Raw genomic sequence first — 54,041 nt, forward strand, 5'->3', positions numbered from 1 at the left:
TGCCAACCGACGAAAGGGCCGCCGTCATATTCGATCGTCAGCGCGAAGCGGGGCATTCAATGCGCTCGCGCATGGCGCGACCTCACCTCCCCCTCGAGGGGGGAGGTCGGGCGCCGAAGGCGCCCGGGTGGGCGTGACGGCCGAATGAACGTGGAGTTCACCCCACCCCGGCCCGCATAGCGGGCCGACCCTCCCCCTCGAGGGGAGGGTGATAGGCGCTCGTCGCGCATCAACATCATACCAACGCCACGCCGCGCGTCAGCCTGCGGCCGCGCGCGAATTCTTCAAATCCCATTTCGCCCTTGCCGGCGCGTTGCACGCGCAGCAGCCGCAGCGCGCCCGCGCCGCAGGCGATGAGCCCGGCGTCGTCGAGCGCGGCGCCCGGCGCTCCCGCTCCCTTCTCGACCCGCGCGCGCAAAACCTTCACACGCTCGAAGCCGCGGCCGAGATCGGCTTCGAAAAAAGCGCCCGGGAAGGGGGAGAGGCCGCGCACGAGATCATGAAGGTCTTGCGCCGATCGGCGCCAATCGATCCGGGCTTCGGCCTTCTCGATCTTTTGCGCATAGCAGGCGCCGTCTTCGGCCTGCGGCGTGAAGCGCAGTTCGCCTTTGGCGAGCAGATCGAGGGCGTCGGCCATCAGCGGCGCGCCGAGTTCCGCGAGTCGGTCGTGCAGCTCGCCCGCCGTCATCTCGGCGCCGATCGGCGTTTTCGCCGTCAATGCGACGGGGCCGGTGTCGAGACCGGCCTCCATCTTCATCACCATGACGCCGCTCTCGGCGTCGCCCGCCATGATCGCGCGCTGAATCGGCGCCGCGCCGCGCCAACGCGGCAGCAGCGACCCATGCAGGTTGAGGCAGCCGTATCGCGGCGCGTCGAGGATCGGCTGAGGCAGCAGCAGCCCGTAGGCGGCGACGACGGCGACGTCGGCGTCAAGCGCGGCGAAGTCCGCCTGCGCGTCGGCGCTTTTCAGGCTTTTCGGCGTGCGAACGGGAAGGCCGAGGCTCTCCGCCAAGAGGTGGACGGCGGACTTTTTCTCCGCCATGCCGCGTCCCGCCGGTCGCGGCGGCTGCGTATAGACGGCCGCGATCTCGTGGCCGCAAGAAATGATTTCCTTGAGCAGGCGGGCTGCGAAGTCCGGCGTGCCCATGAAGACGACGCGCATTCTGTCGCGCAATCGTCAGGCTCCGGCTTGTTCCGACTGACGCTCCGTGGCGGCGCGATGCTGGGCGGCGATCTCGTCGTGGCGCGCCGCCTTGCTGAACTTCTTGACCACGCGCTCGCGCTTTAAGCGCGAGAGATGGTCGATGAAAAGGCCGCCTTCGAGGTGATCCAGTTCGTGCTGCACCACGGTCGCGAGCAGCCCTTCGGCGTCGAATTCCTGAACCGCGCCGTCGCGGTCGAGATGACGCAGGCGCACCCGCGCCGGCCGCTTCACGTCCTCGAAATAGTCGGGCACCGACAGGCAGCCTTCCTGATAGACGCTTAATTCCTCCGACACCCAGACGATTTCCGGGTTGATCAGGAAGAGCGGCGAACGCGTCTCCTCAGTCTTGCCAGTGTCGACGACGACAATTCGCTTGGCCACCGCGACCTGGATCGCCGCGAGGCCGACGCCCGGCGCCTCGTACATCGTTTCCAGCATGTCGTCGAGCAGACGCCGCACCTCCGCGTCGACACGGTCGACGGGTTCGGAAATCTTTCGCAGCAGCGGATCCGGAAGGGTGATGATCGGCAGAATGGCCATTGTGTTTCGCCGTGGCTCTTTGCGTTTCCATGAGATAGGCGCGACCGGCGCGTCCGTCAAATCGAAAGCGAGCCGCGCGTCTTTGCCTAGGCGCCAAAGGCGGCTAACATGCAGGGGCAAAAATTATCGCCGCCGCGCGGAGCGGCGCGGCGCTTGGAGAGCGCGCGCCATGTCTTTGCTGATTTTTCTGGGCCTCGTCGCCGCCGTCGCCTTCTGGCTGGTCAGCGTTTACAACGGCCTCGTGTCGTTGCGCCAGCGCGGCAAGCAGGCCTTTTCCGACGTCAATGTGCAGCTCAAGCAGCGCCACGACCTCGTGCCCAATCTGGTCGAGACGGTGAAGGGCTACGCCACCCATGAGAAAAGCACGCTTGATGACGTGGTCAAGGCGCGCAACGCCGCGGTGACCGCGCAAGGCCCGGCGCAGATCGGGGCGGCCGAGGGCGCGCTGACCGGCGCGCTCTCGCGGCTGATCGCGCTGTCGGAAGCCTATCCGGACCTGAAAGCGAACCAGAATTTCCAGCAGCTACAGAGCGAACTTTCGGACATCGAAAACAAGATTTCGGCGGCGCGGCGCTTCCTCAACAATACCGTCGCCGAATACAACGCCACGCGGGAGGGCTTTCCCGGTTTCCTGATTGCGCAGCGCTTCGGCTTCGAGCCGCTCGATTATTTCGAGTTGGACGAAGCGCAGCAGAAGGCGATCGAAACCCCGCCGAAGGTGGAGTTTTAGGCGCGCGCGGCGCCGCGCAGGTTGTCATTCCCGACAGGCCTAAGGCCTGATCCGGAATTCAGATCTAGCAAAGCGCAATTTTAATGCCTGGATTCCCGACCGCGCCCACCGCGCGTCGGGAATGACAGCAGCGGGAACACAATGTTCAAAGCCTACGGCCTTTACTCCCACATTCGCGCCAACGAACTGCGCTCGGCCTTTCTGCTCGCCGGCTTCGTCGTTCTGCTTCTCGCGCTGATATTCTCCTTCGCGCTGCTGATCGAGGCGATGAGCGCGCGGCCTGGCGCGCCTTTCGATTACATCCTGGCGCTTGCGGTTGATGATCTGAAACGCGGCTGGCCGATCGGCGTCATCGCGGCGGGCGTCTGGTTCGTCATCGCCTATCTCTTCCATCAGAAGATGATCGACTTCGCCACCGGGGCCGCGAACCTGTCGCGCGCCGAATCGCCGCGCGTTTACAATCTGCTCGAAAATCTCTGCATCTCCCGCGGCGTGCCGATTCCCGCCTTGCAGCTCATTGAGAGCGACGCGCTCAACGCCTACGCTTCCGGGCTCAAAGAGGGGGAGTACAAGATCGCGGTGACCCGTGGTCTGACACGCTATCTGACCGACGCCGAGCTCGAGGCGGTTCTCGCGCATGAATTGACCCATATTCGCAATCGCGACGTTCAGCTTCTCGTGATCGCCGTGATCTTCGCCGGCATTTTCGCCTTCGTCGCCGATCTGACGATCCGACGCTGGGATTTTCCTTTCGGCTTCTCGCCGCATCGCCCCGAAAGCGACAATGGCCGGAGAGGCAATGGCGGCGCGGCGCTCGCCATTCTCATCGCTCTGTTCATCATCGCGCTGAGCTGGGGCGCCTCCGTGCTGATCCGCTTCGCGCTGTCGCGCTCGCGCGAATTCCTCGCCGACGCCGGCAGCGTCGAACTGACGAAGAACCCCGACGCGATGATCTCGGCGCTGCGCAAGATCGAAGCGCATGCGGCGATTCCGAACATGCCCTCGCGCATGCAATATTTCTTCATCGAAACGCCGGCGCTGCATCCGGAGTTCGGCTGGCTTGCGAGCCATCCGAGCGTCGACGCGCGTGTCGCGGCCCTCGTCGAATTCGGCGGCGGCCGGGACGTGTCGGTCGCGGCTTTAGGAGAAGAACGCGAGGCGATCGATGCGCCGCGCGAGGACGAGGCCGCCTTCCTGCCCAAGGACGGACGCCATCCGCTCTGGCCGCCGCGCGGTCCCTGGGGCAGCGCCAGGCGCTGAGCAGCGCGCGCCTCACGGGCTCGAAGCGAAGCTTCAAGAGCGCCGTCTTTTCGGCGACGCCGCGTCGGCCATGAGACTTCGTTTCATAATTACAATAAATACAAAGTAACACTATCTATAGTTACATATATTCCAAAATATATGAATTTTATGAGCAATAGATTTGCGCTATACACTGCTCATCAGCAGCGTGTGCTTAGTGAGAGCGGCTCTTTCGGCTTTTCTTGGCTTAACCGCTGACTTCATCGTCCAATTCGCGGAAGAGGCGCGGGCATGAGCATCACGGTCATCTTCGGTTCCGACGGCGGCGCGACGAAAGGAGTTGCTTCCAAGATTTCAAAGAAGTGCCAGGGGCGGTCGGTCGATATCAAGGACGCCACGCCGGACGACTTCGAAAATTGCCATCTGTTGATCCTGGGTTCTCCGACCTATGGCGACGGCACCTTGCAAACGGATTGGGAAGAGAACATCGACAAGCTGCGCGGCGCCAATTTGAAGGGCAAGAAAGTCGCCTTGTTCGGCACTGGCGACCAGCAGACCTATCCGCTCTCCTTCGTGGACGCGATGGGCATCCTCTATGATGAGGTGTCGGCGCTCGGCGCCCAGGTGATCGGCTTCACCGAAACCGCAGGCTATGACTATGTCGGCTCCACCGCCGAGCGGGATGGCAAGTTCGTGGGCCTCGCCCTCGACCAGGACACCCAGTCCGGCAAGACCGAAAAAAGAGTGACCGCATGGCTGAGCCGGTTACTTTGATCGACGAGGGCGTTCCGCCTCTGTCGTCGACGCGCTGTCGCTGTGCCGATGCAGCGCCGGTGCTGCGGCTCTTTCATCACAACATCTACGAATATGGGCGGGGCGTTCGCGGCTTGTTTCTGATGACTCTTAGCCGTCGGGAACTGGAATTGACGCTCGGCAAGTTAGAAAGGCAAGGCATCCATCGCTTCGTCCAGGAGCTCAATCCGGTCAAGGTGAACCTCTTCTTTGGCCGGCCCGCCTACATCGCCGTGGCGCGCTCCATCGTAACGCGTCCGCTCAACGCGCTCACGGCGGAGGAAGACTTCATGCTTGGCACGCTGCTCGGCTACGATCGCGAGCAGCAGTGCCGCCGCTTCCTCACGCGTTCGGGCCGGGGCATGCCGGAGGACCTGCCTCTGGCGGCTGAATGATGGGACTGGGCCGGCGCCAGACCTGATCAGCCGGCCGTGCTGACGGTCGCCTGAGCGACCCGCGTTTTCAAAAATTCGATCGCTTTCGCCCGCGACTGGCGCGCTTCAGGGAGAAAGCTCATCAGCTGCCAGGCGTGCGGCGCGCAAGGCCAGATCTCGAGCTGCGCGTCGACCCCCGCCTGCCGCGCGCGCGCGACGAGCCGCGTCGAATCATCTCTCAGCACTTCGTCCGCGCCGACATGAACGAGCATCGGCGGCAGGCGGGAGAGATCGGCGTAGATCGGCGACGCAAGCGGATTTCTGGCGCTTTGGCGTCCCAGCACGGCGCGAGCGCCGAGCAGAATGTCCTTGCGCGTGAACAGCGGGTCACGATTTTCATTCTCGCGCATCGAGGCGCCGGTCGCGGCGAGATCGACCCAGGGCGAGGACAGCGCCGCGGCGACGGGCGGCCGCAAGCCTTCCTCGTGGATGCGCAGCATCAGCGAGACCGCAAGCCCGCCGCCGGCCGAATCGCCGACGATGACGAAGGGTCCCGGCCGCGTCTCAATGAGGGTCCGATAGGCGCGCAAGACATCTTCGAGCGCGGCCGGAAAAACATGCTCCGGCGCGAGCCGATAGGCCGGCGCAAAGACATCGAAGCCCGCGCGCGCGAACGCGCGCGAAGCATAGCGAAACAGCCGCGGCGACCCGATGAGAAAGGCGCCGCCGTGAAGATAGAGCAGCGTCGCAATCGCGCTCCCTGAAGCAGGAGTCCAATCGCCAGGAATCTGTGCCGCGAAAGGCGCGCGCCGTTCGGGAGACAGCGTCTCGACGAGCTGCTGGAGGCCGCGCAAAGGCGCCGTCAGCGCCAAGATGCGCGGCTTAACGAAACGGCGAAGGAACGCAACGGTCCGCCGCGTCGCCGCGCTCGCGCCGCCAGCGCTCATTTTACGGCGGTCGGCTTCGCCGGCGCGGACGCGCTCGAGAGATAATCGAGCGAGGGATCGTTCAATCCCGCTTCGCGCGATTTGTCTCGCCACTCGCGCGCCTCGGCGAGATTGGCCTCGACCCCGAGGCCTTCGGCGAGAATATGGGCGAGACGGTTTTGCGCGACGGCGTTGCCCTTCGCCGCCGCTTTGCGAAACCATTGCGCGGCGGCGGCGCGGTCGCGTGGCGCGCCGACGCCATTGAACTGGAGAACGGCGAACTCGACCATCGCCGGCGCGAAGTCCAGTTCAGCGGCGCGCCTGAACCACTCCGCGGCTTCGCGCTCGTCCTTCGGGACGCCTCTGCCGGTTTTGTAAAGTAGCCCAAGCGCGTAGAGCGAGTCGGCGTCGCCCTTCGCCGCCGCGCGACGGAAATAGTCCGCCGCTCTGCCGAAGTCGGAAGGCGCGCCCTCATTTTCGAGGGCGAGTTCCCCGATCAGATGGAGAGCGGCGGGATGATCCTGCGTCGCGGCCTTTTCGAGATAGACGCGGGCGACGGCGCGGTTCTTCGGCGCGCCGGCGCCATTGAGAGCCGCAGCGCCATAGAGATAGGCGGCTTCGCGATCGCCGGCGTCGGCGCCCCGCTTGAACCACTCCATCGCGGTCGAGAGGTCGCGACCCACGCCCGCGCCTTCGAGGTAAAGCTGGCCGACGAGAGCGAGCGCGGCCGCGTCCTTCGGATTGGCGGCGATGCGCTTCTTGGCCTCCTTCATCGCGACCAGATAATCCCCGCGCTGATAGGCGCCGAAGGCGAAGTCTGGCGCGGGCGGCGCATCATTGGCGGCGTGGGCGGCAGGCGCGAGAAAGAGCATGCAACTTGCGATAAACGCCGTCATTGCGAGCGAAGCGAAGCCATCCGGCAGGCATCGTTCGGCTCCTGGATTGCTTCGGCGCGGCGCGCCTCGCAATGACGCGGTCCTCCCTGAGGGACGAGGACGGCTTTGGGCGGCGATCATCCGCGTTCTCCCTTAAGCCTCGCCTGCGCATCCGCCACCGCCGCCGCCGGACCGCGCGCGTCGCTCCAGATGGCGTCGTCGAGCCGCACGAAGTCGGCGCCCGCCTGAACGAGCGGCGCGACATCGTCGAGCGATTCCGCGCGAGCGACGCAAGGCGTGTTGAAAAGCTCCGCCCACCAAGCTACGCGCTCGATGAGCGCTTCACGGTCAAGATCCGAAAACATCACATAGTCGGCGCTCAACTCGCCCGCGCGCATGGCGTCGTCGCGCGTCTCGATATCCCCGGCGCCGACGATGTAGCGCGGCGAGAGTTTCTTGATGGCCTCGGCAAGCGCTTCGCCGCTGCCGGCGACATGGACGCCGTCGGCGCCGGCGCGCAGCGCGACATTGGGCGCCGCCGCGACAAGGACCGCGACGCCCTTATCCTGCGCGCCGGGCGCCAGAGCGCGCACGATCGCTTCCTGGCTGCGCTCGTCGGCATCGGCGAAACGAATGAGCAGGCTCGCGACGTCGCCCGCCGCGAGCGCCTCGTTGAGCGCGGGCGCAAAAGCCGCCGCGTCGGCAAGCGGCGGGGTCGCGAGGTAGAGTCGCGGCGAAATATCGTTCATTTGTCCTTCAATCTGTCGAGCCAGACTTGCGCGGCGGCGCGCACATTGTCGGGCGCCGTTCCACCGAAACTCCTGCGGCTCTGCACCGACTTCTCGACGCCGAGCACGTCGCAAACATCGGCGTTGATGCGCGGTTCGACGCTCCGCATCTCCTCGAGCGTCAAATCCTCAAGACCAACCCCGCGCGCTTCAGCAAGCGCGACGATGCGCCCGGTGACGTGGTGCGCCTCACGAAACGGCAGCGACAGCGCCCGCACCAGCCAGTCGGCGAGGTCGGTCGCGGTCGCATAGCCCGCGCCGGCCGCGGCCTTCATCCGCGCGCGGTCGACGCGCATGTCGCGGACCATCCCGGCGATGGCGGCGATGCAGAGCGATAAGGTGTCGAGCGCGTCGAAGGCGCCTTCCTTGTCCTCCTGCATGTCCTTCGAATAGGCGAGCGGCAGGCCCTTCATGACGACGAGCAGCGCGACAAGCGCGCCGATGACGCGGCCCGATTTGCCGCGCGCGAGTTCGGCGGCGTCGGGATTGCGCTTCTGCGGCATGATCGACGAGCCGGTGGTGAATTTATCGGACAGCGCGATGAAGCCGAATTGCGGCGTCGTCCACAGCACGATCTCTTCGGCGAAGCGCGACAGATGCGTGGCGCAGATCGCCGCCGCGCTCAGCGTCTCCAGAACGAAGTCGCGATCTGAGACGCTGTCGAGCGAATTCGCTGTCGGCCGATCGAAGCCAAGCGCGCGCGCCGTCATCGCGCGGTCGATCGGAAAGCTCGTCCCCGCGAGCGCCGCTGCGCCGAGCGGACATTCGTTCAGGCGCGCGCGCGCGTCGCGAAGACGTCCGCGATCACGGGCGATCATTTCGACATAGGCGAGGAGATGATGGCCGAGCGTCACCGGCTGCGCCGATTGCAGATGCGTGAAGCCGGGCATGACGCTTGCCGCCTCTTCCCGCGCACGGGTCGCCAGCGCCAGCTGCAGATCGGCGAGTTCGGCATCGAGCGCGTCGATCTGATCGCGAATGTAGAGTCGGAAATCGGTCGCCACCTGGTCGTTGCGCGAGCGCGCCGTGTGCAGGCGCCCCGCCGCCGGGCCGATCAGCTCGGCAAGGCGCGACTCGACGTTCATGTGAATGTCTTCGAGCGCGCGCGAGAAATCGAAGCGCTCGTTCTCGATTTCCGCTTTGACTCGCTCCAATCCATCGGCGATCTTCGCCGCGTCGTCGCGCGACACGATCCCCGTTTCGCCGAGCATGGCGACATGGGCGAGCGAGCCGCGGACGTCCTGCAGGCCGAGGCGCTTGTCGAAGTCGATCGAGACATTGATCGCCTCCAGAACCGCGTCGGTTGCGCTTTTGAAGCGCCCGCCCCATATCTTGCTCGACATTTTTAACCTCGGAGCCCACGCCTCATGGCCAAACCGCCGCCGCCCCCGCGATCTTTCCTACTTGTCGTGAAGGCGGCCTCGATAACAATCGCGGCAAGCGTGGCGTTTCTATACGTGATCGGCAGCATGGGCGGCAAGAAACCGCCTGCCGGCGCGGTTGACGAGGGCGTCGGCCCCGCCGGCGAGGCTCAGCAGAGCGCTGCCGCCCCGGCTGAGGGCGACGCCGCATGCGCCGCCTCGGCGAAAATCGCCGCCAATGTGAAGGATCTCGCCAAGGGCGAGGTCGCGGCGATGACGATCGCCACTAAGCCGGAGCCGATGCCGGACTATGCTTTCGACGGGCCCGACGGCGCGCCGGTTTCGCTCGGCTCTTTCAAAGGCAAGACAGCGCTCTTCAATATCTGGGCGACCTGGTGCGTGCCCTGCCGTGCCGAGATGCCGGCGCTCGACAGGCTCCAGGAGGCCTTCGCCGGGCAGAACTTTCAAGTCGTCGCCGTCAACGTCGATACGACCCGTCTTGAAAGGGCGAAGGCGTTTCTCGCCGAGACCGGCGTCAAGTCGCTGACCTATTACGGCGACCCAAAGGCCAACCTCTTCTATGAGCTGAAGCAATCGGGCAAAGCCCTGGGTCTCCCCACCACGCTGCTGATCGGCCCCGACGGCTGCCAGATCGGGCTGATGAACGGTCCCGCCGCCTGGGACAGCGCGGACGCCAAGGCGCTGATCTCCCGCGCGCTCGAGACGCCTCCGAACTGATCGCGCAGTCGGGTCGCTCGGGCCGCCACCACTCTACTTTCGTCATCGACGCCCCCTAGGGGCCGCTGTTTTTTCAAAAGGGAGATCGGCGAATGCATGTTTCGATTGAACAGGCCGACAAGGCGATCGCCGCGGCGCGCCGGAAGGCCATCGAGCTCGGCACACAGATGTGCATCGCCGTCGTGGATTCCGGCGGCGTCCTAAAGGCGTTCGAGCGGATGGACGACGCCTGGGTCGGCAGCATCGACATTGCAATGAAAAAGGCGAAGACCGCCGTCTTCTTCGGCATGCCGACCGGGCAGATCGGCAAGCTGTCGCAACCCGGCGGACCGCTCTACGGCATCGAGCATTCGAATGACGGGCTCATCACCTTTCCCGGCGGACTCCCCATCGTCGATGCTGACGGCGTGATGATCGGCGCCATCGGCGTCAGCGGTTCGGCCGTCGAGAATGATCATGCGGTCGCGCAGGCGGGCGTCGAGACGCTCGGCGTTTGGGATCTTCCCGAGCATCCCTGGCGCACCTGAACCGCCCTCGTTAGTGAGGCCGGTTCTTGGGCTTTTTCCGCTTCGCGCCGGGTTCCGTCCGGGCGCGGGGCTCAGCGCCCCGCTCGGCCGGCGCCGCGGCCGGCGGCGAAGGCTGCGCCGGCGGGGCGGCCTCCTGCGGTGAAGACGGCGCAGCGGATTCAGCCGGCGGCGCGACCTCGGGTTCGGGCGGCGGCGCGCTCGGCGCCCCGCTCTCTTCGACGGGCTGCGCATCGGGCGCGGCCGGCGGCTGGGACCGCGAGGCGGCGAACCACCACGTCGCTGCGGCGAGAGTCAAAATCGCGAGCGCCACCAAAAAGGCGATCCCGCCCCCACCCCCGCCGGAGCGTCGTGGCGGCGGCGGATCGGATGCGGGCCGCGGCGGCGGCGTTTGCACGCTCCTCTTTGTGAGGACCGGCGCGCGTCGCGCAGACGAATCGGGCGAATCAGGCGACACGGCGCGATACTGGCTCCATACCCATGCGGAAGGCGGCGTCTCGCCGCCTCCTCCATTTCGAGAATCCGACATTGGCCCGTCCTCCAGAAGCGAATCGTCTGCGCCGGCCGCTTGCGCATGTTGCCTCGCCTCGGCGAAGCTCACAAGTGCGCTGCAAGCAAGTCCGCCGCGCAGGCGACACAAAGCCAGGAAGCGCGCTATCTAGTCTGGGCCTTACCCCAAATCAGAGCGAGATCGTGCATGACCATTAAAGCTGGAGACCGACTCCCCGACGTGAAGCTGACCGTCATGGGCAAGAATGGACCTGAGCCGGTCGCCACGAAAGACTATTTTGCGGGACGCAGGGTGGCGCTCTTCAGCGTTCCCGGCGCCTATACGCCGACTTGCCACAAGAAACATCTGCCCGGCTTCATCGCCAAGGCGGATGAAATCAAATCCAAAGGCGTGGACGCCGTGGCGGTCACAGCGGTCAATGACATTTTCGCGCTCGACGCCTGGGTGAAGGAGTCGGGCGGCGGCGACAAGATCGACGCGCTCGCCGATGGTTCGGCGACCTTCGCCAAAGCGCTCGGCGTCGAACTCGATCTGACCGACGCGGGGCTTGGCGTGCGCGGCAAGCGCTATTCGGCGCTTATCGACGACGGCGTCGTCAAATGGATCAATGTCGAGGAGAATTCGAGCGAAGCGACGGTCTCGACCGCCGAAGCCACGCTCGCCCATCTCTAGGCGTTCCTTCCCAAGAAACGCGGACCAAGCGGCCGCGATTTCAGCGCTGTGAAGATTGCATCAGCGCCGCGACGCCCGGCAGCGTCTTTCCTTCGAGCCATTCGAGAAAGGCGCCGCCGGCCGTCGACACATAGGAAAATTCCTGCGCGACATGCGCCTGATTGAGCGCCGCCACGGTGTCGCCGCCGCCGGCGATCGAGAGCAGCTTGCCCTCGACGGTGAGCCGCGCCGCGGTCTGCGCGACGGCGTTGGTGCCTTCGTCGAAGGGCGGCAGTTCGAACGCGCCGAATGGGCCGTTCCAAACCAGAGTCTTGCACGCAGCGAGCAGCGATTCGACATGGGCGATCGATTTCGGCCCGACGTCGAGGATCATGTCGTTTTCGCCGACATGATCGACCGAGACGATATGCGACGGCGCATGCGCCTCGAATTTTTGCGCAACCGCGGCGTCGATCGGCAGCACGACGTCGCAGCCGGCTTTCTCTGCTTTGACGAGGATTTCCCGCGCGGCCCCCGCGAGATCATGTTCGCACAGCGACTTGCCGACAGCTTTGCCTTGCGCCGCAAGGAAGGTGTTCGCCATGCCGCCGCCGATGACGAGATATTCGACCTTCGCGACGAGATTGCCCAGGAGTTCGAGCTTCGTCGACACTTTCGCGCCGCCAACGATCGCCATGACCGGCCGCTGCGGATTGGCGAGCGCGGATTGCAACGCTTCGAGTTCCGCCTGCATGGCGCGGCCGGCATAGGCCGGCAGTCTGTGGGCTATCCCTTCAGTCGACGCGTGCGCGCGGTGCGCCGCCGAAAAGGCGTCGCTGACGAAGATGTCGCCGCTCTTGGCGAGCGCGTCGATAAAGTCGGCGGCGTTCTTTTCTTCGCCCTTGTGGAACCGGGTGTTCTCGAGCAAGGCGACGTCGCCGTCCTTGAGCCCGTCGACGATCTTCGCTGCGGCGTCGCCGACGCAGTCGTCGGCGAAAGCGATCTTGCGTTTGAGAAAATGTTCGAGCGTCGGGATGACCTGGCGCAGCGAATCCGCGTCGACGCGCTGGCCCTTCGGTCGGCCGAAATGCGAAAGCAGAATGACCCTGCCGCCTTTTTCCACGATCTCGTTGATCGTCGGCAGCGCACGCTCGATGCGCGTCGCGTCGGTGACGCGCCCATCCTCCATCGGCACGTTCAAATCGACACGCAGCAGCACGCGCTTTCCTTTGACGTCGACGTCGTCGAGAGTGTGGAAAGCGGTCATGTCGGGCGTCCAATCGCGGCTTGGAAAGGCAAACGCGGACCCGAAGGTCCGCGCCGGCATGGTGGAACAATGCTTACAGAAGCTTGCCGATCACGCTCGCCACATCGGTCATGCGGCCGGAGAAGCCCCATTCATTGTCGTACCAGGACAGGATCGACACGAGATTGCCGTCCAGGACCTTGGTCTGGTCGAGATGGAAGCAGGACGAGAGCGGATTGTGGTTGAAGTCGATCGACACGAGCTTCTCGCTCGTATAGCCGAGCACGCCCTTGAGCGGGCCGTCGGCGGCGGCCTTGATCGCGGCGTGCACCTCGTCCTTCGTCGTCGCCCGCTTGGCGACAAACTTCAGATCGACCGCCGAGACGTTGGGCGTCGGCACGCGAATGGCGTAGCCGTCGAGCTTGCCGTTCAGCTCCGGCAGCACGAGTCCGACGGCCTTCGCCGCGCCTGTCGAGGTCGGGATCATCGACAGCGCCGCCGCGCGGGCGCGGTACAGATCCTTATGCATCGTGTCGAGCGTCGGCTGATCGCCCGTATAGGCGTGGATCGTCGTCATGATCCCCTTCTCGATGCCGATCGCATCATGCAGCACCTTGGCGACCGGCGCGAGACAGTTCGTCGTGCAGGACGCGTTGGAGATCACGAGATGATCCTTGGTGATCTTATCGTGATTGACGCCATAGACGACCGTAATGTCGGCGCCTTCGGCGGGCGCTGAAACCAGCACGCGCTTCGCGCCCGCGTCGAGCAGCAATTTCGCCTTGTCGCGCGCCGTGAAAAGCCCAGTGCATTCCAGCGCGATGTCGATCTTGAGGTCCTTGTAGGGGAGCTCGGCCGGATTCTTGATGGCGGTCACCTGGATCGGGCCGCGGCCGACGTCGATCGTGTCTCCGGCGACTTTCACCTCATGCGGAAAGCGGCCGTGCACTGAATCATATCGCAACAGATGCGCATTGGTCTCGACCGGGCCGAGATCGTTGATGGCGACGACTTCGAGGTCCGTGCGTCCGGTCTCGATGATATAGCGCAGGATGTTGCGGCCGATGCGCCCGAACCCGTTGATCGCCACTCTCACGGTCATTTGGAAAATCTCCTTGCGCCGCCGGAACTCCGCGGCCCTCGCCATCGAGCCTGTGGGCTCTGGAGGCGAGCGTGTGATAGCACCTCGCGCCCCCCTGTCAACGCGCCAAGGTCGCGCCAATTGGCGCGGTTTCGATTTGCGCGATTCATGCTAGGAACAGGCTGGCAAGCGAATCGTTCGGCGCGGTCGCCGCGCCGCAAAGCCATGCACATTCTGCGACCGGCGATGACCCATTCAGATAAGCGCGACGAAGAAAACGCCAAGAGGCTCGAGGCCGCCGTCGCCGAGCTGCAGACGGCGCTCGCTCAGCTGGAGCGCACTGTCACCGCAAAGCTCGAAGACGAGCTGTCCAGCGCCGAACTCGAAGAAGAACTCGCCGTCATGCAAGACGATCGGTCGCGTCTCGCCCTCGATCTCGACGCCGCGTTAGCGCGGCAGAACGCCCTGGAGAAGAGCCGCGACGAGGTGCTGCGAAGGCTTGAAGCCGCGAGCGAAGGCGTCGCCGCGGCGCTCGGCGCGGCGGGCCTCGCCTCGACCCAAGAGGATTGACATGGCCGCCGTCGTCGTCGCCATCGCCGGTCGCACCTATCGCATGTCCTGCGAGGAGGGCGAAGAGCAGCGCATCGAAGAGCTCGCGCGTTACGTGGAAAGCAAGATCCAGTCGATGCGCGAGAGCTTCGGCGAGATCGGCGAGCAGCGCATCATCGTGATGGCCGCGCTCGCAATCGCCGACGAGGCGACGGACGCACGCGCCAAAGCGCAGGCGACGGAAGCCGAGTTCGCTGCGCTGCGCGCTGAGCTCGACGCCGCGCGGAAGGCGAGCGACGCGGCGTCGGCGCGCGCCGCCAAGGCGCTTGGCGACGCGACGCGTCGGATCGTGAAGCTCAATGGCGAACTGTCGCCGCCCGCCGCATCGCCGGACGATGGTCTCTAGGTCCAGGATGCGGCGCTGAAAACCGCCAGTTGAGCCTCGAAGGCACGCTTGTATGCGGGCCGCGCTTCACCGCGGGCGACATAGGCGGAGAGGTTCGGGTATTGGTCCAGCAGACCCGACGCTTTCAACCTGAGCAGCACCGACGCCATCATCAGATCGCCGGCGCTGAACGGACCATCGAGCCAGTCGGCATCGCCAAGGCGAAGGGAAAGTTGGCCCAGCCGATCACGGACGCGATCCTCGACGAGAGGCAGACGCTGCTCGTACCAGGCCTCCTCGCGCTCCAGAAGCCTGGCGATTGCAAGATCAATGATTGGCGGCTCCATCGTGCTGAGCGCCGCAAACATCCATGTGATCGCGCGCGCCCGGGCATTTGCATCGTCTGGCAGCAGGCCAGCATGGCGCTCCGCGATATGGAACACGATCGCCCCCGACTCGAATAGGGCGAGACCGCCTTCTTCATAGGTCGGAATCTGCCCGAAAGGATGAAGCGCGAGATGCGCCGGTTCCTTCATCGCTTTGAATGAAAGAAGACGAACGTCGTAGGGCTGGCCCACTTCTTCGAGCGCCCACCGAACGCGCATGTCCCGCGCCAATCCCTTGCCGCCATCGGGCGACCGTTCAAAGGCGGTAATTGTGGGGTCATTGGAAAGCCCTACGGACAGCCGCCCGTCTCCTCAACTCATCGACGGCACACTCGGTCAATGAGTCCTGACCCCGGATTGCCCGCTTAAGATTACTTCGTCACGCCCCAATCTTCGAAACTCGGGTCGCGCTTGGCTTTTTCGAGATTGTCCGCCTGTTCCGACAATTGATAATTCCGGTTTTGCGCCGCCATGGCCTCGGCGCCGTCCTTGAGGATCGCGATCTTCATCTGCTCTGTGGCGAGGCGATTGAGCTCATTGATCCACTGGTTGAGAGCGAGCAGCAAGTTGCGTTTGCGCTCTCGTTGAATGTCGTGCGACGAATCATTGTTCTCGGACAGCGCGAGTTCTTGCTGAGTTTCGGCGATCATCGCATCGAGCTTCTTGACCTTCTCCTCCGCCGCCGCGACCTGGTCCGGAGCGTCGGACTTGGCTTTTTCGAGCGCCGCTTCGGCGTCAGCGCGCGCCTTCTTGAGATTGTCGAGGCCGTTCTGCAGCCATTTCGACTGGATCTTCAGGAGCGAGTCGCGCGGAACCCCGCTGAGGCTCAGCGAATTCGGAATGGGAAAATATTCGCCAAGCTGCGCGGCGCCAGCCGGCGCCGCAGAAATCGCGCAGGCGAGCAGGCCACAGAGAACGGCGCCGGCCAACGTCCTGCGGACGCTAACCGTTTTGCTGATGAAGCTCATGATTTTCTCCCGCTATGCTGCGCTTTTTTCGCGCGCTTTTCTTTGCGCAAACTGAGCCATCATATGACGTCTGGCAAGCCCCGGCGCGGCGCGGCGACCTAAAGGAGTCGCGCGCCGCGCTTGACTGCCTCTGCGCTTCGCGCCAGCCTACGTCCGCCGGGGGAGCCCGCCCGGCGGCGCTCCAACGACGCCGCCACGGGGCTGAGAGGCCGCAAGACGCGCGAAAACGCGGGGGGCGGCGACCCTTCGAACCTGATCCAGTTGAGACTGGCGGAGGGATGGTGTCAGCGAAATTTCCCGAAAGGCGGCGCTCATGCTCGCGCGCGTGATTGGCGCCGGCGTCGCCGGACTCTGCGCCGCCTATGCGCTCGCCAGGAAAGGCGTGGACGTGGAGATCGTCGAGCGCGAGTCTGCGCCGGGCCTCGGCTGCTCGCGCTTCGCCGGCGGCATGATCGCGCCCTGGTGCGAACTGGAAAGCGCCGAGCCCCTGGTCGCGACGCTCGGCGAAGAAGCGCTCGACTTCTGGTCGCGCGAGCTCGGCGTCGCGACGGTCGCCGGCAGTCTTGTCGTGACGCCGGCTCGGGAGCGGGCAGAGCTCGCCGACTTCGCCCGACGCACGCGCAATTTCGAATCGCTGGACGCAAAGGCGATCGCGGCGCTTGAGCCAGATCTCACCGGGCGCTTCGACGCCGCGTTGTTTTTTCGGCAAGAAGCGCATCTCGATCCCCGGGCGGCGCTCATCGCGCTGACCGAGCGCCTCGCGAAACTGCCGAATGTGACGCTGCAGTTTCAGCAGGACGCCGCCGGACTGGAGACGATCCCGGATTGGATAATCGACTGCCGCGGCTTCGCGGCGCGCGACGCGCTTCCCGGCCTGCGCGGCGTGAAGGGCGAAATGCTGATCCTGCGCAGCGAGGAGATTTCCCTGGCGCGTCCGGTGCGCATGCTGCATCCGCGCCGGCCGGTTTATGTCGTGCCGCGCGGCGACGGGCTGTTCATGGTCGGCGCGACGATGATCGAGAATGAGGAGCGCGCGCGGGTCACCGCGCGGTCGGTCGTCGAACTCATCAACTCCGCCTTTGCGGTCCACCCGGCCTTCGCCGAGGCCGAAATTGTCGAGACCGGCTCGGACCTCCGACCCGCTTTCGCCGACAATCTGCCACGTCTTTTGAAGCGGGGTCGCACTCTCTATATCAATGGGCTCTACCGCCACGGATTCCTGCTTGCGCCGGCGCTGGCGCGCCGCGCGGCTGAGGTCATTGTAAACGACGGACATTTCCCAGAGGTGATGGATGCTGATTCAAATCAACGGGCGGCCGCAGGATGTGAGCGCGACGACGTTGCAAATGCTGCTGGACGAACTGGGGTATGATGAAAAGACCGTCGGCACCGCTCTGAATCAGGAGTTCGTGCGCGCCAGGGACCGCGCCGAGACGCGGCTTCGCGAAGGCGACGCCGTTGAGATCGTGACGCCGAGACAGGGCGGGTGAGCGAGTTTGATGCATGAATGACCCGGTGACGCTTTACGACGGCGCGGTGGCCTCGCGGCTGCTGCTCGGCACTGCGCGCTATCCCTCGCCAGCCATCCTCGCCGAGGCCATTCGCGCATCGGGATGCGAGATCGTCACCGTCTCGCTCCGGCGCGAGGCCGGCGGGGCGCGCGCGGGCGAGGCTTTCTGGAGCCTCATCCGCGACGTCGGCGTGCGCGTGCTCCCCAATACCGCCGGCTGCCGCACCGCCAAGGAGGCGATCGCGACCGCGCAAATGGCGCGCGAAGTCTTCGCGACTGACTGGATCAAGCTCGAAGTCATCGGCGAGGAGGACACGTTACAGCCTGACGTCTTCGGGCTGGTCGAGGCGGCGCGCGCGCTCGCCGATGACGGCTTCAAGGTCTTTCCCTACACGACCGACGATCTGGTGGTGGCGGAAAAGCTGCTCGACGCCGGCTGCCGCGTGCTGATGCCCTGGGCGGCGCCGATCGGCTCCGGGCGCGGGGTCAACAACGCTTTCGCCTTGCGGGCGCTGCGCGCGCATTTTCCCGACACCCCGCTCATCGTCGACGCGGGTCTTGGCGCGCCGTCTCACGCGGCGCTCGTTATGGAGATGGGCTATGACGCGGTGTTGCTCAACACCGCCGTTTCCCGCGCCGGCGACCCCGTTTTGATGGCGCGGGCCTTCGCCCTCGCGATCGAAGCCGGCCGCGCCGGTTTTCGCGCGCAGCCGATGACGCCGCGCGACATGGCGGAGCCTTCGACGCCCATCATTGGCCGTCCCTTCGACAGACTGGCGTAGGAATAGCCAGTGGCGGCGCTGAGGCTCGATCCCTTCTATCTCATCGTCGACGACGCCGATTGGCTTTCCCGCCTGCTGCCGCAGGGCGTTAAGCTCGTACAGCTGCGGGTGAAGGACCGCTCCGAGGCTGACGTGCGGGCGCAGATCGCGACAGCGCGGAAGACGTGCGCGCGACATGGCGCGCAGCTCGTCGTCAACGACTACTGGCGGCTCGCGATGGAGGAAGGCTGCGACTTCGTCCACCTCGGCCAGGGCGATCTCGACGCGGCGGACATCCCGGCGTTGCGCCGCGCCGGCGTCAGGATCGGCGTTTCGACGCATGACGGAGCCGAACTTGGCCGGGCGCTATCGCTCGAGGCGGATTATGTCGCGCTCGGCCCGATCTATCCTACGCTTCTGAAACAAATGGCCTTTGCGCCGCAGGGCCTCGCCCGGCTGGGCGCCTGGAAGGCGCAGATCGGCGCGCCGCCTCTCGTCGCCATCGGCGGACTGACGCCGCAACGCGCCATCGCCGCGCTTGCCGCGGGCGCCGACAGCGCCTGCGTCGTCACCGACATTTTGCGCAACGCCGAACCAGAGGCGCGCGCGCGGGAATGGCTCTCCGCGACGCAACCATGGCGTGAGCGCGAGGGCTTTTTCGCGCCCGACTACAACGGCGCGAGCGTGTGTCCATCGCCCAATCATGGCGCGCGGCTGCGGCCGATTTCGTCGCTGGTGCTTCACTATACGGGGATGCCGACGGCGGAATCGGCGCTCGCCCTGCTCTGCAGTTCGCGCTCGGAGGTCTCGGCGCATTATTTCGTCGAGGAGGATGGTCGCGTGCTGCAGCTCGTGCCGGAGTCGCGGCGCGCCTGGCATGCCGGAAAAAGCGTCTGGGCCGGCGAAACCGACATGAACTCCGCCTCGATCGGAATTGAGATCGTTCATCCCGGCCACGACGACCCACGTCCCTATTCGGCGGCGCAAATCGAGGCGACGGCCGCGCTCGCCAAGGACATTTGCCGGCGCCATGCGATACCGCCCGAACGCGTTCTGGCGCATTCCGACATCGCCCCGGGCCGCAAACGGGACCCCGGCGAGTTCTTTCCCTGGGAGGAGCTCGCACGCCGCGGCGTCGGGCGGGTCGCCGATGAGAGTCTCGGCGCTGGCGCGACGACGATCTCGCTTGGCGACGCGGGCGCCAAGGTCGCCTCGCTCCAGCGCGACCTCGCGGCTTATGGCTATGGCGTCGAGCCGACCGGCGTCTATGACGTCCAGACCGTCCAGGCGGTGGAGGCGTTTCAGCGCCACTTCCGCCGCGCGAAGGTCGACGGCCGCGCCGACGGCGACACGCGCGTGGCGCTCGCGAACCTCCTCGCGACATTCGGAGAACGCGTATGAAGGCCGTCGTCGTGACGGGCGCCTCGACCGGGATCGGCGCGGCCTGCGTCAGCCTGTTGGTCGAGAACGGGTTTCTCGTCTTCGCATCGGTCCGTAAGGACTCCGACGCGGCGGCGCTCATTGCGCGTCATGGCGCGTCCGTCGCGCCGCTCCTCTTCGACGTGACCGACGCCCAATCCATCGCGACCGCCGCGCGCGACGTCGGAGCCCGGCTCGGCGACGAAACGCTCGCCGGGCTGGTCAACAACGCCGGCGTCGCCGTCCCCGGCCCGCTGCTGCATCTGCCGATCGACGACTTTCGGCGCCAGATCGACGTCAATCTGATCGGCCAGCTTCGAATCATTCAGGCCTTCGCGCCCCTGCTCGGCGCTGGCGCGCAGCGGCGCGGCGCGCCCGGCCGCATCGTCAATATGAGTTCGGTCGCCGGTCGCTTCGCCGCGCCTTTTCTCGGCGCCTACGCCGCCTCGAAATTCGCGTTAGAGGGCATGTCGGACGCGCTGCGCCGCGAGCTGATGGTCTATGGCGTCGACGTCGTCCTGATCGAGCCGGGGATGATCGCGACGCCGATCTGGGATAAAGCCGAAGAGACCGATCTCGCTCTGTTCGAGGGCACAGCCTATGCCGCGCCAGGCCGGAGGATGCTGAAATGGCTTGTCGAGGCAGGCCGCCGCGCGCCAGGCCCAGAAGCCGTGGCGAGGGAAGTGTTGCGGGCGCTGACGGCGCCGCGCCCGCCCATCCGCATCCCAATCGTCAGGAATCGCTTTACGGACTACACGCTACGCAGCCTATTGCCGGCGCGGTTCGTCGACTGGCTGACGGCGCGCCGGCTCGGCCTGCTGCCGAAATAGGCGACCCCCTTGGGACGATCCTTCCGATCGTCCGCAACGATGTTGAGCTGAAAAGGAGAGGCTATGTCCAACGCCAATGACTGTGGCGCGCCGCAAAAACATGGCGCGGTGTGCTGGAGCGAACTCAATGTCCACGATGTCGAGCGGGCGAAGAAGTTTTACAGCGAAACTCTTGGCTGGAGCTTCGAGGGAATGCCCATGGACGGCGCCACATACTGGATCATCAGTTCGCAGGGCGCGCAGGTCGGCGGCATGTTCGAGATGAAAGCCCCGGAATTGGCGAGCGTTCCAGAACACTGGCTGACCTATATCGGCGTCGATGACGTCGACGCCCGCCTGGAGAAGGCCAAGGCCGCCGGCGCCACGATCTGCAAGGACGCCTTCGAGATCCCCGGCGTCGGCCGCATGGCCGTGCTGCAGCAGCCGGGCGGTGCCTTCGTCGCCTGGATGACGCCGAAGCCGCCGAGCGCCTAGGCGGAAGGTCTGACCTCATCGCCGTCTAGGGCATGCTCGCCGCGCAAAGATCAGAAAGCGGGGCCATGAGCGTTAAGGCTTCGAATGGCGAAGGCTCGAAGCCCACCGCCAGATAGAAGGCGGCGGCCTCAGCGGATATGGCGTGAACCAAGACGCCTCTGATTCCGATCGCCTCGGCTGCGTGGATGACGCGCTGGGCGGCGTCGCGGACGAGCGCGCGACCAAGACCCTGGTTCTGGCGTGCGCGATCGATCGCCAACCGGCCAAGCACCGCCACCGGAACAGGATCGGGCATATTGCGCCGAAGCCTTGGCGACGCCGTGATAACTGCGACCGCTCCGGAGGCGAGCGCGTAATAGGCGACAACGCGAGAACCCTCGCAGACGACGTAAGTTCGGGACGCGCCGCTCGCCTGATTGGCGCGGGCGCGGCGTCTCAGCCAGTCGTCGAGAGCGGAAACGCCGCAGTCGAAAGCAGAGAGTTCGTCGGCGTCGGATATCGGGCGGGGTGGACTGGGCTTCACTCCCACGGCGCTTTGGTCGTCATCATGCGCCGCAATTTCTCGTTCGGCGCGGGCGGCGCATCGAGGCGTTCGACGAAGCGCGCATAGTCTTCCGAGCTGACATTGAACAGCGTGCGGTCCAGCAACGCGTCTTGGGCGGCGCGGCGGCCGGCGTCGAGCAGAAAATCCGTGCGCGTCTTGCCGAGAAGCGTCGCTGCGCGCGCGATGAGTTCGCGGTCCTCAGGCTTAACTCGAAGATTGAGCGTTTCGCGCTTCGCATCAGGGTTGGCCGCCATGACGGTTTTCTCCAGCAATTCGCTTACTTTTAGCATGACGTAACGACGATGTCATTACCTTCACAAGGTAGCGGATGCCACGTCACAAGCCGCAAACGCCCGATCGCTTACGCTGCCACCACCAGCGAATCGGAGCCGTGGAAAATGTTACATCTATTTGGCGGAGCCTCCTTCAAATTGGAATGTTCTCTGGGTCGGGCATCCCTTGCGCTAAGGGCTAAACTGAATGTTCGACTCCTAGCGTTGGCCGCTGTCGTCGTGGGCGTTGCCGCGATCGCCCTTCGGCATTGGGCGGCTTGACCTCAAACCCGTTACGGGCGACCTATCGGCGTCCGCAACGACCGCCGAAACGACCCCCCATGAACGAAGCCGCATCAGAGACCCGTCTGCCCGACCCGGTCGTCGCCGAACCGGCGCCCCGCCACCGCACGTGCGCGGTGGCTGTTGGCGCGGGCCCCGCCGCGGTGATCGTCGGCGGCGGCGCGCCGGTCGTCGTGCAGTCCATGACCAACACCGACACGGCGGATGTCGAGTCGACCGTGACGCAGGTTCTGGCGCTGGCGCAGCAGGGCTCGGAGCTGGTGCGCATCACCGTCGATCGCGACGAGGCGGCGGCGGCCGTGCCGCATATTTTCGAGAAGCTCGCGCAGAAGGGATGCCACGTCCCGCTCATCGGCGATTTCCACTACATCGGCCACAAGCTGCTCGCCGATCATCCCGCCTGCGGCGAGGCGCTCGCCAAATACCGGATCAATCCGGGCAACGTCGGCTTCAAGGAAAAGAAGGACAAGCAGTTCGCCTCGATCGTTGAACTTGCCGCCAAGCACGGCAAGGCGGTGCGGATCGGCGCCAATTGGGGCTCGCTCGATCAGGAGCTGCTCACCTATCTGATGGACGTCAACGCCGCTTCCGACAGGCCGCTCGACGCGCGCGCCGTGATGCGCGAGGCGCTGACCCGTTCGGCGCTGATGTCGGCGAAGCGCGCCGAGGAGATCGGCCTTGCGAAGGACCGCATCGTCATTTCGGCGAAGGTCTCGGCGGTGCAGGATCTCATTGCCTGCTACCGGATGCTCGCGCAGCGCAGCGACTATGCGCTGCATCTTGGCCTCACCGAGGCCGGCATGGGCTCGAAGGGCGTCGTCGCGTCCTCGGCCGCGCTCGGCGTGCTGCTGCAGGACGGCATCGGCGATACGATCCGCGTGTCGCTGACGCCGGAGCCCGGCGGCGACCGCGCGCTCGAAGTGCGCGTCGCGCAGGAAATTCTGCAGACCATGGGCTTTCGCACCTTCGTGCCGCTCGTCGCGGCCTGCCCCGGGTGCGGGCGCACCACCTCGACCGTCTTTCAGGAACTCGCGCGCGACATCCAAGCGCATATCCGCGAGCGGATGGCGGCCTGGCGCGCGCAATATCCAGGCGTCGAGACGCTCAATGTGGCGGTGATGGGCTGTATCGTGAACGGTCCCGGCGAGTCGAAACACGCTGACATCGGCATTTCGCTGCCCGGCACCGGGGAGACTCCGTCCGCGCCCGTCTTCATCGACGGCAAGAAGGCGATGACGTTGCGCGGCGAGGGCATCGCCGAGGAGTTCACCCGCATCGTCGACGATTATATCGTGCGCCGCTTCGGCGGCGGCGCGAAAGGCGAAGCGGCGGAGTAGGCTACGCCGTCGTCTCTCGCGCGCGTCATGGCCGGGCTTGTCCGGCCATCCACGCAAAGAAGCGCGATGACGACGTGGATGCCCGCGACAAGCGCGGGCATGACGCGCGAAATGTCAAAGCTGCGCGCCGTTTGACGCCGATTCGAGCGCCTCCGCCGCCTTTCGCAGATCGCGCCAGGCGGCGGGCTTCAACGCCGCGCTTTTCAGCATCGCCTCGAGACTGGAAAAAACGAAGGCGCGCGCGACATGCGCGCCGCAACGCGCTTCGAACGCCTTGCCGCGCAGCTTTCCCACCGGCTCGTTCGTCGTCAGCATGATCCGCGCCGGCGCTTCGCCAAAAATCAGCAGAACGTCCGGCCGCGCCAATTCGACCCTGCGGCGCGCGAATGGCGCGAAGATCGCCGCTTCATGCGGGCTCAGCGCGCGATCGCCAGGCGGGCGCCAGGGCGAGACATAGGCGAGAGTGGCGCTGGAGCGATCAAAGCCGATCGCCGCCAGCATATTGTCGAGGAGTTTCGCCGAAAGCCCGCTGAACGCCTCGCCGCTTGTTTCTTCCGTCACGCCCGGCGCGGCATCGAAGGCGATGAGACGCGCGGCGGGCGCGCCGGCGCCGAACAGAAAATGCTGCGCCATGTCGCGAAACGGCGCGTGCGGAAAATCGGCCAGACGCGCCGCGAGCTCGTCAAGATCGCTCGCGCTGGACGCCTCCTGCTCCGCGGCGCGAATGGCTTCATCCGGCGCGGCGATCGGCGCCGCGGCGCGGCGCGGGCGTTCGGCGGCCGTCGGCTGCGGCAAGGTTTGAAGCATCGCCATCGATTCGGCTGGCTCGGTCAGCGACGCCGCGACCGCGCGCGCGCTGTCCGCGTAGCGGTCGTGCGGCGCCTCGTCGAGCGCGAGATCGACGCCGCTTTGAACGTACCAGTCGAGCAAGGCCCTGAGGGCGTTAGCATTTTCCGGAAGGTCGGCGCGCATGACATTGAGACTAAACGAAGCTGGCGCGAGATCAACCGAAGCGGTGTGGAGCCGCACATTTTGCGGCGGCGATTTGCGCAATCTATATTGCGCCAAATCAAAGCTCTTTCTCAATGAGACAGATCGGCCGATGCTCGAGACCGTCGCGATTGCCGAAGACGAACAGGACTTGCGTGAGCTGCTCGCCGAGTTTCTATCGACGAACGGCTATCGCGTTCTCGCGGCGTCGAGCGCCGCGGAATTCCGCGCCATGGTGGAATTCGAGGCGATCGATCTCGCCATTCTTGACATCAACATGCCGGGCGAAGACGGGCTGTCGCTTGCGAGATGGCTGAATGCGCGCGGCTCCACGGGCATCATCTTCGCAACAGCGGTCAATTCGGCGATCGACCGCATCGTTGGGCTCGAATCGGGCGCCGACGACTATGTCACCAAGCCTTATCACATGCGCGAAATGCTGGCGCGTATCCGCGGCCTGCTGCGGCGCAGAAAGATGGTGCGCGCGGCCCTCGCCGGCAAAAGGCTGGCGGCGATCACGTCGATCGACGTCGTCGGCTACACGCGCTTGATTCAATACGACGAGCATAACGGATTGGCGCTCATCGACCGGTTCTTTCGCGATGTCGTCACGCAATCGCTTCCTCGCCGCTCCGGAAGTTTATTCAAGATGCTCGGCGACGGCGCGCTGATCGATTTCGCCAGTGTGCACAACGCGATCGAATGGGCCGTAGAATGCCAGACGGAAACGCGCGCTTATGCGACGGCGCATGGGCACGCGCAAACGCTGCAGTTGCGCATCGGCGTGGCGGTTGGCGACGTGATCGTTCGAAACGGAGACCGCTTCGGCGAAGTCGTGGCGCTCGCCGCGCGCATACAGGAAGCCGCGCCGGCCGGTTCGGTGATGATTTCGGATGTGGCGCACGCTATGACGCGCGGGAATATACGCAAGGACTTCGTGGCGCGACGGCACGCGCTCAAAAACATCGCCGAGCCGATGCAGTTGTGGCTGCACGAGACCTCCAGCGCGGCGCTCAATGAGCGCGCATCAAATTGAGAGAGCGCCTCAAATGAATATCCAGCAAGGGGCGACGCAAGCGCCGGTGACCGGCGGCGCGCTACTGCAGGCATTGTTCGACGCTATGCCAGGCCGCGCCGCCTTTCTCGACGTGGAGCTACGCTATCGCTACGTCAATCGCGAGTTTCTCTTGGCGCTCGGAGCGACAGAAGATTGCGTCATCGGGAAATTCGTCGAGGACGTTTTTGGCGCCCAGGCGGCCAGTCTTTACAAAGCAGCGATTCAAAATCTTTCGGCGAACGCGCCGCAACGCCTGCGCCGTTTCGTTGACGACGCCAGCGGCGCCCGTTGGATCGAAGAGGAGCTCAGGCCGTTCACGCCGGGCGGGGTCATGCAGGGCGTCGTCTGCGTCGCGCGTCCGCTGGCCGACGCCGAGCAGCAGTGCGAAAGCGATCGGCTGGAATTGCTTGAATCGCACAGGACGCGGGAGGCGATTCATGCGGCGGTGGTCGACTCCGCTCTCGATTGTATCGTCGTCATCGACGCACAGGGCCGTGTCGTCGAGTTCAACCCTGCGGCTTCGGCGACGTTCGGCTATTCGCGCGAGCACGCGATCGGCAGGACCGTCGCCGAACTGATCGTCCCGGTGGAAATGCGCGAACATCACAACAGCGGGCTTGAGCGCTTTCGAGCGGGCGGGCCGGCCTCTGTTATCGGGCAGCGCGTCGAATTGGAGGCGATGTGCGCCGACGGTTCGCGCATTCCCGTCGAATTAGCGATCACGGCGGTTGGTTCGGGCCCAAGCGCTCTTTTCACTGCGCATCTTCGCGACCTACGTCCGGCGCGAGAAGCGCAGACGCAAATCGAACGTCAAAGAGAAGCGCTCTACCAAAACGAAAAGCTTGCAGCCCTTGGGTCGCTCCTCGCCGGGGTGGCGCATGAACTCAACAATCCGCTCTCCATCGTCATCGGACAGGCGCTCATGCTGCGCGAGGCGGCTCAGTCGCATGCGAGTTTCGACACGCATTTCGAGGAATTTGCGGAACGCGGCGCGAAAATCGAGACAGCCGCCAACCGCTGCGCGCGAATCGTCAAGGTTTTCCTAGCCATGGCCCGTCAGCGCGAGGCGGAACGCGGAAGAGTGGAGATTCCCGATCTCGTCGAGCGCGTGCTCGAACTGCTTTCGTATGGATTGCGGACGGCCGGCATCGAGGTGACCAAAGACGTCCCTGCGGACCTGCCGCCGCTCTTGGCCGACAGCGACCAGTTGCATCAGGTGCTGCTCAATCTGGTGGTGAACGCCAAGCAGGCGCTGGAAGCGCAGCCGGCGCCACGGCGGATTTCGATCGTCGCGCGCGCCGATCAAGCGGCCCAGAAGCTCGATGTCCACATTTCCGACAATGGGCCGGGCGTTCCAGACGCGATCCGCAACCGCATTTTCGATCCTTTCTTCACGACGAAGCCGCAGGGGGTGGGAACCGGAATCGGACTTGCCGTTTCGCGCGGTCTCATCGAGTCGCACGGAGGTTCGCTCACTCTGGAGCCGCCGCAGCCGGGCGCGGGCGCTGTTTTCGCGATCAGGCTGCCGATCGACGCAGTGGGCATCGAAAGCGTCGCCGTCGCCGAGAATACAGCGACGGCAGCGCAGCGGATCAAGCAGAGGCGTGCGCTGATCGTGGACGATGAAGTCGAAATCGCAGGCTTGCTCGGCGAAATCTTGCGACGGCTAGGCTTCGACTGCGAGATCGCGACGAGCGGCGACCACGCGAAACAAGCGATCGCCGCGCGGCCGGCGGACCTCATTCTCTGCGACATCCGTATGCCCAACGGCGACGGCCCGGCTTTCTACGACTGGCTCAGCGTCGAACATCCGCAGATGACCAACCGTATCGCCTTCGTCACCGGCGACGTTTTGGGTCCCGGCGCAGATCGCTTCATCGCGCGTTCGGGCTGTCCGATCGTAGAGAAACCCTTTACGCCGGAGGACATCCGCCTCGTCGCTGATTTGTTGTGCGACGACGCGGCGGCGTGAATCGGGCTCGCGACGAATTTCAACAGCAGCGAAACGCGCGCGCGCCGCCGGCGCCGAAACGCGCATTCTCGCGCGCCCGGAAAAATTCGTCGCGCGTCATGATCGCCTCGCCGTCGTGAAGCGCGCGGACATGCGCGACATAGACGTCGTAATCGCCCTGCCCGACCATCAGCTTGGCGCCGTCGCGCAGTTTGCGCGCGAGACGATTGAGATCAAGCCCCGGCAGGCTGCAGATCGTGCAATTCATCTTCGGTCTCCCGCGTGGTGACATGCTCAGCGGCGCGCGCGGCGCGGATGGCTCGAATCGCGAAGCCGAGCATCGCCAGAACCAGCGTCACGTAAATCGCGCAAAGCGTGGCGTCGACATAGTCGTTGAAGATGACGCGCTGCATCTCGGCGAGAGTCTTCGCCGGCGCCAGCAATTGATCCTTATCGGCGGCCGCTGCGAATTTTCTGGCATGCGCCAGAAAGCCGATGCGCGGATCCTCATGGAAGATTTTCTCGAAGGCCGCCGTCAGCGTGCAGATATAGAGCCACGCCGTCGGCGCGATGGCGACAAAGGCGTAACGCTCGCGCTTCATCCGATAGAGCACGACGACGCATAGCGTCAGCGCGATCGCCGCAAGCATCTGGTTGGCGATGCCGAACAGCGGCCACAGCGTGTTGATGCCGCCGAGCGGATCGATCACGCCCTGATAGAGGAAATAGCCCCAGCCGCTCACGGCGATCGCGGTCGCGGCGAGGTTCGGCGCCCAGGCCCTTGTGTTGCCGAAGGCCGGAAAGAAGGCGCCGAAGAGATCCTGGATCATGAAGCGCGCGACGCGCGTGCCGGCGTCAATCGTGGTGAGGATGAAGAGCGCTTCGAAAAGAATCGCGAAATGATACCAGAAGGCTTTCGCAGCCGAGCCGCCGATGGCGGAAGAGAGGATATGCGCCATGCCGACGGCGAGCGTCGGCGCGCCGCCGGTGCGCGACAATATGGTCTTCTCGCCGACCTCGGCGGCGACGCCCGAAAGCGTCTCCGGCGTGACCGCGAAGCCCCATGAGGAGATCGCCGCCGCGGCGGAATCGGGCGTCGCGCCGATCAGCGCCGGCGCGCTGTTCATGGCGAAATAGACGCCGGGCTCCAGCACGCTTGCGGCGATGAGCGCCATGACCGCGACGAAGGATTCCATAAGCATCGCGCCATAGCCGATGAAGCGCGTCTGCGTCTCGTCGGCGATCATCTTCGGCGTCGTGCCGGAGGACACAAGCGCATGAAAGCCCGACACCGCGCCGCAGGCGATGGTGATGAACAGGAACGGGAAGACGCTGCCGGCGAAGACCGGGCCCGTGCCGTCGATGAAGCGGCTGACCGCCGGCATCTGGAGGTCGGGCCAGACGATGAAAATGCCGATCGCGAGCGACAGGATCGTGCCGACCTTCAGAAAGGTCGACAGATAGTCGCGCGGCGCCAGCAGCAGCCACACCGGCAAAACTGAAGCCACGAAGCCATAGCCGATGAGCATGAAGGCGAGGGTCTCGGCCTGGAAGGAGAAGAGCGGCGCGAGCAGCGCGCTCTCCGAGACGGTGCGGCCGAAGGCGATGCTCAGGAGCAGCAGAACGAAGCCGATCGCCGACATTTCGCCGATGCGTCCGGGCCGCAGATAGCGGCCATAGACGCCCATGAAGACGGCGATCGGCAGCGTCGCGAAGACGGTGAACGCGCCCCAGGGACTATCGGCGAGCGCCTTAACGACGACGAGCGCCAGCACCGCCAGCAGGATGATCATGATGGTGAGAATGCCGATCATGGCGATGACGCCGGGCACGCGCCCCATCTCGGTCTTAATGAGATCGCCGAGCGAGCGGCCGTCGCGCCGCGTCGAGATGAACAGGACGAGAAAATCCTGCACGGCGCCGGCAAAGATGACGCCAGTTAAGAGCCACAATGTTCCCGGTAGATAGCCCATCTGCGCCGCAAGCACGGGGCCGACGAGCGGTCCTGCGCCGGCGATGGCCGCGAAATGGTGGCCAAACAGCACCCATTTGTCGGTCGGCACATAATCGAGCCCGTCATTGCGGCGAAGCGCGGGGGTGCGGCGGCGCGCATCGAGCCCCAGCACACGCTCGGCGATGAAGCGCGAATAGAAGCGATAGCCAATGGCGTAGGTTCCGATCGCCGCCGTGACGAGCCACATGGCGTTGACGTTCTCGCCGCGCGAGACCGCGAGCGTGTAAAGCGAGAACAGCACGAGAGCGAACACGAGCGCCCAGGGAAACAGCTTCAATGTCTGACGGCTGTCGGCGATGTTGATGATCGACATTAGAACTCCGAATAGCGCCCACTCTCGGCGCATCGATTTCAACGAAACTTATAATTTTGCGAGGGTCAAGGGATCGCGGCGATCGGCGAAATATTTGTGCAGAGCCTCGCCGAAAAGCGGCTCTTGTGGCGCCGCCGCCGCAAACAAGGTCATCGACGAATGGAACTTCAAATCGTCGGGAGAGCCGAAGATCTCATGCGCGCTGCGTCCCTCGACCCTGTTGACCAGTCCGACGCACTCCTTCAGCCGCGCCCCCAACAGAGGATGCGCGAGATAGGCGTGCGCCTCGGCCAGCGAGCGGATGGCGTAGCGCTGCGCCATGGCGCTCGCGCCCAGCCCTTCGAGCTGCGGAAAAACGAACCACATCCAGTGACTGCGCTTGCGGCCGGCGGCGAGCTCAGCCGCCGCCTGAGCGTAAACAGGCTCCTGCGCCGCGACGAAGCGGGCGAGACCGTAAGGATCGTCCGCGGCGGCGGTCATGACCAAATCCGTTGATCAACTCCGCTGTCATTCTCGACGCGCGCAACGCGCGCGATCGGGAATCCAGAGCAAGACCAACATTCAATTGGCTCTGGATTCCCGGTCGGACCTCCGGTCCGCCGGGAATGACAGGCCAATCGATTCGATATCACTCCGCCGCTTCCGCGGCGACGGGCGCGTAGTTGAGAATGGGCGCGAGCCAGCGTTCGACCTCGCGCGCCTCCATGCCCTTGCGGCGGGCGTAATCTTCGACCTGATCGCGCTCGATTTTAGCGACGCCGAAATAATGCGCGCTCGGATGCGCCAGATAGAGCCCGCTGACGGAAGCGGCCGGCGTCATGGCGTAACTTTCGGTCAGCTTCACGCCGGTGCGCTTTTCGACATTGAGCAGATCGAAGATCGTCGCCTTTTCGGTGTGATCGGGCTGCGCCGGATAGCCGGGCGCCGGACGAATGCCGGCGTAGGGCTCGGTCGTCAGCGCTTCGGGCGCGAAATTCTCTTCACGCGCATAGCCCCAAAACTCTTTGCGCACGCGCTCATGCATGCGCTCGGCGAAAGCTTCCGCGATGCGGTCGGCGAGCGCCTTGACCATGATCGAGCCATAGTCGTCATTGGCGCGGGCGTAGCGGGCGGCGATCTTTTCTTCTTCCGCGCCGGCGGTCACGACGAAGGCGCCGACATAATCGCCCTTGCCGCTCTCCTTGGGCGCGACGAAATCGGCGAGCGCGAGATTGGCCTTGCCGTCGCGCTTTTGCAATTGCTGGCGCAGCGTATGCAGCGTGGCGATCTTTTCATTACGCGACTCGCCGTTGTAGAGCGCGATGTCGTCGCCGATGGAATTCGCCGGCCAGAAGCCGATGACGGCTTTCGGCGTGAACCAGCGCTCCTCGACAATCCGCTTCAGCATGGCGCGGGCGTCGTCGTACAGCGTGCGCGCCGCCTCGCCACGCTCGGGATCGTCGAGCAGCGACGGATAGCGCCCCTTGAATTCCCAGGTCTGGAAGAACGGCGTCCAGTCGATGTAGGGAACAAGCTCGCCGACGTCATAACTCGCAAAGGCCCGCGCGCCGCTGAAGGAGGGCTTCGGCGGCTCATAGGCGGCCCAGTCGATTTTATAAGCGTTGGCGCGCGCCTGCGCGAGCGGCGTCCGCAACTTGTCGGCCTGCGCGCGCGCATGCGCCTCCGCGAGGCGCTCATATTCAGCGCGCGTCTGCGCCACATAATCGGGACGCGTCCTCTCGGAGACGAGCGCCTGCGCGACGCCAACGGCGCGGCTCGCGTCGGTGACATAGACCGCCTGGCCGCGACGATAATTGGGACTGATCTTCACCGCCGTATGCACGCGGCTTGTCGTCGCGCCGCCGATGAGGAGCGGCGTGTCGAGACCTTCGCGCTCGAGCTCAGAGGCGACGAAGCACATCTCGTCGAGCGACGGCGTGATGAGGCCGGAAAGACCGATGAGATCGACCTTTTCCTTCTTGGCGACTTCAAGAATCTTCGCGCAGGGCGTCATGACGCCAAGGTCGATCACCTCGAAATTATTGCAGCCGAGCACAACGCCGACGATGTTCTTGCCGATGTCATGAACGTCGCCCTTCACCGTCGCCAGCAGGATTTTGCCGGCAGTGGAGCGCTCGCTCTTATCGGCCTCCATGAAGGGCATGAGATAGGCCACCGCCTGTTTCATCACGCGCGCCGATTTGACCACCTGCGGCAGAAACATTTTGCCCGTGCCAAAGAGATCGCCGACGACATTCATCCCGGTCATCAGCGGGCCTTCGATCACGTCAAGCGGCCGCGTGGAGCGCTGACGCGCCTCTTCCACATCCGCTTCGACGTAATCGGTGACGCCGTTCACCAGCGCATATTCGAGACGCTTCTCGACGGTGTTCTCGCGCCAAGCGGCGTCCTTTTCCTGGGTTTTGCCAGCCGCCCCCTTGAATTTTTCAGCAAGTTCGACGAGGCGCTCGGTCGAATCCTTGCGGCGATTCAGGACGACATCTTCGCAAAGCTCGCGCAATTCGGGATCAATCTCGCCATAGACCGCAAGCTGGCCGGCGTTGACGATGCCCATATCCATCCCCGCCTGAATGGCGTGATAGAGGAACACCGAATGCATCGCTTCGCGCACGGGTTCGTTGCCGCGGAATGAGAAGGACAGGTTCGAGACGCCGCCCGACACATGCACATGCGGCAGATCGCGCTTGATGACGCGCGTGGCTTCGATGAAATCGACGCCGTAGTTCTCATGCTCCTCGATGCCGGTCGCGACCGCGAAAATATTGGGATCGAAAATGATGTCCTGGGGCGGAAAGCCGACGATGTCGGTCAAGATTTTATAGGCCCGCGTGCAAATCTCGGTCTTGCGGGCGAAGGTGTCGGCCTGGCCCTTTTCGTCAAAGGCCATGACGACGACGGCGGCGCCATAGCGGCGCACCTTTTGCGCATCGGCGATGAATTTTTCTTCGCCTTCCTTCATCGAAATCGAATTGACGACGCCCTTGCCCTGCAGACACTTCAGGCCGGCTTCAATCACGGCGAATTTAGATGAATCGACCATCACCGGCACGCGGGCGATGTCGGGTTCGGCGGCGACGAGATTGAGAAATTCCACCATGGCGCGTTCGGAATCGAGCAGGCCTTCGTCCATATTGACGTCGATGACCTGCGCCCCGTTCGCCACCTGATCCCGCGCGACGTCGAGCGCCGCGGCATAGTCGCCATTGGTGATGAGCTTGCGGAACTTCGCCGATCCGGTGACATTGGTGCGCTCGCCGACATTGACGAAGGGAATGTCCTTGGTCAGCGTGAAGGGCTCCAATCCAGCAAGACGCAGCATCGGCTCGATCGTCGGGATCGCGCGCGGAGCGACGCCCTTCACGGCGCCGGCGATCGCGGCGATATGGTCCGGCGTCGTGCCGCAGCAGCCGCCAAGCACATTGACGAGACCGGCGGTCGCGAATTCGCCGACGAGCTCCGCCATATATTCGGGGCTTTCGTCATAAAGCCCGAATTCGTTGGGGAGGCCGGCGTTGGGGAAGGCGCAGACGCGCGTATCGGCGATGCGGCCGATCTCGGCGATATGCTGACGCATCTCGCGGGCGCCGAGCGCGCAGTTGAAGCCGATCGAAAACGGCTTGGCGTGGGCGAGCGAATTCCAGAAGGCGACCGCCGTCTGACCGGAGAGCGTCCTGCCCGAAAGATCGGTGATCGTGCCGGAGATCATGATCGGAAAACGGGTTCCGACCTCGTCGAACGCGTCTTCGAGCGCATAGAGCGCCGCCTTGGCGTTGAGCGTGTCGAAAACGGTTTCGACGAGAAGAATGTCGGCGCCGCCTTCGATGAGGCCAAGCGCGGCTTCCTTATAGGCGGCGCGCAGTTCGTCGAAGGTGACGGCGCGAAAGCCCGGATTGGATACGTCGGGCGAGATCGACGCGGTGCGATTGGTCGGGCCGAGCGAACCGGCGACGAAGCGGCGCACGCCGGTCTTCGCCGCGACTTCGTCGGCGGCCGCGCGCGCCAGCCGCGCGCCCTCGCAATTGAGTTCGAAGGCGAGATGCTCGAGCCCGTAATCGGCCTGAGCAATTGTCGTCGACGAAAATGTGTTGGTCTCGATGATGTCGGCGCCGGCGTTGAGATAGGCGACATGGATCGCCTTGATCGCGTCGGGCTGCGTCAGCGTCAGCAGGTCGTTGTTGCCGCGCAGATCCTTGGCGTGATCTGTGAAGCGCGCGCCGCGGAAATCGGCCTCCTCGAACTTGTGGCGCTGGATCATCGTGCCCATGGCGCCGTCGAGAATGAGGATCCGGCGCGAGGCGGCCTCCTCCAAAGTCTGGAGAATATTGGGGCCGTAAGCTTTGTCGAAAATCATGCGATGGCCCTTTCACGAACGGGACGCACGCCAAGCAAATGGCAAATGGCGAAGACGAGGTCGGCGCGATTATTGGTATAGAAGTGGAATTCATTGACGCCGGCGCGCGCCAGGCTCATCACCTGCTCGACGGCGGTCGTCGCGGCGATGAGCGCGCGCGTCTCCGGATCCTCGTCCAGTCCATCAAAGCGCTCGGCGAGCCAGCGCGGCACGCTCGCCCCGGCCTTTTGCGCAAAACCCGCGACTTGCTTGAAATTGCGGATCGGCATGATGCCGGGCACGATCGGAATCGTGATTCCCCGCCCGCGCGCCTTGTCGAGAAATTTGAAGTAGACGTCATTGTCGAAGAAGAACTGCGTGATGGCGCGCGTCGCGCCGGCGTCGACCTTCGCCTGAAGCGCGTCTAGATCCTGTTCGATCGAGGCGCTTTCCGGATGGCCTTCGGGATAGGTCGACACTGAAATCTCAAAATCGCCGATCCGACGAATGCCGCTCACGAGATCGGTCGAATTGGCGTAGCCTTTCGGATGCGCCTCAAATTTCGACCCCACGCCTGTCGGCGGATCGCCGCGCAGCGCCACGATATGGCGAACGCCGGCGTCCCAATAGTCGCGCAGGATCGCGTCGACGTCTTCGCGCGCGGCGGAAACGCAGGTGAGATGCGCAGCTGGCTTCATTTCGGTCTCACGCACGATGCGCGCGACGATCGAATGCGTGCGCTCGCGGGTGGTGCCGCCGGCGCCATAGGTGACGGAAACGAAATGCGGTTTGAGCGCCGCCAGCCGATTGATCGTCTGCCAGAGTTGCGTCTCCATCTCCGGCGTCTTGGGCGGGAAGAATTCGTAGGAGATCGCAAATTGGTTGGGCGACGCCGTGGGATGAAGAGCGTTAAACATCAGGCTGTCTCATAAGATACTGTGGGAATGGGATCGGCGATGACGCGCGGATCGCGCGCCAGCCACAAGGACACGGTGAGCTTGGCGCCTTCGCTGGGGTCGGGCGCCAATTGCCGGTGTTGAATAATGTCGAGGCCGGCTTGCGCGAGCAGTCCGGTGATTTCAGCGTCGGAAAAGCCGAGGCGGCGGTGCGCGTGCTTATCGCGCAGCGCCTCTTCCTGATGCGGCGCAAAGTCGACGACGAGCAGACGGCCGCCGGGGGCGAGCACCCGCGCCGCCTCGCGCAGCGCGCGGCCCGGATCGTCGAGAAAATGCAGAACCTGATGCATGATCGCGAGGTCGATGGAGTTGCGCTCGATCGGCAGCGCATAGATGTCGCCCTGACGCAGCTGCACATTGTCGAAGCCGGTCTCTTCGAGCCGGCCGCGCGCGACGCCGAGCATGGCGGAGGAAAGATCGACGCCGACGGCGCGCTCGGCCTGGGGCGCGAACAGCTCGAGCATCCGGCCGGCGCCGGCGCCGAGATCGAGAAGGTTGCGCACCGGTCTGTCGCCGACGCACTGGCGCATCGCTTCTTCAACGCGCTCCTCGGGGACGTGCAGCGCGCGGATGTGGTCCCACTCCTCGGCATGCGCGGCGAAGTAGCGCGCGGCGTTCTCGGCGCGCGCGTGACGCACCTGGGCGAGTCTCGCGCGGTCGCCGGCGAGAAGCGCGTCGTCAGCCTCGAGCCAACCGACGAGGGCGCGCGCGAGGGCGCCCGCCGGGCCGGCCGGCGACAGACGGAAAAAGGCCCACGCCCCTTCGCGGCGGCGCTCGACGAGGCCAGCCTCGACGAGGAGCTTAAGATGGCGCGAGACGCGCGGCTGAGACTGGCCCAGGATCGCCACAACCTCGCTGACCGTCAGCTCCGACTGGGCGAGCAACGCCAGAAGACGCAGGCGCGTCTCCTCTCCGGCGGCGTTCAACGCCGCAAGCGTCGGGTCGAGGGCCAATTTGGCGACGGACTTCATGAGCGCTCCGCTAGATATAAAGATATCTATATACGTCAAATTTACCGGGCGCAACCACGGTCGCCGTTTTTTGACGAGGGAATGCTCTTGACCGAATCCCAAACCAGGTTCATCTTTTGTTACATCGCACCTGTCGATCTGACAGCATGATCGGCAGGCTCGCTCGGGCGGGACCTCGACGCGAACGCGATCCAGGATAGGCTCAAAAACCCCCTGTTGATGGGCCGAACCGAGCAACATTGTTGCGAGAGGAGCATGACGCCACCGGGTCATACCATTTGACCGGCGTTTGGTTCCGGTCACTGGGCGATCAGGAGCAGCTGCCTGATCTGTCCATCCTCCGAGACAATCGACAATCTTCCGGGCGGCCGAAGGCAAAGGCCAAGCGTCGGACGCCCGTTCACAGACTGGACAATCCAGACTAGCTTCCAAGAGAAGCAAATGGCCCCGTGAGCTCTGCGCCACGGGGCCTGTTTTATTTCCATCGCTAAAAAGCACGGTCCCGGGCGAAAGCCGAACGCGACGTTCGGCCCTTCGCCTTTCAAGGCTCGGAACCAGCGCTGGCCGGCTACGCCGGCGCCTTCTCTTCTTCCTTGCTGACGACCTCGAGGAAGCTCTCCGCCGCCTCGCGCCGCTCGAAGACATGCGGCTGCAGACCGCGTTTGGAGAGCGCCTCCTTCATCTTCAGGCGTGCGAAGGCGCTCGTCGAATAACGGGTCGTCGTCAGATAATAGCGCTGGCTCATGTAGTCGATCATTTCGGCGTAATCGTCGTAGAGCGCCTCGTTGATCTTCCAGCCGTCGTGATTGACGACCGAGTTGACGCGCTTGCCGACCTTGTCCGACGCCTCGATCAGCGTCTTGCGCAGATCGTCGATGTCCTTCTTGGTTCGGGCGTGCCAGCCCTCGAGATTGACGAAAAGAATGTTGCGGTCGGCGTCGTAAGTGACGCGATCGGACATGTTGAGATTGATCAGGTCGGCGAGCAGCCCCATCGGCTCGTCGATGAAGATGCGCTTATCCATCAGTTCGGCGTGTTCGATGATGGGCTTGAAATCCATATGCGCCAGGATGTCCTTGTCGATATCGATCCCCGGCGCGACCTCGATCAGTTCAAGCCCCTTGTCGACGAGTTTGAACACGCAGCGCTCGGTCACGTAATAGACCGGCTGCTTGCGCTTTTGCGCGAATTTGCCGGAGAAGGTGATCTGCTCGACGGCGTTGAGGAACTTCTTGTTCCTGCCTTCCTGCAGAATGTTCACCTTGCCGTCGGCGATTTCGACGCGCAGTCCGCCATTGGTGAAGGTGCCGGCGTAGACGACGAGGCGCGCGTTCTGGCTGATGTTGATGAAGCCGCCGCAGCCGTTGAGGCGTCCGCCAAATTTCGACGTGTTGACGTTGCCCTGCAGGTCGCACTCGGCCATGCCGAGACAGGTCATGTCGAGACCGCCGCCGTCATAGAAGTCGAACTGCTGGTTCTGCTGAATGATCGCGTCGGCGTTGGTCGCGGCGCCGAAGCTCGAACCGGCCGCGAGCACGCCGCCGATGGCGCCGGCTTCCGTCGTCAGCGTGATGTAGGGCGTCATCTTTTCTTCGTTGGCGACGGCGGCGATGCCTTCCGGCGCGCCGACGCCAAGATTAACCACCCCGTTCGGCGGCAGCTCGAAACTGGCGCGCCGCGCGATGACCTTGCGCTCGTCGAGCGGCATCTTGGCGAACTTCTCGACCGGCACGCGGATTTCGCCGGAAAGCGCCGGATTGTGGATCACGCCATAGTTCATGCGGTGCATTTCCGGCGGATCGGCGACGACCACGGCCGAGACGAGAATGCCAGGTATATGCACGTCTTTCGGCTTGATCGAGCCCTGTTCGACGATGCGCTCGACCTGCGCGATGACGAGCCCGCCATTGTTATGGGCGGCCATGGCCTGAGCGAGATTGTCGAGCACGAGCGCCTCGCGCTCCATCGAGATATTGCCGGAAGGATCGGCCGAGGTGCCGCGAATGAAGGCGACGTCGATCTTGGTGGCGATATAGAACAGCCACTCCTCACCCATGATGTTATGGTATTTGACCATGTCCTCCTTGGTGCGGTCGTTCACCTTGCCGCCGCCAAAGCGCGGGTCGACATAGGTGTAGAGGCCGACTTTGGAGAAGAGACCCGGCTGGCCGGAGGCGCAGGCGCGGTAGAGCTGCGAGATGACGCCCTGCGGGAGATTGTAGCCGCAGATCTTGTTCTCCTGCGCCGCCTGGGCGACCTTCGGCATGCGGCCGAAATTGGCGGCGATCACCCGGCGCAGCAATCCTTCGTGATGGAAGCGCCCGGTGCCGAGGCCCTTGGAGTCGCCGGCGCCCGCGGTCATGATCAGCGTGAGATCGCGCGGATGCTGGCTCTCGACGAAGCGCTTTTCCAAAGCGGCGTGCAAAGCCTCGGGAATGCAGCTCTGGACGAAGCCGGTGGTGGTTACGACGTCATTGTCGCGAATGAGCGCAATCGCCTCGTCGGCGGTAATGACCTTATTGTTCGCCATGTCCTCAGGGTTCCCTCGCTCCCCACTCTTTGATTGCGGACCGTTGACGTCGCCGCTCTGGTGGGCGTTTTGCTCAAAATGAGCGCTCAACCGTAGAGACCGCGCCGCCCTCGCGCAATAGCGGCGATGCGCCGCAGATCGGCCGCAACCTCGCCAACGCGCGGGAGATTGGCCGTCAGTCGCCGCGGTAGACGCAGCCCTCAAAACAGCTGTCGCGAAAGACGCCGACTTCGGCAAGACCCGGCAATGTGGGCGCGAGGTCGCGCCAGATATAGGCGCAGAGATTTTCGAGCGTCGGTTTTCCCAGCCCTTCAAGGTCGTTGAGAAACGAGTGGTCGAGGCGTTCGCGCAGCTCCGCGAGCCTGCGGCCAAGCTTGCCGAGGTCCATCACCCATTGCTCTTCGAGGGTGGGCTCGCCGCGCAGGGTGACGCGCACGCGAAAGGAGTGGCCATGCAGATTGCGGTATTTGCCGCCCTCTGGAGCCTCGGGATCGTAGAGCGCGTGCGCCGCCTCGAAATAAAACTCCCGAAAGATCTCGAAACTCGACACCGTCACTTCACCCCGATCGCCTTGTGGGTTTGCAAAGACAGACGCCAGCGCGGATGCGCCAGGCAGTAGCTGACCGCGGCATCCGTATTGCGCGAAACATCCGGCCCGTCCATGGGCTGCAGCAGAAAATGCGTAAAGTCGAGCCGCTCATAGGCGGAGGGATCGACGCCCTTTTGGGGGTAGACCAGCTTCAATTCCGCGCCGCGCGTCTGGGCCAGCGGCGCGCCGCCCTTGGGCGACACGCAGATCCAGTCGATCCCAAAGACGACGGGCAGCGTGCCGTTCGTCTCGATGGCGATCTCGAAGCCCTGCCCGTGAAGCGCCGCGACCAAGGCCTCATCGATCTGCAGCATCGGCTCGCCGCCGGTCAGCACGGCGAAGCGCCGCTCGCGGGCCTCGCCCCACAGCGTCGCCAAATGGCCGGCAAGCGCCGTCGCGTCGGCGAATTTTCCCCCGCCCTCGCCCTCGAAGCCGACGAAGTCCGTGTCGCAGAACTGGCACTGCGCGGCGGCGCGGTCCGCTTCGCGCCCGCTCCACAGATTGCAGCCGGCGAAGCGGCAAAAGACCGCGGCGCGACCCGCGTTAACGCCTTCGCCCTGCAGGGTTTTGAAGGCTTCCTTGACGATGTAGGCCATTGCCCGCTCTAGATCACGCTGCATTTGGGCGAAATCGCCCAAATGCAGTAACGTGATCGATCTCAAAGTTCTAGAGCGCGCTTACGCGAAAAACCGGCATCCACTTTTTCGCGAGCCGCGCTCTAGCGCGGACGCCGCGCGACGTAAAGCGAGGCAAGACGCTTACCCGTTCTTGGGAAGCTCCTTGTCCTTGCCCTCAGGCTCGGGCGCGGGCTGCGGACGCGGGTCGAGGCTGCGGATATAGGTGACGATATCGTCGATCTCCCTGCGCGAGAGATGCATGTCGGGCATCGGCGGATGCGGATCCATCAGGAAATGGCCAAGCTTCTTCCTGTCGGTTCGGCGCTGGGCGATATCGAAGAAGGACGGCGCGTCGGCCGAGGCGCTGGTCTGATCCGACGTCACCACATGGCAGGATGCGCACCATCGCTTCGCGACGATCGCGCCGCGCTGGGCGTCGCCCGCCGCAAGCGCCGAAGTTGCGAAAGCGGCGCTTCCGCCGACGAGGGCCATTGCGAGCGTAAGGCGTCGAAGCTGCATGTGGTTTTCCTTAAGCGGGAGCCGTCGATTCGCTTCGCATCAAAGCACAAGCGCGGCCCGCTGGGTATCGGCGCCTCTCACGCGAGCTTGCGTCAGGACGACGCGCGGCCTCGAGGGTTGCTGCATTTTTGCAACACTCATGTGATCTGATTGCAACAGTGTGGCGGATTAGCATCTTGCCCACGATTGGAGCTGCGGCAGCCCCTTTTCAGACACAAAAGCTGAGCTAAGGTGATCCGGTCACAAGCTCATTCGAGATGCGGAGACAGGCGCCGAAAGATTTCGCTTTCGGCCGCAGGTTCCTTCTTTCCCTCTCGCTGATCAGCGGTGACGGCTGGCGTATGGCCTTAAAGGCGTCGGGCGTCTTCTTGGGGTGAGGAAAGTCGGAACATTATGGTCGGAAGCGTTCATGCGGGCGTGAACTCAGCCTTTACGCGCAAGCGCGCGGCTTTGCCGCTCTGCCTTTTCGCGACGAGCCTGGGCATGCTGGTGACGGCTTTTGTCGCGCCGGCGCCCGCTCTTGACGCGCCTCGAACGGCCACGAGAGCCGAGTCGCAGCCTCTACCAATGTTCAAGGATCCGCGCGCGGCGCTCCGCGCTGGACTTGAAAGCTACCATGCCGGCGACGCCGCGACCTCCATCGCCGCGCTGCGCTACGCCGCCGAGGGCGGCGAGCCGCTGGCCAAATGGAAGCTTGGCCGAATGTACGCCGAAGGCGACGGCGTCGTTCGCGACGACGCCAAGGCTTATGAATATTTCGCGCAAATCGTCGACCACTACGCCGACGACGAGCCGGATCCGCGCGAGCGTTCGATGGCGGCAAGCGCCTTCGTCGCCGTGGGCATTTATCTGCGTGACGGCGCTCCAAGCGGAAAGATCAAGCCCGATCTCGATCGCGCGTTTGATCTGTTCCGTTATGCGGCGACGTATTTCAGCAACGCCGACGCGCAGTACAATCTGGCGCGAATGTATCTCGAAGGGACCGGCGTCAAGAAGAACGTCCGCCAGGGCGTGAATTGGCTGGAGCTCGCGGCGCGCAAGGGCCATCCGCAGGCGCAGGCGATGCTCGGCCGGCTGATGTTCACCGGCGAGGCGAGCGGCGAACCCGAACGCGCGCGCGGACTCATGTTTCTGACGCTGGCGCGCGACGCAGCTGGCGGCGCGACCCACGACCAATGGATCGCGGATTTGCACGCCGAAGCGCTGAATTCCGCCAGCGACGCCGACCGTAGCGCGGCCGTCACCATGCTCGAAGGCTATCTGCGCGAACGCAACTGACGTTCAGATTTCAGCCGGCTTGCGCCGCGGCGCCTTTGAACTTCACCGGAATGCTCAGGAAGCGCGCGCCATCCCCGCGCGGCGGCGGAAACTTGCCGGCGCGAATGTTCACCTGAATTGAGGGCAGCAGCAGCCGCGGCGCGGCAAGCTCCTGATCCCGCTTGTGTCGTCCCGCCACGAAGTCTTCCTCGCTGACGCCATCCTTGATCTGCACGTTCTTGGCGCGCTGCTCGGCGACCGTCGTCTCCCAGGCGTAGAATTCTCGTCCCGGCGCCTTGTAGTCGTGACACATGAAGAGCCGCGTCTGCGGGGGCAACGAAAGTATGCGGCGGATCGACTGGTAAAGCGCATGCGCGTCGCCGCCGGGGAAATCCGCGCGCGCCGTCCCATAGTCGGGCATGAACAGCGTGTCGCCGACAAACACCGCATCGCCGATCTTATAGGCGACGTCGGCCGGCGTGTGGCCGGGCGTGTAGATCGTTTCGCCCTCGAGTTCGCCGATTCTGAACCGCTCGCCGTCCTTGAAGAGGTGGTCGAAGCAGCCGCCGTCAGCCTTGACGTCCTCAGCGCCGAACACCGGCTTGAAGATCGCCTGGACCTTGTCGATGTGTTCGCCGATGCCGATCTTCGCGCCCGTCGCCGTTTTGACGATCTGGGCGGCGGTCAGATGATCGGCATGCGCATGAGTTTCGAGAACCCAATCGATCGTTAATCCTGCCCGCGCCGCCTCGGCGAGGATGGCGTCGATGGAATGCGAATCGGCGACTCCGCTCGCCGGGTCATAATCGAGCACGGGATCGACGATCGCCGCGCGCTTCGTGGCGGGGTCGCTGACGATATAGGTGATCGTGTTGGTGGACTCGTCAAAGAAGGCCCTCACGGACGGCGCCTGCGGCATCGATCTCTCCTTCTTGCAGCGCTCAAGCACTTCTCTTCGTTCGTGCTTTCGCCTTTTCCTGCTTGCGCCGTCAGATATATGCGCTATAGCTAAATAAGCAATAGCTAATATTATACGCGCGAAGGAGCGACATGCTGACGGCTATTCCTCTGGACGCCGTGCTTGGTCTGATCTCCGGCGGAATCGTCGGCTTTACGCTGGCGCTCGTCGGCGGCGGCGGCTCGGTGCTGGCCGTGCCGCTTCTTGTCTATCTTGTCGGCGTGCCCAATCCACATATCGCGATCGGCTCAAGCGCCGCGGCCGTCGCTGTCAACGCCCTGATGAGTCTCGCCAATCATGCGCGCGCACGGACCATCAAATGGCGCTGCGCCTCTGTCTTCGCAGTCTTCGGGGTTGCCGGCGCATTCGGCGGCTCGACGCTCGGCAAGATCATCGACGGCGAAAAGCTGCTCGCGTTGTTCGCGCTGCTGATGGTCGTCGTGTCCTATCTGATGCTGCGGCGCCGGGGCGCGCTGGGCTATCCAGCAGTCCGGCTCAACCGCGAGAATTTCCCCCGGCTCGTCGGCGCAGGCGCTACGGCCGGCGCGCTTTCGGGCTTCTTCGGCATCGGCGGCGGCTTCCTGATCGTGCCGGGGCTGATGTTTGCGTCCGACATGCCGATCTTGAACGCCATCGGCTCGTCGCTCGTCGCCGTCGCCGCCTTCGCGGTGACAACGGCGGCGAACTACGCCTTTTCGGACCTCGTGGACTGGGAGCTTGCCGGGACGCTCGTGCTCGGCGGCGCGTTTGGCGGGCTGATCGGCGCCGCGGCGGCGCGACATCTGTCGAAGATGCGCGGGGCGCTGAGCGCCGTCTTTGCAACGGTCATCTTCGCGGTGGCGCTCTATGTGCTCTGGCGCAGCGGCGGCGCGCTCGGACTACTCGATCACGCGGCGAAATCGGCGTAGATCGCGACGTGATCGGAAGGTTTCTCGCCGGCCCGCATCGATTTGACGATCTCTACGCGCGCCAGCCGATCAGAAGCTTGCGGCGAGAGCAGAAGATGATCGATGCGAAGTCCCTTGTTCTTCTGCCAGGCGCCGGCCTGATAATCCCAGAACGTGTAAAGCCCGCCTTCATCCGACGTCGCTCGCAAAGCGTCCGCATAGCCGAGATTGACCAGGCGCTGATAGGCGGCGCGAGTCTGCGGCAGGAATAATGCGTCGCCAATCCAGGCCGACGCCTCATAGACGTCCCGCGCCTCCGGAATGACATTGTAGTCGCCGGCGAGAACCGTCGGCTCTTCGAGGCCAAGCAGCGCCTCCGCGTGGCGCGTCAGCGTCTCCATGAAGGCGAGCTTGTAGAGATATTTCTGCGTGTGCGGCGGATTGCCGTTCGGCGCATAGATCGAGGCGACGCGCATGACGCCGCCGGCGCCGTCGGCGATGATCGCCTCAATGTAGCGCGACTGCGCCTCGCCGTCGAAGCCCGGCAGACCGAGAGTGACGTCCTGAAGCGGCGACTTGGAGAGGATTGCGACGCCGTTGAATCCCTTCTGCCCGTGGACAGCGACGTTATATCCGGCGTCTTCGATTTCGAGTCGCGGAAAAACGTGATCCTCGCACTTCGTTTCCTGCAGGCACAGCGCGTCCGGCGCGGCCTCGCGCAGAAAGGCGAGAAGCGGCGCGAGGCGCTGCCTGACAGAATTGACGTTCCAAGTCGCGATGCGCACCGTCGGCTCCTGGATCACGCTGGATTTGGGCGAATTCGCCCACATCCAGATGACGTGATCGTTCACATAAATTTAGAGCGCGCTTTGCGCGAAAAACCAGCGTCCGCTTTTTCGCGAGCGCGCTCTAGCGCCGCACGCGCGCTAGTCGAGGCGATAGGTGGCGTGGCAGGCGTTGCAGGCTTGCACGACTTGCGACAGTTCGGCAAGCGCGGGACGCATGTCGCCGCCGGGCCCGATCTTGGCCGCCTCCTGCGCGAATTTGCTCGCCTGTTCATGCATCGTCAGACCGAGCGCGCGCATCTCGTCAGGCATGTGATGCGCCATCATCGCGGGCATATCGCCGAGGTCGCCACTCTTGGCGTTTGGCTTGCACGCCGCCGCGCCGGACGACGCCATGCCGAGCCGCGTGTCGGCGATTTTCGCTGCGCCCGCGCCGTCGCCCTTGCCCAAGGCCGCCAGGATCTCGGCGACCGCCTCCGCATGTCCGCGCATATTGGCGAGCATATGCGCGCGCATCGGCGCCGGAAGGTCGACCTCCTGGCGCGTGTCGCGCATCTTCGGCGACATTTTCATATGCTCCATGTTCATTTGCTTCATATGCGCGCCGTGATCGTCCGTATCGTCGCCCGCGTTAGCGGCGGCGGCAAACAACGAGAGCCCGCATGCCGCGGCTAAGAGAAATCTTCCAATCATGGCCTCCCCCTTTTCATGTGAGCGGGTCGAACGTAACCCGCAGCGCCCCGTGACGCACGAGACGAATCGTCACGGCTGCGCGTCGGCGGGCAGAGTGATGATTTGGCCCTGCCGCAACTTTTTACGATTGAGCGCCGGATTGGCGGCGGCGATGTCGCGCCAGCGCTTTTCGTCGCCATAGAGTCGCTTGGCGATCGCGCGCAGCGTGTCGCCGCGCCGCACCGTATAGGTCTTCTGCACGGCGGCCGACGCTGGCGGGCTTTGCGTCGCTTGAGGCGCGCCCTGGACCGCCGAGTCGACAGGGTGGGAAGGCTGAGGCGCGGCCGGCGCTGCATCGACGACGACGAACTCCCCGCGCAACATTCCCATCCAGCAGCTCCAGGGAATGACGCCTGTCTTTTCGGGCGTGAATTCGATCGTCTGCCGTCCCGGCTTGACGTCGAATTCGAGCTTCAAGGATGGAACCAGGATACGATTATTGCAGGTCGTCACTTGCGTCGCGTTGATCACCCATTTGACCGGCACGCCGCGCAGCAGCGTGAAGCGGGTGGGCGTAAAGCCAAGGCCGTTGGCCTCCATCTCGATCGTCTGCGTCTTCGGCGCGGCGGAATCCTGCTGTGGTTGGACGCGTTCAACGGGGGCCGGGCTTCGCCAGCTCGTCGTCAGCGACGCGAGATCGGCGCCCGAGCCTGTGAGGATCAATCCGCGATTGATCATCACCGCGCCGAGCGCGACGACGATCACGCCGGACGCGGTCAGCAGGCGATGCGTCACCGCCCCCGAAAGCACTGTCGTCAGCGCGCCGAAGGCGAGCATCACCGGCAAGGTTCCAACGCCAAAGACGAAGAGCGTCTTCGCGCCTTCAACGGGGCTGCCGGTCCCGGCCGCCATCACATACATCGCCTGCAACGGTCCACAGGCGATCATCAGCCCGTTGAGAAGACCGATCACGAACGGTCGATGTCTGGCGCCGCCCGCTTCACGGTTCACCCAGTTCTGCAGCGGGCCAGGCAGTCCGAACCGGAAGCGGCGCAGCGGCGCGAACAGCCCCAGCATATTGAGCCCGAAGATGAGAAGGAAAGCGCCCGCCGCGACACCGGCGACGCCGCGCAGCATCGGCGTGAACGCGATGAAGGCGCCGAGCCATCCGAAGGCGGCGCCGATCGCCGTGTAGGACAGCGTCTTTCCGGCGCCATAGGAGAGGTGCGAGACGAAGGACGAGCGTCCCGCGCGCGCATCGGCTGTCGCGTAACTCACGACAAAAGCGCCGCACATGCCCACGCAATGGAAGCCTGTCAGCAGGCCCAGAAGAAACAGGAGGCCGAGACTCATATGCTGAGCGATGTCCGGCTCGCCCGCGGCGCTGATCCAGCGCGTATCGAACAGGATTAAGGCGGCGAGTCCGGCGAGGGCGGCGACGATGATCGCCAGTCTGATGAAAGGCGAACGCCGGCGCTGCGCCTCTTCCGTCAGAACGACGCGATAGCCGTTCTGCTCGACGCTGTTGCGAATCGCGCTGAAATTGGTCGCATCGGCGTCATAGTCGACGACGACCGTCTCGGTCGGATAGCTGGCCGAAACGCCGCGCACGCCGGCGAGCTTTCTAACCGCCGCCTCGATGACATGCTCGCAGCCGTGGCAATGCATGCCGCGGGCGTGAAACGTGATCGCCGTTTCGTTCATCCAGGTTACGCCTCGCCGCGCAGCGTCTGACCGCGGCCGGCGCTCCAGCGTCGGCCGCATTGCGTTATTCCGTCTTCGCGCCGTGGCCGGCGCGAGACGGATTTACGTGCAGAGTTACTTGCCGAGCTACTTGCCGAGCTACTTGCCGAGCGTATCCATGCCCAGAAGCTTATAGGCGGGGCAGAAGTTGACGAAGGCCGTGGTCAGCGGAATGAGCCCGACAAGGCCCCATAGCGACTGCGGACCAATGAAGACGAGGCTGAGCAAGAGCAGTCCGGCGACGATGCGGATGATCCGATCGGTCCTTCCGATATTGGCGACCATGACTAATCTCCCTTCTCCCGCGGCGATCGTAATGTCAGGCTATCGCCTCGCGTGAGATCGCACAGCGACTAAGTCTCGCTTGAGGCGCGGCTGCTATTTCTGCCTGTCGTCGTCGTCGAGCTCGAGCCACATGGCGTTGAGAATGGCGAAGGCGCAGGCGAGCCCCAGCCCTAGGATCCAGGAAAAATACCACATGCCGCGTTTTCTCCCGCTCAATAGTAGTAATCGTCGCCGCGACGGATCGCCGCCTCGCTCACTGCGCCGCGCAGCACGTAGTAGACCCAGCTGGTATAGGCAAGGACGATCGGCAGAAAGACGATCACCGCGATGAGCATGAGCGAGAGCGTCGCTTTGCTCGACGACGCGTCCCAGACCGTCAGGCTTTGGCTCGGGTGGGTCGAGGACGGCAGCAGGAAGGGGAACATGCTGAAGCCCGCCATGGTTGCGACGCCCGCGACCGAAAGGCTGCTGGCGAGAAACGCGATCCTGCCCGCCGAGAAGGCGAAGGCCAACGCCGCAACGAGCGCGCCCGTATACGCCAGCGCGGGGGCAGCGATCATCCAGGGGTAGGCGCGGTAATTGTCGAGCCAGGCGCCGGCTTCTCGCGTCACCGACTTCGCCAGCGGATTCGAAGGCCCTGCATGTTCGATGACGCCGTCGATGCGAAATCCTTCGACGCCCAGCATGATCCACAGTCCCGCGGCGGAAATGAGCAGAACAAGCAGGAGCGCCGCGAGCGCGCCATATCGGCGGGCGCGGACGGAAACCTCACCCTCGCTTTTCACGCTCAGCCAGGCGGCGCCCTGCATCGTGAGCATCGCCACGCTCACGAGGCCGCAGAGCAAGGCGAATGGATTAAGCAGACCAAGGAGGCCGCCCTCATAGGTCGCGCGCAGCGCCTGATCGAAATGGAAGGGAACGCCCTGCAGAAGATTGCCGAAGGCCACGCCGAAAATCAGCGCGGGGACAAAACCGGAGACGAAGAAGAGCCAGTCCCAGGTTTCGCGCCAGCCGGTCTCGGGTCTTTTGTCGCGGAAGGTGATCGCCACCGGCCGCAGAATGAGGCCGATCAGCACCAGCAACATCGCAAGATAGAAGCCGGAGAAGGACACCGCGTAAAGCGGCGGCCAGGCCGCGAAGACGGCGCCGCCGCCGAGAATGAACCAGACCTGGTTGCCTTCCCAGACGGGACCGATCGTGTTCAGCGTCACGCGCCGCTGCGTGTCATTGCGCGCAACGAAAGGATGCAGCATGGCGACGCCAATGTCGAAGCCGTCCATGACCGCGAAGCCCACGAGCAGGACGCCGAGAATCGCCCACCAGATGAGGCGAAGCGTCATATAGTCGAACATCGCTTTCGCCTTTCCTATCGCGTTTGCGCCGGCGCCGGCGCGGGAAGTACGGGCGCGCCTGAGCGCTGCGGCTCGGTCTCCTCCCGCGGGCCAATGCGGACATATTTGACGATGAGCCCAACATCGATGACGGCCAGCGCGCTGTAGAACAGCACGAAGGCCGCGAGGCTCGCCGCGACATTCGACGCGGGGACGTTGGAGACGCCGAGGAACGTCGGCATCGTCGCGTCGATGATCCACGGCTGCCGCCCATATTCGGCGACGATCCAGCCGAGTTCGGCGGCGACCCAGGGCAACGGCAGGCTATACATGGTCATGCGCAGGAACCAGGGCTTCCCGCAGCGTCGCCGGCTCGACAGATAGAAAGCGGCGGCGAAGAGCGCGATGAAATAGAACCCCAGCGCCACCATGATGCGGAAAGACCAGAACAGCACCGGCACGTCGGGGATCGTCGACAGCGCCGCTTCATGAATCTGAGCGTCGGTCGCATTCTCGATATCGGGCCTGATGCGCTTAACCAGCAGCGAATGCCCGACGTCGCGCATCGATACTTCGAGTTCCGGCGGAACGGCGGCGTTGGGACGACCGCCTTCTTTCGTCAGCCACTGATAGCCGGCCATGCCGTTGCGGATGCGCTCTTCGGATCGTTCGACGAGCGCCTTGACGCCTTCGACGGGCTTATCGAGCGAACGCGTCGCGATCAGGCCCAAGACCCAAGGAATTTTGATCTCGTATTTCGTTGTTTCGCTCTTGAGATCTGGAATGCCGAAGAGGGTGAAAGACGCCGGCGGCGGCTCCGTCTCCCACATCGCTTCAATCGCCGCGATCTTCATCTTCTGGTTCTCGCCCGCCGTATAGCCGCTCTCGTCGCCGAGCACGACGACCGAAAGCGCGGAAGCGAGCCCGAAGCTCGCCGCCACCGTCAGCGAGCGGCGAGCGATAGCGACATGACGACGGTTCAAAAGGAAATAGGCGGCGATTGACATGACAAACATCGCGCCCGTGACATAGCCAGCGCTGACCGTGTGTACGAATTTTGATTGCGCCACGGGATTGAACAACACCTCGGCGAAGGACGTGAGCTCCATGCGCATCGTCTGCGGATTGAACGCCGCGCCGACCGGGTTCTGCATCCAGGCGTTGGCGACGAGGATCCAGAGCGCCGAGAAATTCGCGCCGAGCGCGACGAGCCAGGTGACGATGAGATGCTGCACCTTGCTTAAGCGTTTCCAGCCGAAGAAGAACAGGCCGACGAAGGTCGCCTCGAGGAAGAAGGCCATCAGGCCTTCGATGGCGAGCGGCGCGCCAAAAATGTCGCCGACATAATGCGAGTAATAGGCCCAGTTGGTGCCGAACTGGAATTCCATGGTGACGCCGGTGGCGACGCCCATGGCGAAATTGATGCCAAACAGCGTGCCCCAGAACTGCGTCGCCTCGCGCCAGACGGTGCGCGCGGTCATCACATAGACGCTCTCCATGATGGCGAGCAGCAGCGCAAGGCCGAGCGTCAGCGGCACGAACAGGAAGTGATACATCGCCGTCAGCGCGAATTGCAGGCGCGAGAGCGTGACGACGTCGAATTCGAACATTTTGAGCTCCTGATCGATGTCAACGCGGCGCAGTGGCGGACAGCGCTTCCACCATCTGCGCCGGCGTCACCCTAATGCGATGCGCGGGGCCGAAGAACACAACGTAGAGCGCGACGAGCGCCAGCAACTTGAACCCAAGCGCGATGGCGATCTCGCGTCCTAATGGCCTTGTGCGCATCGACTCATCCCCTAGCGTTGCATGCCCTAGCTTTGCATGGCTGCGGCGCCGCCTTATGACAGTGCGCGACGCAGCCGTTCGATGCCGAGCAGTTTCATGATGTAGCGCTCATAGACAGGCTCGCTCTGTCCCTTGCGGACCTTGCGCAGGAAGTATTTCTCATAGGCGATCTTGGCGAGATGCACCCACCGCCCCTCGCTCGACCAGTTGACGTTGCGCGGCGGAATCTGCGGCTTTGCGACGAAGGCGACGCCCTTGTCGCCGAAATCCGCCAAGCAAACCGCATTCCACGTGCCTTCTTCCTTTGCTTCACGCCCGGCGATCAGCGCGGCGATATTATGCGCCGTCGCCGTGACCATCGACTCGATCATATAGCCGGTCTTCGGCGTGCCCGTCGGCACCGGCGTCGCCTCGACAGGCGGGATCGCAACGCAGACGCCGACGCCAAAGACATTTCGGTATTTCGGATTGCGCTGATTCTTGTCGATGATGACGAAGCCGCGCGGATTGACCAGTCCCTCGACGCCCATCAGCGCGTCGACGCCTTTGAACGCAGGCATCACCATGGCGAATTTGAACGGCACTTCGTGCTCTTTCTTGACCTGCCCCTGGTCGTCGAGCTCGGCGCATTTGAGAAGGCCCGGTTCGATGGCGGTCGTCTTGGCGTTGACGATCCATTTGATGTCGCGATCGCGGAACGCCGATTCGAGCATCCCTTTCGTATCGCCGACGCCGCCCAAACCCAAATGCCCGACATAGGGCTCGGACGTGATGTACGTCATCGGCACCTTGTCGCGGATGCCGCGCCGACGCAGATCGGTGGAAAGGATCATGGCGTATTCATAGGCGGGACCAAAACAGGAGACGCCGGGCGCGGCGCCGACGATGATCGGACCAGGATCCTTGCAGAACTCCTCATAGGCCTTCGACGCCGTCTCGGCATGCTGCAACGTGCAGACCGAATGCGTATGTCCGCCATGCGGTCCAAGTCCTGGCACTTCCTCGAAGGCGAGCTTCGGACCGGTCGCAATAACGAGATAGTCGTAGGCGACGCTCTCGCCATTCTGAAGTTCGAGACGGTTTTCGTCAGGCAGAACGCGCTTCGCGCCCACCGGAATGAAATTGATCTTCTTCTTCTTGAAGACCGGCGCGAGCGGAACCTTGAGTTCTTCCGGCTTGCGCCATTGCACCGCGAGCCACGGGTTGGACGGCGTGAACTGGAAATTCTCGAGATCCGAAACGACAGTGACCTGATGTTGCTTGGCAAGTCCCTCGCGGACTTCAATCGCGGCGGCGACGCCGCCGATCCCCGCGCCCATGACGACGATATGAGCCATTTCAGTCTCCCTTTTGCGCTTTGCGCGCATTAAGTTTCGCGCTGACGGTTGCGCTCATCGGTGACGACATGCGCGCTTGTCGCGTGCATGTCCGCGACTTAGTCACGCTGCGCGTCGCAAAGCGATCGCAAGGCCGCCAGATTGACGATCTCGGCGCCGCCGCGCGACAATTTCACCCAGCCTGAGCGCTCGAACGCTTTCAGCGTACGGCCGACAACTTCACGCGCGGTGCCGAGATCGGCGGCGAGCGCCTGCTGCGTCGCCGCGATTTTACCGCCGGCGCCGCGTAGCGCGAGAAGACGTTCGGCCAAGCGAACATTGATGCGTGTGCAGACAATCTCCTCGATGCGCGACATCAGCGCGGCAAGACGCTTGCCGTAACCGTCGAACACTAGCGCACGGAAACCTTCGGACGCGTTCATCAGCGCGTTGAAACGATCGGCGGGCACCACATAGGCGATGACGTCAGTTTCGGCCACGCCCTCGGCGGCGTAGGCGTCGTCCGCGAGCAGCGAGGCTGTCGTCAAAATGCAGGTTTCGTTCGCGCCGACCCGGTAGAGCACGATTTCCCGGCCCGATTCGGTCACCCGCTGCACGCGCACGGAGCCCGAGACGATCAGCGGAAAATGGACGCATCGATCGCCCGGCCGAAACAGCACCGCGCCGCGCGGTATTTGCTTGCGCACGACCGAGTCGCGCAAAAGCGTCTTCGTCGCAGCGTCAAGGCTGCGCAAGGAAGGCGTTTCGTCGACCCAATCGGACGCCATCATCTGCCCTTCGTCGCTCACGATCCAAAGTCTTCACTTAAGCGCGCCGCGAACGATTAACGCACCCATGCTGAACGCCGATGACGTCTAGAAGGCCGCGCCTGATTTGGCGCCGTACCGCTTCAGCGCCATCGCCAATGGGCAGAGGCCTGTGAAGGCGGCCTGCAGAAGATTGACGCCGACGAAAGCGGTGAGCACGAGCCACCACGGACTGAACAACTGCGCCAAGAGCAGGCTCAGGAGGATCATGGTCCCGGCGAAGGCCATGATGATGCGATCAATGCTCATCGGGTGAGTTCCTTCGATTTGACGCGCGCGCGCGGTTTGGCTGGCTTGCCGCACTGCTCGGCGCAGAACATTTCATAGAGCAGTCCAATGATCCGCGAGACGTTCCCATCGGACAAGGAATAGTAAATCGTCTGCGACTCGCGGCGGGTCTTGACGAGCTTGTCCTCGCGCAGCCGCGCAAGATGCTGCGAGAGCGACGATTGGCTCAGTCCAATCGCCTCCTGCAGCTTTGTCACCGACAGCTCGCTTCCGTGCAGCTGGCAGAGCACCATCAGCCGATGGCGGTTGGCCAACGCCTTGAGAAAGCTTTCGGCCTCCGCAGCTTTCGGCGCCAGAGCAAGCAGATTTACATTCATGATGTCTAAATTACGAATATTGAATATAATTGTCAAGAGCGCCAGAGGCGCCTCCGAAGAGCGCTTATGTCGCATTCAAGCCGACAGAAATCCAGTATATTACGTTCATCTAATTTAATGGAATCGTCCGAGAACGGACAAATTGCGAAGGGAGAGTGAAATGGCTGAATGTCTTGCGCCGACGCGCCGCTCCTTGATGTTGCTGTTGGGCGCGGCAGCGGCTGGACTGAGGACAACGAGCGCGCAAGCGAAGTCGAGCAAATCGGCGGCCGCCTACCGCGGTGCGCCGAACGGCCGGCAAAGCTGCGCCAATTGCTCCTGGTTCAACGCGCCCTCGGGCTGCGGCGTAGTGAGCGGCCCCGTCAGCGCGCGCGGCTGGTGCAACCTTTGGGGCTGACAAAATTTCACACGGAGAGTTCGAGGGCGGCGCGCCGCCCTTTCCGCTTTTATAGCGACAAGATCCGCACGCGCATAAATTCGCAGTTGCTAATTTACGTTTTATGCATATAAATAGGCGCATGGGACAGATGGGCCGCTCTTATCTCGCGCCGACGGCGCTCCTCGCAGCGCTGACTTATTCCTCGGGCGCGAACGCCGGAGAGGTTGTGATCCGGGTCGCCCCGGTGGATGACCTCAAGGCGGTCGTCGCTTCGGTGGAGCCGGCGCATCAATTGACGGCGCGGGCCCGCATCGGCGGCACCGTGAGCGCACTCAAGATCAAAGAGGGCGATGACGTCGCCGGCGGCGCGGAGATCGCTTCCATCGTCGATCAGAAACTTTTTCTGCAGGTTCAGGCGCTCGATCAGCGCATCCGCTCTCAGCAGGCGCAGCGCGACAAGGCGCAGGGCGATTTCGATCGCGCGCAGGAATTGTTTCGGCGCGGAGTCTATACCAAGGCGCTGTTCGATCACGCGAAAACCGCGCTCGACGTCGCCGACCGCAACCTCTCGGCCCTGCGCTCCGATCGCAGCGTGATCGAACAGCAGGCGGCGGAAGGCTCGGTGCGCGCGCCGGGGCCTGGCCGCATCCTCTCCATTCCGGTTTCCGTCGGCCGCGTTGTCATGCCGGGCGAAACCATCGCGACCATCGCCGAAGACAAATATATCCTGCGTCTGCAATTGCCCGAACGTCACGCGCGTTTCATGCGCGCCGGCGACAAGGTGGAGATCGGCGCGCGCGGCTTGCACGAAGAGGCGGGCGGCGGACGCAAGCAGGGTCGCGTGCGCATCGTCTATCCCGAAATTCAGGGCGGCCGCGTCATCGCCGACGTCGACGTCGTAGGGCTCGGCGACTATTTCGTCGGCGAACGGGCGCGGGTTTACGTCACGACGGGCAAGCGTGACACGATCATCATCCCGCGCAACGCGGTCTATCGACGCGCCGGCGTGGATTTCGTCCGACTCGCCTCCGGCGAAGAAGTCGTCATTCA

The 54,041-nt window shown here is 64.2% G+C and carries 59 protein-coding genes and 1 riboswitch (2 of these 60 only partly in view); of the genes, 21 read left to right on the forward strand and 38 right to left on the reverse strand.

Annotation, left to right across the window (positions count from 1 at the left end; all coding sequences use genetic code 11):
* From truA to def, 3 genes are all read right to left on the reverse strand, one after another.
* Positions 1-56, reverse strand: the start of a protein-coding gene (truA, locus tag IYW40_RS10590; protein WP_196400300.1) for a tRNA pseudouridine(38-40) synthase TruA. The gene continues 685 nt to the left of window position 1, outside the view; only the first 56 of its 741 coding nucleotides appear in the window; it begins with the start codon at positions 54-56; its stop codon lies off the left edge, out of view.
* 179 nt (positions 57-235) lie between these two features.
* Positions 236-1,162 carry a methionyl-tRNA formyltransferase gene (gene fmt, locus IYW40_RS10595; protein ID WP_196400340.1) on the reverse strand — a complete coding sequence of 309 codons (927 nt, stop codon included), beginning with the start codon at positions 1,160-1,162 and terminating at the stop codon, positions 236-238.
* Between the two features lie 15 nt (positions 1,163-1,177).
* Positions 1,178-1,744, reverse strand: coding sequence for a peptide deformylase (gene def / locus IYW40_RS10600; protein ID WP_196400299.1), 567 nt, complete (start codon positions 1,742-1,744; stop codon positions 1,178-1,180).
* 169 nt (positions 1,745-1,913) lie between these two features.
* Here def and IYW40_RS10605 point away from each other — a divergent pair, with 169 nt between their 5' ends.
* The 4 genes from IYW40_RS10605 (at position 1,914) to IYW40_RS10620 (ending at position 4,903) form a co-directional block, all read left to right on the forward strand.
* Positions 1,914-2,474, forward strand: a complete 561-nt coding sequence (locus IYW40_RS10605; RefSeq protein WP_196400298.1) for a LemA family protein — start codon at positions 1,914-1,916, stop codon at positions 2,472-2,474.
* A 141-nt stretch (positions 2,475-2,615) separates the two neighbouring features.
* Positions 2,616-3,734 (forward strand): M48 family metallopeptidase, encoded by a 1,119-nt coding sequence (locus IYW40_RS10610; protein WP_196400297.1) that lies wholly within the window; start codon positions 2,616-2,618, stop codon positions 3,732-3,734.
* Positions 3,735-4,007: 273 nt separating this feature from the next.
* Positions 4,008-4,490, forward strand: coding sequence for a flavodoxin FldA (gene fldA / locus IYW40_RS10615; protein ID WP_196400296.1), 483 nt, complete (start codon positions 4,008-4,010; stop codon positions 4,488-4,490).
* Positions 4,469-4,903 carry a DUF2023 family protein gene (locus IYW40_RS10620; protein WP_246720729.1) on the forward strand — a complete coding sequence of 145 codons (435 nt, stop codon included), beginning with the start codon at positions 4,469-4,471 and terminating at the stop codon, positions 4,901-4,903. The genes fldA and IYW40_RS10620 overlap by 22 nt, the downstream gene beginning before the upstream one ends.
* Before the next feature lie 26 nt (positions 4,904-4,929).
* Here IYW40_RS10620 and IYW40_RS10625 read toward each other — a convergent pair whose 3' ends face one another.
* The 4 genes from IYW40_RS10625 to argH form a co-directional block, all read right to left on the reverse strand.
* Positions 4,930-5,829, reverse strand: a complete 900-nt coding sequence (locus IYW40_RS10625; protein WP_196400295.1) for an alpha/beta hydrolase — start codon at positions 5,827-5,829, stop codon at positions 4,930-4,932.
* Entirely contained in the window at positions 5,826-6,680 is an 855-nt protein-coding gene (locus tag IYW40_RS10630) for a tetratricopeptide repeat protein (RefSeq protein WP_246720728.1), read from the reverse strand. The genes IYW40_RS10625 and IYW40_RS10630 overlap by 4 nt, the downstream gene beginning before the upstream one ends.
* A 140-nt stretch (positions 6,681-6,820) precedes the next feature.
* Positions 6,821-7,432 (reverse strand): thiamine phosphate synthase, encoded by a 612-nt coding sequence (locus IYW40_RS10635; protein WP_196400293.1) that lies wholly within the window; start codon positions 7,430-7,432, stop codon positions 6,821-6,823.
* Positions 7,429-8,814: an argininosuccinate lyase gene (gene argH / locus IYW40_RS10640; protein ID WP_196400292.1), complete on the reverse strand. Its 1,386-nt coding sequence runs from the start codon at positions 8,812-8,814 to the stop codon at positions 7,429-7,431. The genes IYW40_RS10635 and argH overlap by 4 nt, the downstream gene beginning before the upstream one ends.
* Before the next feature lie 24 nt (positions 8,815-8,838).
* On the opposite strand from argH, the gene IYW40_RS10645 reads away from it, so the two are divergent.
* A complete protein-coding gene (locus IYW40_RS10645; protein ID WP_196400291.1) occupies positions 8,839-9,570 on the forward strand; it encodes a TlpA disulfide reductase family protein in 732 nt (243 codons plus the stop codon).
* Between the two features lie 92 nt (positions 9,571-9,662).
* Complete coding sequence (locus IYW40_RS10650) at positions 9,663-10,097, forward strand: heme-binding protein (RefSeq protein ID WP_175095031.1); 435 nt, start codon at positions 9,663-9,665, stop codon at positions 10,095-10,097.
* Between the two features lie 10 nt (positions 10,098-10,107).
* On the opposite strand, the gene IYW40_RS10655 is transcribed toward IYW40_RS10650, so the two are convergent.
* Positions 10,108-10,623 (reverse strand): hypothetical protein, encoded by a 516-nt coding sequence (locus tag IYW40_RS10655; RefSeq protein ID WP_196400290.1) that lies wholly within the window; start codon positions 10,621-10,623, stop codon positions 10,108-10,110.
* Between the two features lie 168 nt (positions 10,624-10,791).
* On the opposite strand from IYW40_RS10655, the gene IYW40_RS10660 reads away from it, so the two are divergent.
* On the forward strand, positions 10,792-11,277 hold the full coding sequence (locus IYW40_RS10660) for a peroxiredoxin (RefSeq protein ID WP_175095029.1): 486 nt from the start codon (positions 10,792-10,794) through the stop codon (positions 11,275-11,277).
* 40 nt (positions 11,278-11,317) lie between these two features.
* Here IYW40_RS10660 and IYW40_RS10665 read toward each other — a convergent pair whose 3' ends face one another.
* On the reverse strand, positions 11,318-12,523 hold the full coding sequence (locus IYW40_RS10665; protein ID WP_196400289.1) for a phosphoglycerate kinase: 1,206 nt from the start codon (positions 12,521-12,523) through the stop codon (positions 11,318-11,320).
* Between the two features lie 73 nt (positions 12,524-12,596).
* On the reverse strand, positions 12,597-13,604 hold the full coding sequence (gene gap / locus IYW40_RS10670; RefSeq protein WP_196400288.1) for a type I glyceraldehyde-3-phosphate dehydrogenase: 1,008 nt from the start codon (positions 13,602-13,604) through the stop codon (positions 12,597-12,599).
* A 225-nt stretch (positions 13,605-13,829) separates the two neighbouring features.
* Between gap and IYW40_RS10675 the strand changes: the two genes are divergently transcribed.
* Positions 13,830-14,153 carry a DUF4164 family protein gene (locus IYW40_RS10675; protein ID WP_196400287.1) on the forward strand — a complete coding sequence of 108 codons (324 nt, stop codon included), beginning with the start codon at positions 13,830-13,832 and terminating at the stop codon, positions 14,151-14,153.
* Between the two features lies 1 nt (position 14,154).
* Positions 14,155-14,538, forward strand: coding sequence for a cell division protein ZapA (locus IYW40_RS10680; protein WP_196400286.1), 384 nt, complete (start codon positions 14,155-14,157; stop codon positions 14,536-14,538).
* On the opposite strand, the gene IYW40_RS10685 is transcribed toward IYW40_RS10680, so the two are convergent.
* Together IYW40_RS10685 and IYW40_RS10690 are read right to left on the reverse strand one after the other, a co-directional pair.
* On the reverse strand, positions 14,535-15,122 hold the full coding sequence (locus IYW40_RS10685) for a glutathione S-transferase family protein (protein ID WP_246720727.1): 588 nt from the start codon (positions 15,120-15,122) through the stop codon (positions 14,535-14,537). The two genes, IYW40_RS10680 and IYW40_RS10685, sit on opposite strands and share 4 nt — an antisense overlap.
* A 152-nt stretch (positions 15,123-15,274) precedes the next feature.
* A complete protein-coding gene (locus IYW40_RS10690; RefSeq protein ID WP_196400285.1) occupies positions 15,275-15,871 on the reverse strand; it encodes a hypothetical protein in 597 nt (198 codons plus the stop codon).
* 162 nt (positions 15,872-16,033) lie between these two features.
* Positions 16,034-16,167: riboswitch (TPP riboswitch) on the forward strand.
* Between the two features lie 17 nt (positions 16,168-16,184).
* Between IYW40_RS10690 and IYW40_RS10695 the strand changes: the two genes are divergently transcribed.
* From IYW40_RS10695 to IYW40_RS10720, 6 genes are all read left to right on the forward strand, one after another.
* Positions 16,185-17,243: an FAD-dependent oxidoreductase gene (locus IYW40_RS10695; protein ID WP_196400284.1), complete on the forward strand. Its 1,059-nt coding sequence runs from the start codon at positions 16,185-16,187 to the stop codon at positions 17,241-17,243.
* Positions 17,218-17,361, forward strand: coding sequence for a sulfur carrier protein ThiS (gene thiS / locus IYW40_RS10700; protein ID WP_332310760.1), 144 nt, complete (start codon positions 17,218-17,220; stop codon positions 17,359-17,361). The genes IYW40_RS10695 and thiS overlap by 26 nt, the downstream gene beginning before the upstream one ends.
* Positions 17,362-17,374: 13 nt before the next feature.
* On the forward strand, positions 17,375-18,163 hold the full coding sequence (locus tag IYW40_RS10705) for a thiazole synthase (protein WP_196400283.1): 789 nt from the start codon (positions 17,375-17,377) through the stop codon (positions 18,161-18,163).
* Between the two features lie 9 nt (positions 18,164-18,172).
* A complete protein-coding gene (locus tag IYW40_RS10710) occupies positions 18,173-19,543 on the forward strand; it encodes a thiamine phosphate synthase (protein ID WP_196400282.1) in 1,371 nt (456 codons plus the stop codon).
* Complete coding sequence (locus tag IYW40_RS10715; protein WP_196400281.1) at positions 19,540-20,391, forward strand: SDR family oxidoreductase; 852 nt, start codon at positions 19,540-19,542, stop codon at positions 20,389-20,391. Before IYW40_RS10710 ends, IYW40_RS10715 begins: the two co-directional genes overlap by 4 nt.
* Positions 20,392-20,454: 63 nt before the next feature.
* Positions 20,455-20,865: a VOC family protein gene (locus IYW40_RS10720; RefSeq protein ID WP_196400280.1), complete on the forward strand. Its 411-nt coding sequence runs from the start codon at positions 20,455-20,457 to the stop codon at positions 20,863-20,865.
* Between the two features lie 25 nt (positions 20,866-20,890).
* Here the strand turns inward: IYW40_RS10720 and IYW40_RS10725 are convergent, their stop codons facing one another.
* Together IYW40_RS10725 and IYW40_RS10730 are read right to left on the reverse strand one after the other, a co-directional pair.
* Complete coding sequence (locus IYW40_RS10725) at positions 20,891-21,364, reverse strand: GNAT family N-acetyltransferase (protein ID WP_348644263.1); 474 nt, start codon at positions 21,362-21,364, stop codon at positions 20,891-20,893.
* A gap of 20 nt (positions 21,365-21,384) precedes the next feature.
* Positions 21,385-21,663, reverse strand: a complete 279-nt coding sequence (locus IYW40_RS10730) for a DUF1778 domain-containing protein (RefSeq protein ID WP_196400278.1) — start codon at positions 21,661-21,663, stop codon at positions 21,385-21,387.
* A gap of 359 nt (positions 21,664-22,022) precedes the next feature.
* Between IYW40_RS10730 and ispG the strand changes: the two genes are divergently transcribed.
* Positions 22,023-23,321: a flavodoxin-dependent (E)-4-hydroxy-3-methylbut-2-enyl-diphosphate synthase gene (gene ispG / locus IYW40_RS10735; RefSeq protein ID WP_196400277.1), complete on the forward strand. Its 1,299-nt coding sequence runs from the start codon at positions 22,023-22,025 to the stop codon at positions 23,319-23,321.
* A 114-nt stretch (positions 23,322-23,435) separates the two neighbouring features.
* On the opposite strand, the gene IYW40_RS10740 is transcribed toward ispG, so the two are convergent.
* Entirely contained in the window at positions 23,436-24,389 is a 954-nt protein-coding gene (locus tag IYW40_RS10740) for a uracil-DNA glycosylase (RefSeq protein WP_246720726.1), read from the reverse strand.
* A 34-nt stretch (positions 24,390-24,423) separates the two neighbouring features.
* Here IYW40_RS10740 and IYW40_RS10745 point away from each other — a divergent pair, with 34 nt between their 5' ends.
* Both IYW40_RS10745 and IYW40_RS10750 read left to right on the forward strand, forming a co-directional pair.
* Positions 24,424-25,347 (forward strand): response regulator, encoded by a 924-nt coding sequence (locus IYW40_RS10745; RefSeq protein ID WP_196400276.1) that lies wholly within the window; start codon positions 24,424-24,426, stop codon positions 25,345-25,347.
* A gap of 13 nt (positions 25,348-25,360) precedes the next feature.
* Positions 25,361-27,340, forward strand: coding sequence for a PAS domain S-box protein (locus IYW40_RS10750; protein ID WP_196400275.1), 1,980 nt, complete (start codon positions 25,361-25,363; stop codon positions 27,338-27,340).
* Positions 27,341-27,359: 19 nt separating this feature from the next.
* Here the strand turns inward: IYW40_RS10750 and IYW40_RS10755 are convergent, their stop codons facing one another.
* From IYW40_RS10755 to IYW40_RS10800, 10 genes are all read right to left on the reverse strand, one after another.
* Entirely contained in the window at positions 27,360-27,587 is a 228-nt protein-coding gene (locus IYW40_RS10755) for a YbdD/YjiX family protein (protein ID WP_196400274.1), read from the reverse strand.
* On the reverse strand, positions 27,553-29,646 hold the full coding sequence (locus IYW40_RS10760) for a carbon starvation CstA family protein (RefSeq protein WP_196400273.1): 2,094 nt from the start codon (positions 29,644-29,646) through the stop codon (positions 27,553-27,555). Before IYW40_RS10760 ends, IYW40_RS10755 begins: the two co-directional genes overlap by 35 nt.
* 48 nt (positions 29,647-29,694) lie before the next feature.
* Positions 29,695-30,126: a DUF1810 domain-containing protein gene (locus IYW40_RS10765; protein WP_196400272.1), complete on the reverse strand. Its 432-nt coding sequence runs from the start codon at positions 30,124-30,126 to the stop codon at positions 29,695-29,697.
* Positions 30,127-30,274: 148 nt separating this feature from the next.
* On the reverse strand, positions 30,275-33,997 hold the full coding sequence (gene metH, locus IYW40_RS10770; RefSeq protein ID WP_196400271.1) for a methionine synthase: 3,723 nt from the start codon (positions 33,995-33,997) through the stop codon (positions 30,275-30,277).
* Positions 33,994-34,893, reverse strand: a complete 900-nt coding sequence (gene metF, locus IYW40_RS10775; protein ID WP_196400270.1) for a methylenetetrahydrofolate reductase [NAD(P)H] — start codon at positions 34,891-34,893, stop codon at positions 33,994-33,996. The genes metH and metF overlap by 4 nt, the downstream gene beginning before the upstream one ends.
* A complete protein-coding gene (locus IYW40_RS10780) occupies positions 34,893-35,903 on the reverse strand; it encodes a metalloregulator ArsR/SmtB family transcription factor (RefSeq protein ID WP_196400269.1) in 1,011 nt (336 codons plus the stop codon). Before IYW40_RS10780 ends, metF begins: the two co-directional genes overlap by 1 nt.
* A 568-nt stretch (positions 35,904-36,471) precedes the next feature.
* Positions 36,472-38,433, reverse strand: a complete 1,962-nt coding sequence (locus IYW40_RS10785; protein WP_196400268.1) for a CoA-transferase — start codon at positions 38,431-38,433, stop codon at positions 36,472-36,474.
* A gap of 175 nt (positions 38,434-38,608) precedes the next feature.
* Entirely contained in the window at positions 38,609-38,989 is a 381-nt protein-coding gene (locus IYW40_RS10790) for a 6-carboxytetrahydropterin synthase (protein WP_348644259.1), read from the reverse strand.
* Positions 38,986-39,618 carry a 7-carboxy-7-deazaguanine synthase gene (gene queE, locus IYW40_RS10795; RefSeq protein WP_196400267.1) on the reverse strand — a complete coding sequence of 211 codons (633 nt, stop codon included), beginning with the start codon at positions 39,616-39,618 and terminating at the stop codon, positions 38,986-38,988. Before queE ends, IYW40_RS10790 begins: the two co-directional genes overlap by 4 nt.
* Positions 39,619-39,780: 162 nt before the next feature.
* Positions 39,781-40,158 carry a cytochrome c gene (locus tag IYW40_RS10800; protein WP_196400266.1) on the reverse strand — a complete coding sequence of 126 codons (378 nt, stop codon included), beginning with the start codon at positions 40,156-40,158 and terminating at the stop codon, positions 39,781-39,783.
* A 393-nt stretch (positions 40,159-40,551) separates the two neighbouring features.
* On the opposite strand from IYW40_RS10800, the gene IYW40_RS10805 reads away from it, so the two are divergent.
* Entirely contained in the window at positions 40,552-41,436 is an 885-nt protein-coding gene (locus IYW40_RS10805) for a tetratricopeptide repeat protein (protein WP_196400265.1), read from the forward strand.
* A gap of 10 nt (positions 41,437-41,446) precedes the next feature.
* On the opposite strand, the gene IYW40_RS10810 is transcribed toward IYW40_RS10805, so the two are convergent.
* Complete coding sequence (locus IYW40_RS10810) at positions 41,447-42,334, reverse strand: MBL fold metallo-hydrolase (RefSeq protein ID WP_196400264.1); 888 nt, start codon at positions 42,332-42,334, stop codon at positions 41,447-41,449.
* A 131-nt stretch (positions 42,335-42,465) separates the two neighbouring features.
* Between IYW40_RS10810 and IYW40_RS10815 the strand changes: the two genes are divergently transcribed.
* Complete coding sequence (locus IYW40_RS10815; RefSeq protein WP_196400263.1) at positions 42,466-43,281, forward strand: sulfite exporter TauE/SafE family protein; 816 nt, start codon at positions 42,466-42,468, stop codon at positions 43,279-43,281.
* On the opposite strand, the gene xth is transcribed toward IYW40_RS10815, so the two are convergent.
* The 12 genes from xth to IYW40_RS10875 all read right to left on the reverse strand — a co-directional run bounded on the left by xth (position 43,260) and on the right by IYW40_RS10875 (position 52,612).
* The gene (gene xth, locus IYW40_RS10820; protein ID WP_196400335.1) at positions 43,260-44,045 is read right to left on the reverse strand and encodes an exodeoxyribonuclease III; all 786 of its coding nucleotides are present in this window, start codon (positions 44,043-44,045) and stop codon (positions 43,260-43,262) included. The genes IYW40_RS10815 and xth overlap by 22 nt on opposite strands.
* 141 nt (positions 44,046-44,186) lie before the next feature.
* The gene (locus IYW40_RS10825; RefSeq protein ID WP_210327235.1) at positions 44,187-44,738 is read right to left on the reverse strand and encodes a cytochrome c; all 552 of its coding nucleotides are present in this window, start codon (positions 44,736-44,738) and stop codon (positions 44,187-44,189) included.
* 69 nt (positions 44,739-44,807) lie between these two features.
* A complete protein-coding gene (locus IYW40_RS10830) occupies positions 44,808-46,421 on the reverse strand; it encodes a sulfite exporter TauE/SafE family protein (RefSeq protein ID WP_196400262.1) in 1,614 nt (537 codons plus the stop codon).
* Positions 46,422-46,559: 138 nt separating this feature from the next.
* The gene (locus tag IYW40_RS10835; RefSeq protein WP_018406346.1) at positions 46,560-46,745 is read right to left on the reverse strand and encodes a DUF2892 domain-containing protein; all 186 of its coding nucleotides are present in this window, start codon (positions 46,743-46,745) and stop codon (positions 46,560-46,562) included.
* Between the two features lie 93 nt (positions 46,746-46,838).
* Complete coding sequence (gene cydX / locus IYW40_RS10840; protein WP_018406347.1) at positions 46,839-46,940, reverse strand: cytochrome bd-I oxidase subunit CydX; 102 nt, start codon at positions 46,938-46,940, stop codon at positions 46,839-46,841.
* Between the two features lie 17 nt (positions 46,941-46,957).
* A complete protein-coding gene (gene cydB, locus IYW40_RS10845; protein WP_196400261.1) occupies positions 46,958-48,097 on the reverse strand; it encodes a cytochrome d ubiquinol oxidase subunit II in 1,140 nt (379 codons plus the stop codon).
* Between the two features lie 14 nt (positions 48,098-48,111).
* Complete coding sequence (locus tag IYW40_RS10850) at positions 48,112-49,686, reverse strand: cytochrome ubiquinol oxidase subunit I (RefSeq protein ID WP_196400260.1); 1,575 nt, start codon at positions 49,684-49,686, stop codon at positions 48,112-48,114.
* A gap of 19 nt (positions 49,687-49,705) precedes the next feature.
* The gene (gene cydP, locus IYW40_RS10855; RefSeq protein ID WP_175094999.1) at positions 49,706-49,864 is read right to left on the reverse strand and encodes a cytochrome oxidase putative small subunit CydP; all 159 of its coding nucleotides are present in this window, start codon (positions 49,862-49,864) and stop codon (positions 49,706-49,708) included.
* A gap of 53 nt (positions 49,865-49,917) precedes the next feature.
* A complete protein-coding gene (locus IYW40_RS10860; RefSeq protein WP_196400259.1) occupies positions 49,918-51,201 on the reverse strand; it encodes an FAD/NAD(P)-binding oxidoreductase in 1,284 nt (427 codons plus the stop codon).
* Positions 51,202-51,299: 98 nt separating this feature from the next.
* On the reverse strand, positions 51,300-51,989 hold the full coding sequence (locus IYW40_RS10865; RefSeq protein WP_196400258.1) for a Crp/Fnr family transcriptional regulator: 690 nt from the start codon (positions 51,987-51,989) through the stop codon (positions 51,300-51,302).
* Between the two features lie 66 nt (positions 51,990-52,055).
* Complete coding sequence (locus tag IYW40_RS10870) at positions 52,056-52,256, reverse strand: DUF2892 domain-containing protein (RefSeq protein ID WP_196400257.1); 201 nt, start codon at positions 52,254-52,256, stop codon at positions 52,056-52,058.
* Positions 52,253-52,612 (reverse strand): metalloregulator ArsR/SmtB family transcription factor, encoded by a 360-nt coding sequence (locus IYW40_RS10875; RefSeq protein ID WP_196400256.1) that lies wholly within the window; start codon positions 52,610-52,612, stop codon positions 52,253-52,255. Before IYW40_RS10875 ends, IYW40_RS10870 begins: the two co-directional genes overlap by 4 nt.
* Before the next feature lie 527 nt (positions 52,613-53,139).
* On the opposite strand from IYW40_RS10875, the gene IYW40_RS10880 reads away from it, so the two are divergent.
* Positions 53,140-54,041 carry the 5' portion of an efflux RND transporter periplasmic adaptor subunit gene (locus IYW40_RS10880; RefSeq protein ID WP_196400255.1) on the forward strand. Its footprint extends 76 nt past the window's final position, so the window shows 902 of its 978 coding nt (coding positions 1-902); it begins with the start codon at positions 53,140-53,142; its stop codon lies off the right edge, out of view.

It is taken from the genome of Methylocystis sp. H4A, assembly GCF_015709545.1.
GTDB lineage: Bacteria > Pseudomonadota > Alphaproteobacteria > Rhizobiales > Beijerinckiaceae > Methylocystis > Methylocystis silviterrae.

Excerpts from the sequence above, each read along its gene's own strand:
- IYW40_RS10800 (WP_196400266.1), bottom strand. The coding sequence starts at position 40,158 with ATGCAGCTTCGACGCCTTACGCTCGCAATGGCCCTCGTCGGCGGAAGC.
- IYW40_RS10655 (WP_196400290.1), bottom strand. The coding sequence starts at position 10,623 with ATGTCGGATTCTCGAAATGGAGGAGGCGGCGAGACGCCGCCTTCCGCA.
- argH (WP_196400292.1), bottom strand. The coding sequence starts at position 8,814 with ATGTCGAGCAAGATATGGGGCGGGCGCTTCAAAAGCGCAACCGACGCG.
- IYW40_RS10835 (WP_018406346.1), bottom strand. The coding sequence starts at position 46,745 with ATGGTCGCCAATATCGGAAGGACCGATCGGATCATCCGCATCGTCGCC.
- IYW40_RS10875 (WP_196400256.1), bottom strand. The coding sequence starts at position 52,612 with ATGAATGTAAATCTGCTTGCTCTGGCGCCGAAAGCTGCGGAGGCCGAA.
- IYW40_RS10625 (WP_196400295.1), bottom strand. The coding sequence starts at position 5,829 with ATGAGCGCTGGCGGCGCGAGCGCGGCGACGCGGCGGACCGTTGCGTTC.
- cydP (WP_175094999.1), bottom strand. The coding sequence starts at position 49,864 with ATGCGCACAAGGCCATTAGGACGCGAGATCGCCATCGCGCTTGGGTTC.
- IYW40_RS10705 (WP_196400283.1), top strand. The coding sequence starts at position 17,375 with ATGAATGACCCGGTGACGCTTTACGACGGCGCGGTGGCCTCGCGGCTG.
- def (WP_196400299.1), bottom strand. The coding sequence starts at position 1,744 with ATGGCCATTCTGCCGATCATCACCCTTCCGGATCCGCTGCTGCGAAAG.
- IYW40_RS10685 (WP_246720727.1), bottom strand. The coding sequence starts at position 15,122 with ATGCGCGTTCGGTGGGCGCTCGAAGAAGTGGGCCAGCCCTACGACGTT.
- IYW40_RS10635 (WP_196400293.1), bottom strand. The coding sequence starts at position 7,432 with ATGAACGATATTTCGCCGCGACTCTACCTCGCGACCCCGCCGCTTGCC.
- IYW40_RS10805 (WP_196400265.1), top strand. The coding sequence starts at position 40,552 with ATGGTCGGAAGCGTTCATGCGGGCGTGAACTCAGCCTTTACGCGCAAG.
- IYW40_RS10680 (WP_196400286.1), top strand. The coding sequence starts at position 14,155 with ATGGCCGCCGTCGTCGTCGCCATCGCCGGTCGCACCTATCGCATGTCC.
- IYW40_RS10825 (WP_210327235.1), bottom strand. The coding sequence starts at position 44,738 with ATGATTGGAAGATTTCTCTTAGCCGCGGCATGCGGGCTCTCGTTGTTT.
- IYW40_RS10860 (WP_196400259.1), bottom strand. The coding sequence starts at position 51,201 with ATGGCTCATATCGTCGTCATGGGCGCGGGGATCGGCGGCGTCGCCGCC.
- IYW40_RS10730 (WP_196400278.1), bottom strand. The coding sequence starts at position 21,663 with ATGGCGGCCAACCCTGATGCGAAGCGCGAAACGCTCAATCTTCGAGTT.
- IYW40_RS10675 (WP_196400287.1), top strand. The coding sequence starts at position 13,830 with ATGACCCATTCAGATAAGCGCGACGAAGAAAACGCCAAGAGGCTCGAG.
- IYW40_RS10610 (WP_196400297.1), top strand. The coding sequence starts at position 2,616 with ATGTTCAAAGCCTACGGCCTTTACTCCCACATTCGCGCCAACGAACTG.
- IYW40_RS10620 (WP_246720729.1), top strand. The coding sequence starts at position 4,469 with ATGGCTGAGCCGGTTACTTTGATCGACGAGGGCGTTCCGCCTCTGTCG.
- IYW40_RS10810 (WP_196400264.1), bottom strand. The coding sequence starts at position 42,334 with ATGCCGCAGGCGCCGTCCGTGAGGGCCTTCTTTGACGAGTCCACCAAC.
- ispG (WP_196400277.1), top strand. The coding sequence starts at position 22,023 with ATGAACGAAGCCGCATCAGAGACCCGTCTGCCCGACCCGGTCGTCGCC.
- IYW40_RS10760 (WP_196400273.1), bottom strand. The coding sequence starts at position 29,646 with ATGTCGATCATCAACATCGCCGACAGCCGTCAGACATTGAAGCTGTTT.
- gap (WP_196400288.1), bottom strand. The coding sequence starts at position 13,604 with ATGACCGTGAGAGTGGCGATCAACGGGTTCGGGCGCATCGGCCGCAAC.
- cydX (WP_018406347.1), bottom strand. The coding sequence starts at position 46,940 with ATGTGGTATTTTTCCTGGATCCTAGGGCTGGGGCTCGCCTGCGCCTTC.
- IYW40_RS10720 (WP_196400280.1), top strand. The coding sequence starts at position 20,455 with ATGTCCAACGCCAATGACTGTGGCGCGCCGCAAAAACATGGCGCGGTG.
- IYW40_RS10750 (WP_196400275.1), top strand. The coding sequence starts at position 25,361 with ATGAATATCCAGCAAGGGGCGACGCAAGCGCCGGTGACCGGCGGCGCG.
- IYW40_RS10815 (WP_196400263.1), top strand. The coding sequence starts at position 42,466 with ATGCTGACGGCTATTCCTCTGGACGCCGTGCTTGGTCTGATCTCCGGC.
- IYW40_RS10630 (WP_246720728.1), bottom strand. The coding sequence starts at position 6,680 with ATGCTCTTTCTCGCGCCTGCCGCCCACGCCGCCAATGATGCGCCGCCC.
- IYW40_RS10695 (WP_196400284.1), top strand. The coding sequence starts at position 16,185 with ATGCTCGCGCGCGTGATTGGCGCCGGCGTCGCCGGACTCTGCGCCGCC.
- IYW40_RS10830 (WP_196400262.1), bottom strand. The coding sequence starts at position 46,421 with ATGAACGAAACGGCGATCACGTTTCACGCCCGCGGCATGCATTGCCAC.
- IYW40_RS10765 (WP_196400272.1), bottom strand. The coding sequence starts at position 30,126 with ATGACCGCCGCCGCGGACGATCCTTACGGTCTCGCCCGCTTCGTCGCG.
- metF (WP_196400270.1), bottom strand. The coding sequence starts at position 34,893 with ATGTTTAACGCTCTTCATCCCACGGCGTCGCCCAACCAATTTGCGATC.
- IYW40_RS10715 (WP_196400281.1), top strand. The coding sequence starts at position 19,540 with ATGAAGGCCGTCGTCGTGACGGGCGCCTCGACCGGGATCGGCGCGGCC.
- IYW40_RS10785 (WP_196400268.1), bottom strand. The coding sequence starts at position 38,433 with ATGGCGAACAATAAGGTCATTACCGCCGACGAGGCGATTGCGCTCATT.
- IYW40_RS10755 (WP_196400274.1), bottom strand. The coding sequence starts at position 27,587 with ATGAATTGCACGATCTGCAGCCTGCCGGGGCTTGATCTCAATCGTCTC.
- IYW40_RS10690 (WP_196400285.1), bottom strand. The coding sequence starts at position 15,871 with ATGAGCTTCATCAGCAAAACGGTTAGCGTCCGCAGGACGTTGGCCGGC.
- thiS (WP_332310760.1), top strand. The coding sequence starts at position 17,218 with ATGCTGCTGGACGAACTGGGGTATGATGAAAAGACCGTCGGCACCGCT.
- IYW40_RS10745 (WP_196400276.1), top strand. The coding sequence starts at position 24,424 with ATGCTCGAGACCGTCGCGATTGCCGAAGACGAACAGGACTTGCGTGAG.
- IYW40_RS10665 (WP_196400289.1), bottom strand. The coding sequence starts at position 12,523 with ATGACCGCTTTCCACACTCTCGACGACGTCGACGTCAAAGGAAAGCGC.
- IYW40_RS10605 (WP_196400298.1), top strand. The coding sequence starts at position 1,914 with ATGTCTTTGCTGATTTTTCTGGGCCTCGTCGCCGCCGTCGCCTTCTGG.
- IYW40_RS10645 (WP_196400291.1), top strand. The coding sequence starts at position 8,839 with ATGGCCAAACCGCCGCCGCCCCCGCGATCTTTCCTACTTGTCGTGAAG.
- IYW40_RS10650 (WP_175095031.1), top strand. The coding sequence starts at position 9,663 with ATGCATGTTTCGATTGAACAGGCCGACAAGGCGATCGCCGCGGCGCGC.
- cydB (WP_196400261.1), bottom strand. The coding sequence starts at position 48,097 with ATGTTCGACTATATGACGCTTCGCCTCATCTGGTGGGCGATTCTCGGC.
- IYW40_RS10850 (WP_196400260.1), bottom strand. The coding sequence starts at position 49,686 with ATGTTCGAATTCGACGTCGTCACGCTCTCGCGCCTGCAATTCGCGCTG.
- IYW40_RS10780 (WP_196400269.1), bottom strand. The coding sequence starts at position 35,903 with ATGAAGTCCGTCGCCAAATTGGCCCTCGACCCGACGCTTGCGGCGTTG.
- fmt (WP_196400340.1), bottom strand. The coding sequence starts at position 1,162 with ATGCGCGTCGTCTTCATGGGCACGCCGGACTTCGCAGCCCGCCTGCTC.
- IYW40_RS10870 (WP_196400257.1), bottom strand. The coding sequence starts at position 52,256 with ATGAGCATTGATCGCATCATCATGGCCTTCGCCGGGACCATGATCCTC.
- fldA (WP_196400296.1), top strand. The coding sequence starts at position 4,008 with ATGAGCATCACGGTCATCTTCGGTTCCGACGGCGGCGCGACGAAAGGA.
- IYW40_RS10660 (WP_175095029.1), top strand. The coding sequence starts at position 10,792 with ATGACCATTAAAGCTGGAGACCGACTCCCCGACGTGAAGCTGACCGTC.
- metH (WP_196400271.1), bottom strand. The coding sequence starts at position 33,997 with ATGATTTTCGACAAAGCTTACGGCCCCAATATTCTCCAGACTTTGGAG.
- queE (WP_196400267.1), bottom strand. The coding sequence starts at position 39,618 with ATGGCCTACATCGTCAAGGAAGCCTTCAAAACCCTGCAGGGCGAAGGC.